Origin of the sequence: Mesorhizobium sp. M1169 (genome assembly GCF_040318345.1) — a bacterium.
Lineage (GTDB): Bacteria > Pseudomonadota > Alphaproteobacteria > Rhizobiales > Rhizobiaceae > Mesorhizobium.
On the sequence record NZ_JAMYME010000047.1, the window covers coordinates 1 to 44,330 of the forward strand.

At 64.2% G+C, this 44,330-nt stretch carries 46 protein-coding genes; 36 read left to right on the top strand and 10 right to left on the bottom strand.

Annotated elements, in window-relative coordinates:
• From NKH41_RS29225 to lpdA, 5 genes are all read left to right on the top strand, one after another.
• A partial coding sequence (locus NKH41_RS29225) for a hypothetical protein (RefSeq protein ID WP_352935216.1) occupies positions 1-206 on the top strand: 206 nt, incomplete at its 5' end.
• 29 nt (positions 207-235) lie between these two features.
• Complete coding sequence (gene odhB / locus NKH41_RS29230; RefSeq protein ID WP_352767370.1) at positions 236-1,537, top strand: 2-oxoglutarate dehydrogenase complex dihydrolipoyllysine-residue succinyltransferase; 1,302 nt, start codon at positions 236-238, stop codon at positions 1,535-1,537.
• Between the two features lie 23 nt (positions 1,538-1,560).
• Complete coding sequence (locus NKH41_RS29235) at positions 1,561-2,088, top strand: hypothetical protein (RefSeq protein ID WP_352767372.1); 528 nt, start codon at positions 1,561-1,563, stop codon at positions 2,086-2,088.
• Positions 2,085-2,840 carry an SDR family oxidoreductase gene (locus NKH41_RS29240; RefSeq protein ID WP_352767374.1) on the top strand — a complete coding sequence of 252 codons (756 nt, stop codon included), beginning with the start codon at positions 2,085-2,087 and terminating at the stop codon, positions 2,838-2,840. The genes NKH41_RS29235 and NKH41_RS29240 overlap by 4 nt, the downstream gene beginning before the upstream one ends.
• 18 nt (positions 2,841-2,858) lie before the next feature.
• A complete protein-coding gene (gene lpdA / locus NKH41_RS29245; RefSeq protein WP_352767376.1) occupies positions 2,859-4,265 on the top strand; it encodes a dihydrolipoyl dehydrogenase in 1,407 nt (468 codons plus the stop codon).
• Between the two features lie 927 nt (positions 4,266-5,192).
• On the opposite strand, the gene NKH41_RS29250 is transcribed toward lpdA, so the two are convergent.
• Positions 5,193-6,260, bottom strand: a complete 1,068-nt coding sequence (locus NKH41_RS29250) for a TraB/GumN family protein (protein ID WP_352767378.1) — start codon at positions 6,258-6,260, stop codon at positions 5,193-5,195.
• Positions 6,261-6,345: 85 nt separating this feature from the next.
• Positions 6,346-7,284: a tyrosine recombinase XerC gene (locus NKH41_RS29255; RefSeq protein WP_352935220.1), complete on the bottom strand. Its 939-nt coding sequence runs from the start codon at positions 7,282-7,284 to the stop codon at positions 6,346-6,348.
• Between the two features lie 115 nt (positions 7,285-7,399).
• Here NKH41_RS29255 and rimM point away from each other — a divergent pair, with 115 nt between their 5' ends.
• On the top strand, positions 7,400-7,999 hold the full coding sequence (gene rimM, locus NKH41_RS29260) for a ribosome maturation factor RimM (protein WP_352767380.1): 600 nt from the start codon (positions 7,400-7,402) through the stop codon (positions 7,997-7,999).
• Entirely contained in the window at positions 7,996-8,694 is a 699-nt protein-coding gene (gene trmD / locus NKH41_RS29265) for a tRNA (guanosine(37)-N1)-methyltransferase TrmD (RefSeq protein WP_352685327.1), read from the top strand. Before rimM ends, trmD begins: the two co-directional genes overlap by 4 nt.
• Here trmD and NKH41_RS29270 read toward each other — a convergent pair.
• Positions 8,676-9,428 carry a sulfite exporter TauE/SafE family protein gene (locus tag NKH41_RS29270; protein ID WP_352500810.1) on the bottom strand — a complete coding sequence of 251 codons (753 nt, stop codon included), beginning with the start codon at positions 9,426-9,428 and terminating at the stop codon, positions 8,676-8,678. The genes trmD and NKH41_RS29270 overlap by 19 nt on opposite strands.
• A gap of 366 nt (positions 9,429-9,794) precedes the next feature.
• Here NKH41_RS29270 and rplS point away from each other — a divergent pair, with 366 nt between their 5' ends.
• The 5 genes from rplS (at position 9,795) to leuC (ending at position 14,822) form a co-directional block, all read left to right on the top strand.
• On the top strand, positions 9,795-10,334 hold the full coding sequence (gene rplS / locus NKH41_RS29275) for a 50S ribosomal protein L19 (RefSeq protein WP_254817835.1): 540 nt from the start codon (positions 9,795-9,797) through the stop codon (positions 10,332-10,334).
• 262 nt (positions 10,335-10,596) lie between these two features.
• Entirely contained in the window at positions 10,597-11,394 is a 798-nt protein-coding gene (locus tag NKH41_RS29280) for a transporter substrate-binding domain-containing protein (protein ID WP_031212709.1), read from the top strand.
• Positions 11,395-11,659: 265 nt separating this feature from the next.
• A complete protein-coding gene (locus tag NKH41_RS29285; RefSeq protein ID WP_352767382.1) occupies positions 11,660-12,475 on the top strand; it encodes an amino acid ABC transporter permease in 816 nt (271 codons plus the stop codon).
• Between the two features lie 52 nt (positions 12,476-12,527).
• Complete coding sequence (locus NKH41_RS29290; RefSeq protein ID WP_352615448.1) at positions 12,528-13,163, top strand: class I SAM-dependent DNA methyltransferase; 636 nt, start codon at positions 12,528-12,530, stop codon at positions 13,161-13,163.
• A gap of 249 nt (positions 13,164-13,412) precedes the next feature.
• Positions 13,413-14,822 (top strand): 3-isopropylmalate dehydratase large subunit, encoded by a 1,410-nt coding sequence (gene leuC, locus NKH41_RS29295; RefSeq protein WP_352767384.1) that lies wholly within the window; start codon positions 13,413-13,415, stop codon positions 14,820-14,822.
• Positions 14,823-14,880: 58 nt separating this feature from the next.
• Here leuC and NKH41_RS29300 read toward each other — a convergent pair whose 3' ends face one another.
• Positions 14,881-15,192, bottom strand: coding sequence for a hypothetical protein (locus NKH41_RS29300; RefSeq protein ID WP_023679773.1), 312 nt, complete (start codon positions 15,190-15,192; stop codon positions 14,881-14,883).
• 161 nt (positions 15,193-15,353) lie between these two features.
• Between NKH41_RS29300 and NKH41_RS29305 the strand changes: the two genes are divergently transcribed.
• Together NKH41_RS29305 and NKH41_RS29310 are read left to right on the top strand one after the other, a co-directional pair.
• The gene (locus tag NKH41_RS29305; protein WP_352767386.1) at positions 15,354-16,550 is read left to right on the top strand and encodes a GGDEF domain-containing protein; all 1,197 of its coding nucleotides are present in this window, start codon (positions 15,354-15,356) and stop codon (positions 16,548-16,550) included.
• A gap of 75 nt (positions 16,551-16,625) precedes the next feature.
• Positions 16,626-17,834 (top strand): GGDEF domain-containing protein, encoded by a 1,209-nt coding sequence (locus NKH41_RS29310; RefSeq protein WP_352767388.1) that lies wholly within the window; start codon positions 16,626-16,628, stop codon positions 17,832-17,834.
• On the opposite strand, the gene NKH41_RS29315 is transcribed toward NKH41_RS29310, so the two are convergent.
• The gene (locus NKH41_RS29315; protein ID WP_352450158.1) at positions 17,818-18,177 is read right to left on the bottom strand and encodes a hypothetical protein; all 360 of its coding nucleotides are present in this window, start codon (positions 18,175-18,177) and stop codon (positions 17,818-17,820) included. The genes NKH41_RS29310 and NKH41_RS29315 overlap by 17 nt on opposite strands.
• A 255-nt stretch (positions 18,178-18,432) precedes the next feature.
• Here NKH41_RS29315 and NKH41_RS29320 point away from each other — a divergent pair, with 255 nt between their 5' ends.
• The 8 genes from NKH41_RS29320 to NKH41_RS29355 all read left to right on the top strand — a co-directional run bounded on the left by NKH41_RS29320 (position 18,433) and on the right by NKH41_RS29355 (position 24,135).
• Positions 18,433-18,813, top strand: a complete 381-nt coding sequence (locus NKH41_RS29320) for a hypothetical protein (RefSeq protein WP_352470792.1) — start codon at positions 18,433-18,435, stop codon at positions 18,811-18,813.
• Between the two features lie 242 nt (positions 18,814-19,055).
• Positions 19,056-19,475, top strand: coding sequence for a succinate dehydrogenase, cytochrome b556 subunit (gene sdhC / locus NKH41_RS29325; protein ID WP_292663224.1), 420 nt, complete (start codon positions 19,056-19,058; stop codon positions 19,473-19,475).
• 1 nt (position 19,476) lies between these two features.
• Positions 19,477-19,872: a succinate dehydrogenase, hydrophobic membrane anchor protein gene (gene sdhD / locus NKH41_RS29330; protein ID WP_352767390.1), complete on the top strand. Its 396-nt coding sequence runs from the start codon at positions 19,477-19,479 to the stop codon at positions 19,870-19,872.
• A gap of 3 nt (positions 19,873-19,875) precedes the next feature.
• A complete protein-coding gene (gene sdhA / locus NKH41_RS29335; protein ID WP_352767392.1) occupies positions 19,876-21,714 on the top strand; it encodes a succinate dehydrogenase flavoprotein subunit in 1,839 nt (612 codons plus the stop codon).
• A 7-nt stretch (positions 21,715-21,721) separates the two neighbouring features.
• Positions 21,722-22,036: a hypothetical protein gene (locus tag NKH41_RS29340; RefSeq protein ID WP_352767394.1), complete on the top strand. Its 315-nt coding sequence runs from the start codon at positions 21,722-21,724 to the stop codon at positions 22,034-22,036.
• 1 nt (position 22,037) lies between these two features.
• Positions 22,038-22,475, top strand: coding sequence for a DUF3052 family protein (locus NKH41_RS29345; RefSeq protein WP_352767396.1), 438 nt, complete (start codon positions 22,038-22,040; stop codon positions 22,473-22,475).
• On the top strand, positions 22,475-23,254 hold the full coding sequence (locus NKH41_RS29350; protein WP_352767398.1) for a succinate dehydrogenase iron-sulfur subunit: 780 nt from the start codon (positions 22,475-22,477) through the stop codon (positions 23,252-23,254). Before NKH41_RS29345 ends, NKH41_RS29350 begins: the two co-directional genes overlap by 1 nt.
• Positions 23,255-23,493: 239 nt before the next feature.
• Entirely contained in the window at positions 23,494-24,135 is a 642-nt protein-coding gene (locus NKH41_RS29355) for a YceH family protein (RefSeq protein WP_352767399.1), read from the top strand.
• 47 nt (positions 24,136-24,182) lie between these two features.
• Here the strand turns inward: NKH41_RS29355 and NKH41_RS29360 are convergent, their stop codons facing one another.
• On the bottom strand, positions 24,183-24,608 hold the full coding sequence (locus NKH41_RS29360) for an OsmC family protein (protein WP_352470788.1): 426 nt from the start codon (positions 24,606-24,608) through the stop codon (positions 24,183-24,185).
• A 102-nt stretch (positions 24,609-24,710) separates the two neighbouring features.
• On the opposite strand from NKH41_RS29360, the gene NKH41_RS29365 reads away from it, so the two are divergent.
• From NKH41_RS29365 to NKH41_RS29375, 3 genes are all read left to right on the top strand, one after another.
• Positions 24,711-25,070 (top strand): hypothetical protein, encoded by a 360-nt coding sequence (locus NKH41_RS29365; protein WP_352832399.1) that lies wholly within the window; start codon positions 24,711-24,713, stop codon positions 25,068-25,070.
• Positions 25,071-25,072: 2 nt separating this feature from the next.
• Entirely contained in the window at positions 25,073-25,429 is a 357-nt protein-coding gene (locus NKH41_RS29370; RefSeq protein ID WP_352450152.1) for a YciI family protein, read from the top strand.
• Positions 25,430-25,572: 143 nt separating this feature from the next.
• Positions 25,573-26,100, top strand: coding sequence for a hypothetical protein (locus tag NKH41_RS29375; RefSeq protein WP_352470786.1), 528 nt, complete (start codon positions 25,573-25,575; stop codon positions 26,098-26,100).
• 31 nt (positions 26,101-26,131) lie between these two features.
• Here NKH41_RS29375 and NKH41_RS29380 read toward each other — a convergent pair whose 3' ends face one another.
• A complete protein-coding gene (locus NKH41_RS29380) occupies positions 26,132-27,376 on the bottom strand; it encodes a ubiquinone biosynthesis hydroxylase (RefSeq protein ID WP_352470911.1) in 1,245 nt (414 codons plus the stop codon).
• 100 nt (positions 27,377-27,476) lie between these two features.
• Between NKH41_RS29380 and tesB the strand changes: the two genes are divergently transcribed.
• From tesB to NKH41_RS29410, 6 genes are all read left to right on the top strand, one after another.
• Positions 27,477-28,352 (top strand): acyl-CoA thioesterase II, encoded by an 876-nt coding sequence (gene tesB, locus NKH41_RS29385; protein WP_031212697.1) that lies wholly within the window; start codon positions 27,477-27,479, stop codon positions 28,350-28,352.
• Positions 28,353-28,571: 219 nt separating this feature from the next.
• A complete protein-coding gene (locus NKH41_RS29390) occupies positions 28,572-28,910 on the top strand; it encodes a P-II family nitrogen regulator (protein WP_023679755.1) in 339 nt (112 codons plus the stop codon).
• A 49-nt stretch (positions 28,911-28,959) separates the two neighbouring features.
• Complete coding sequence (locus NKH41_RS29395) at positions 28,960-30,282, top strand: ammonium transporter (protein WP_352935239.1); 1,323 nt, start codon at positions 28,960-28,962, stop codon at positions 30,280-30,282.
• Between the two features lie 343 nt (positions 30,283-30,625).
• Entirely contained in the window at positions 30,626-33,283 is a 2,658-nt protein-coding gene (locus NKH41_RS29400; RefSeq protein WP_352707979.1) for an FtsK/SpoIIIE family DNA translocase, read from the top strand.
• A gap of 132 nt (positions 33,284-33,415) precedes the next feature.
• On the top strand, positions 33,416-34,099 hold the full coding sequence (locus NKH41_RS29405; RefSeq protein WP_352767401.1) for an outer membrane lipoprotein carrier protein LolA: 684 nt from the start codon (positions 33,416-33,418) through the stop codon (positions 34,097-34,099).
• 134 nt (positions 34,100-34,233) lie between these two features.
• Positions 34,234-35,040 (top strand): exodeoxyribonuclease III, encoded by an 807-nt coding sequence (locus NKH41_RS29410; RefSeq protein ID WP_352935230.1) that lies wholly within the window; start codon positions 34,234-34,236, stop codon positions 35,038-35,040.
• Between the two features lie 12 nt (positions 35,041-35,052).
• Here the strand turns inward: NKH41_RS29410 and NKH41_RS29415 are convergent, their stop codons facing one another.
• The 3 genes from NKH41_RS29415 to NKH41_RS29425 are packed head-to-tail and all read right to left on the bottom strand — an operon-like array spanning position 35,053 to position 38,232.
• Positions 35,053-35,904, bottom strand: coding sequence for a TIGR01459 family HAD-type hydrolase (locus tag NKH41_RS29415; RefSeq protein ID WP_352540845.1), 852 nt, complete (start codon positions 35,902-35,904; stop codon positions 35,053-35,055).
• Complete coding sequence (locus NKH41_RS29420) at positions 35,901-37,187, bottom strand: FGGY-family carbohydrate kinase (RefSeq protein WP_352767403.1); 1,287 nt, start codon at positions 37,185-37,187, stop codon at positions 35,901-35,903. Before NKH41_RS29420 ends, NKH41_RS29415 begins: the two co-directional genes overlap by 4 nt.
• A 1-nt stretch (position 37,188) precedes the next feature.
• Positions 37,189-38,232: a class II aldolase/adducin family protein gene (locus NKH41_RS29425; protein ID WP_352935233.1), complete on the bottom strand. Its 1,044-nt coding sequence runs from the start codon at positions 38,230-38,232 to the stop codon at positions 37,189-37,191.
• Positions 38,233-38,460: 228 nt separating this feature from the next.
• Between NKH41_RS29425 and NKH41_RS29430 the strand changes: the two genes are divergently transcribed.
• The 5 genes from NKH41_RS29430 to NKH41_RS29450 all read left to right on the top strand — a co-directional run bounded on the left by NKH41_RS29430 (position 38,461) and on the right by NKH41_RS29450 (position 44,183).
• Positions 38,461-39,243, top strand: coding sequence for a DeoR/GlpR family DNA-binding transcription regulator (locus NKH41_RS29430; protein WP_023680486.1), 783 nt, complete (start codon positions 38,461-38,463; stop codon positions 39,241-39,243).
• Positions 39,240-40,619, top strand: coding sequence for an FGGY-family carbohydrate kinase (locus NKH41_RS29435; protein ID WP_352935236.1), 1,380 nt, complete (start codon positions 39,240-39,242; stop codon positions 40,617-40,619). The genes NKH41_RS29430 and NKH41_RS29435 overlap by 4 nt, the downstream gene beginning before the upstream one ends.
• Positions 40,616-42,160, top strand: coding sequence for a sugar ABC transporter ATP-binding protein (locus NKH41_RS29440; protein WP_352767409.1), 1,545 nt, complete (start codon positions 40,616-40,618; stop codon positions 42,158-42,160). The genes NKH41_RS29435 and NKH41_RS29440 overlap by 4 nt, the downstream gene beginning before the upstream one ends.
• Before the next feature lie 20 nt (positions 42,161-42,180).
• Positions 42,181-43,158: an ABC transporter permease subunit gene (locus NKH41_RS29445; RefSeq protein WP_502895645.1), complete on the top strand. Its 978-nt coding sequence runs from the start codon at positions 42,181-42,183 to the stop codon at positions 43,156-43,158.
• Between the two features lie 86 nt (positions 43,159-43,244).
• The gene (locus NKH41_RS29450; protein WP_352470775.1) at positions 43,245-44,183 is read left to right on the top strand and encodes an ABC transporter substrate-binding protein; all 939 of its coding nucleotides are present in this window, start codon (positions 43,245-43,247) and stop codon (positions 44,181-44,183) included.
• Positions 44,184-44,330 lie beyond the last annotated feature (147 nt).

The window sequence follows — 44,330 nt, forward strand, 5'->3', positions numbered from 1 at the left end:
CCCCGCAACACGTGATGTTGCGCGGGCGGGGGGGCGGGTCGTTTTATAACAGCCACCGTCTCTTTTGGGGGGGGGCCAATAGCCCCCCAAAGCTGCTGGGGGGGCTATATCCCGCCGGGCGGGCCGCCGCCTCGCCGGCGACCGGATTGATGTCGAAGCATCTCGCCCAGCTTGCCGCCTTGCTCGACGACGCGCTTGGTGAATAGAACAGAACCGAAAGAAACGGACAGGCACAATGGCAACCGAAATCCGCGTCCCGACACTTGGTGAATCCGTCACCGAGGCGACCATCGGCAAATGGTTCAAGAAGGTCGGCGACGCGATCGCCGCCGATGAGCCGCTGGTTGAGCTCGAAACCGACAAGGTGACGGTGGAAGTGCCGGCCGCCGCCGCGGGCACGCTCGCCGAGATCGCCGTCAAGGAAGGCGAGACGGTCGGCGTCGGCGCACTGCTCGGCACGATTTCGGCGGGCGCCGGCGCGGCAGCCAATGCCGCCGCCGCTCCGGCGGACAAACAAGATGCGGTATCGCAGGCTTCGGCTCCCACCGCAGCCTCGAGCGTCAAGCAGGCCGCTGCCGAGACGGCCAAGATCGCCGGCGACGCCGGCGCGATCGAGACGCGCACAATGCCGCCGGCGCCGTCGGCGGCAAAGCTGCTGGCCGAGCACAATCTCGCGGTCGACCAGGTGTCGGGCTCGGGCAAGCGCGGCCAGGTGCTGAAAGGCGACGTGCTCGACCTTATCGCCAGGGGCGCGCCGTCGCAGCCGGCAGAAATGCCGAAGGCAGCGCCTGTACCGGCACCCGTTGCCGCGCGCGCGCCGTCCTCGGCCGACGATGCGTCGCGCGAGGAGCGCGTGCGCATGACCAAGCTGCGCCAGACGATCGCGCGCCGCCTCAAGGAAGCGCAATCGACCGCCGCCATGCTGACCACCTTCAACGAGGTCGACATGAGCGCGGTGATGGCGCTGAGGGGCAAATACAAGGACGTGTTCGAGAAGAAGCACGGCGTGAAGCTCGGCTTCATGGGCTTCTTCACCAAGGCCGTCACCCATGCGCTGAAGGAGATCCCGTCGGTCAATGCCGAGATCGACGGCACCGACATCATCTTCAAGAACTACGCTCATATCGGCGTTGCCGTCGGTACGGAGAAAGGCCTTGTCGTGCCGGTTGTGCGCAATGCCGACCAGATGTCAATCGCCGAAATCGAGAAGGACATCGGCAGGCTGGGGCTTGCGGCGCGCGACGGCAAGCTCTCCGTCGCCGATATGCAAGGCGGCACGTTCACGATTTCCAACGGTGGCGTTTACGGGTCGCTGATGTCGACGCCGATCCTCAATGCGCCGCAGTCGGGCATTTTGGGCATGCACAAGATCCAGGAGCGGCCGGTGGTGGTCGGCGGCCAGATCGTGATCCGGCCGATGATGTATCTGGCGCTGTCCTACGACCACCGCATCGTCGACGGCAAGGAAGCGGTGACTTTCCTGGTCCGGGTCAAGGAAAGCCTGGAGGATCCCGAGCGGCTGGTGCTCGACCTCTAGGGTTGGCCGACGTGAGCCGGAGCATGGATCTGCGCCGCCGGATGAATTCCTCTCGTTTCCGGTCCGGTTTGTTTGTCACAATCTGCGCACTCGGCGTGCAGACGGTCTTCGCGGCCCTCGCCGCCTGCCCGCTCGAGCTCGCCGTCTATGGCGATCCTGAAGACGCCGCCGAGATCGATTTCAGGCCGACCGGCGAGTCGGCCGCCGTCACCAACAGCTTCAAGATGGTGCTCGACAACGGCGTCGTGCTCGACGGCATCGTCATGTGGACCGAGGGCGCGGCGCGGCCGCATGGCTCGCTGATGTACAAATGCCCGGCCGGCGACGTCACCGGCGACGAGCTCGCCGCCTGCACCGTGTGGGAGGGCGTCATCTACACTGCCGACGACCAGGGCAATATCGCGTTGCTGCCGGGCGAAGGAAAGGATGCGCCGAAGAAGCTGATCTTGCCTGATCTGGGAGCGTCGCTGCAGATGTCGGCGGCCTATAGCGCCAACGGCTTTTCCAAGGTGCCCTGGGACGTCTTTGCCCTGAAGGGATGTCAGGAATGAGCGCGAGCGGAAAGATCCTGCTGGTGACCGGCGGCAGCCGCGGCATCGGCGCCGCTACATGCAGGCTTGCCGCCAGGGCCGGCTATCGCATTGCGGTCAATTACATGTCGAATGCAAAAGCCGCCGAAACGGTGGTCGCCGACATCGAGGCTGCTGGCGGAGAAGCCTTTGCGGTCAAGGGCGATGTCGGCAGCGAGACGGACGTGTTGGCCATGTTCGAGGCTGTCGATGCCCGTTTCGGTCGGCTCGACGCGCTCGTCAACAATGCCGGCGTGGTCGACCAGAGCGCGCGCGTCGACGAGCTGAGCGCTGCGAGGCTGGAGCGCATGATGCGCATCAATGTGATCGCGCCGATGCTTTGCGCCCGCGAGGCGGTGAAGCGGATGTCGACCAGGCATGGCGGCAAGGGCGGTGCCATCGCCAATGTTTCTTCGATCGCGGCAAGGCTTGGCGGGCCGGGCCAATATGTCGACTACGCCGCCTCCAAGGGCGCGCTCGATTCCTTCACCGTCGGGCTTGCCCGCGAAGTGGCCGGCGAAGGCATTCGTGTCAACGCGGTCAGCCCGGGCATCATCGACACCGAAATTCATGCCTCCGGCGGTCAGCCGGATCGCGCCGAGAGAATGCGCAAGGTGGTGCCTATGCAGCGCGTCGGCACCGCCGAGGAAGTCGCAGCTGCAATTCTCTGGCTGCTGTCGGACGAGGCGTCCTACACAACCGGCGCCAATCTGGAAATCGGCGGCGGCCGCTAAAGCAAAAGGGACAGTATCATGGCCTATGACGTCGTTATCATCGGATCGGGACCAGGCGGCTATGTCTGCGCCATCAAGGCGGCGCAGCTCGGTCTGAAGACGGCGGTGGTCGAAAAGAACCCGACCTTCGGCGGTACCTGCCTCAACATCGGCTGCATCCCGTCAAAGGCGCTGCTGCATGCGTCCGAGATGTTTGCCGAGGCCGGCCATTCCTTCGAGGCGCTCGGCGTCGAGATCGGCGCGCCCAAGCTCAACCTTGGGAAGATGATGGCACACAAGGATGCGACGGTGACGGCCAACGTCAATGGCGTCGCCTTCCTGTTCAAGAAGAACAAGATCGACAGTTTTCGTGGCACCGGCAAGGTGGTTGCGGCCGGCAAGGTGTCGGTGACCTCCGATGACGGCAAGGTCGAGGAGATCGAGACCAAGAACATCGTCATCGCCACCGGCTCCGACGTCGCCGGCATTCCCGGCGTCAAGGTCGATTTCGATGAGAAGGTGATCGTCTCGTCGACCGGCGCGCTGTCGCTGGACAAGGTGCCGGGCCATCTGGTGGTGGTCGGCGGTGGTGTCATCGGTCTGGAGCTCGGCTCGGTATGGGCGCGGCTCGGCGCCAAGGTCACCGTGGTCGAGTTCCTCGACACCATCCTGGGCGGCATGGATGGCGAGGTCTCCAAGCAGTTCCAGCGCCTGCTGTCGAAGCAGGGCTTTGAATTCAGGCTGGGCGCCAAGGTGACCGGCGTCGCCAAGGCCAAGAAGGGGGCGACGGTTACCTTCGAGCCGGTCAAGGGCGGAGCAGCCGAGACGATCGAGGCGGACGCGGTGCTGATTGCGACGGGACGACGGGCCTATTCGGACGCTCTCGGGCTGAAGGAGGCCGGCGTCGACGTCGACGAGCGCGGCCGGGTCAAGACCGACGGCCATCTCAGGACCAACGTGCCCGGCATCTACGCCATCGGCGATGTCATCGCCGGGCCGATGCTTGCCCACAAGGCCGAAGACGAGGGCGTGGCGGTGGCCGAGACCATCGCCGGCCAGGCCGGTCATGTGAACTATGACGTGATTCCGAGCGTCGTCTACACCACGCCGGAAATCGCCACGATCGGCAAGACCGAAGAAGAATTGAAGAAGGCCGGCATCGACTACAAGGCCGGAAAATTCCCGTTCAGCGCCAATGGCCGCGCGCGCGCCATGCTGCACACCGACGGCTTTGTGAAAATCCTGGCCGACAAGGCCAGCGACCGTGTACTCGGCGTCCACATCGTCGGCTTCGGCGCCGGCGAGATGATCCACGAGGCGGCCGTGCTGATGGAATTTGGCGGCTCGTCGGAAGACCTAGCCCGCACCTGTCACGCCCATCCGACAATGTCGGAAGCGGTAAAGGAGGCGGCATTGGCGACGTTCTTCAAGCCGATCCATATCTGAGCGGTTGAATCGCAGGCGACGGTGGCGATTGGCGAAATAGCCAATCTCCCCCAAGTGGCCCCAAGTGGGGAGATGTCCGGCAGGACAGAGAGGGGCGCGAAGGATCACCACAGACGGCTTCCATTCTCAACCGCAGATGGATTCCAGGGTCTCCGCGATGTCGCTTCGCTCCTGCTCCGCGCTGGATGACGAAGATGAAGTTGGCCCATGGCTAATCGCAGCTCAGAGCATCGACGGCTGCTCCCCAAAAAAACGGCCCGCCTTTCAGCGGACCGTTCATATATTAAATCAGCAGTCTGATTACTGAGCCGGTGCCGGCGCTGGTGCTGGTGCCGGGGCTGGCGCAGGGGCCGGAGCCGGAGCCGGAGCCGGTGTTGCCGGGGCCGGAGCCGGAGCGGGCGTTGCCGGAGCTGGCGCAGGAGCCGGTTCGGCTGGTTTCATCGGCTCGGCCGGCGCTGGGGCGGGAGCTGGTGTGCTGGCTGCGGGCGGTTCGGCAGGCGCAGGTGCCTCGCTACGTCTTCCAAAAACATAATAGGCGACAATTGCCAGGATAACGACGACCAGGGCAATCAGCCAGCCGCTGCCGCCGCCGCTTGGCCGTGCGGAGCCCGGCGAGGTGAATGGGTCGTTCGGATTGGGTGTGTTCGCCATAAAAGTGTCCTCCGTGGATGAAAAACATCAAGTAATAGCCATCAACGTACAATCGTTGAATCGGTTTCACATTAGGCGTTGAAAACGCCGAAAACAGGGCAATTCTGATCCGGAATCGCTCGCAGGCATGCATTTCCACCGCAAAATGGGTTCGATCGAGCCAAACCGAACCTTTTTCGGTTTCTTGGCACGAAGCGCGGCTGATCCGCCGGCGCGCCACGCGTAAGGGCTGATCCCGCCTCGGCAATGATTCGGTGTGCAACTCCGCCGTGTCGTTCAGTTGACGGCGGTCACCGTATAGCCGGTCTTGCGGAAACCCTCGACCAAGCCTTGCGCTCCGGGTAGGTGCATGGCGCCGACCGCCATGAAGACATTGCCGTGGGCGAGGATCGGCGCTGCACGATCGACCATCACCTTGTTGCGGCTGGTGATCATGGTCTGCTCGAATTCGGCGTAACCCGATTGGTCGTCGACCTGTTCGGGGACGACAGCCCGAAACAGCGGTACATACATGCCAGTGTCGCCACGCCGGTAAAGCACGATCATGGTTTCGTTGACGTCGTTCACCTTGTCGCCAAGCTTCAGCGTATCGACCAGCCCCTTCAGGTGAAAGGCGATCGGCAGCGAAGCCATGGCGCGCAGCTGGTCGGCGATTGTCTCCAGCCCCTCGACCGATTTGCCCGAAGCCTCGGCGTCCTTGGCAAGCTTGACGTCGAGCACCGGCGCACCGCCAGCCTGGCGGGCTACTTCGCATGCAGGTAGCGCCACCATCGCCGACAGCAACCAGGGTTTCATCTTGGCGACGGTCGCTGGCGGGATGCCACGCGCATCGAGCGCCTTGTTGACCACCGCCGCATCCTCCGGCGACAGCAGCGACGAAAGCGTCGTCTTGTCGGTGAACATCATCAGATCCGGCTCTTTCAGCATTGCTGCCATCATCTTCTGCTTGTCGAGCACTTCGGTGGTCTCGATGATGACGGTGCCAGCCGCATCGAATGCCTTCTGCGCGGCGGGTGGCAGCGTGGTGACGCGCGGGTCGGTAACGTGCATGGTGCCGAACAGGAAGGACGGTTTTTCGCCCGATTTTTCGAGCTTCCACAGCAGGCCCTTGCCGTTCGGCGTCGCTGCCGCCTCCGCCTCGATCTTGCGGTAGGCAGCCGGGTCGTCCTTTTGCAGCGCGCTCAGCATATCGCTACCGGTGCAGGCCGAAGTCTCGGCGCGTGCCTTGCCCGCCGCGAGCAGCGCGACGATGAGGAAAGAGAGGAAAAACAGGGCGTTCAGCGCGACGAGCAGCTTCAGCGACACATGGGTCGCGCGGTCGGCGATGGCGATGAGGCGTTTCATGCTGCGGTTCTAGGCGCAAAAAGCGGCAAAACGGTTAACCGGCGCATCAAAATTGTTGCGAGATGGCCACCGACACATGCATCGATCACGCACGAGGATGAGCTGCTTCGTAAATCTCGAGCAGCCTGGCGGTGTCGACGCCGGTGTATATCTGGGTTGTCGACAGGCTGGCGTGGCCGAGCAACTCCTGGATGGTGCGCAGGTCGCCGCCGCGCCCTAGCAGATGCGTGGCGAAGGAATGGCGCAGCGCATGCGGCGTCGCCGTGTCGGGCAGGTTGAGCGCCGAGCGCAGCTTGGCCATGTCGCGCTGGACGATTGCCGGGTTGAGTGGGCCGCCGCGGGCACCGCGAAACAGCAGGCCCTTGGGATCGAGATGCCAAGGGCAGAGGCGGCGGTATTCGGCAATCGCCCGCAGCCCCACCGGCAGCACCGGCACCAGCCGGGTCTTGCCACCCTTGCCGGTGACGCGCAGCACGGTATCACCAGGTGAGGAAAGATCGGCGCTCGACAGGCCGAGCGCCTCGGAAATCCGCAAACCGGACCCATAGAGCAGGGTCAGCACGGCGGCGTTGCGCGCGGCAATCCACGGCTCCTCCGCCAGTTGGCCTTCCACCGAGACGACGTGTTTTGCATCGCTTGCGGTCAGCGGCTTGGGCAGCGATTTCGGCTGCCGCGGCGCGCGCAAGGCTGTCGCACCTGCCGCATTGGCGAGGCCGCGCCTTTCCAGGAAACGCAACAGCGAGCGGATGCCGGCCAGCCCGCGCCCGAGCGTACGGGCGCCGGCGCCCTCGGCACGGCGGGCAGCGAGAAAGCCGCGCAAATCGGCGGGGCGCAGATCGGCGATGTCGGAAATGCCGGGCGAGCCGCCGCAATGGCCGGTCAGGAAATGCAGGAACTGGCGTGTGTCGCGCTCATAAGCCTCGACGGTTTCGGGCGATAGCCGGCGTTCGCGCGCCAGCATCTTCAGCCAGGCCTCGCGCGCCGCCTGCAGGTCGGGTTTTGCCGATATGAGGAATTCCTGCATTGCACTCTTCCAGTTCCCCGCCATCTTCCGGCACGGGGGTTAGGAAGCGGTGAAGAGCGGCGTCATTGAAATGACGACGGGCTGGGGTTAGAGCAAGGCAAAGGATTTTCCGCAGATGAGCAAGCCGCAAAACCCCGTCCAGATGGCCGTGATCGGTGCCGCGCACGGCATCAAGGGCGAATTGCGCGTCAAGAGCTTTACCGGCGACCCGCTGGCGCTGGCCGATTACGGTCCCCTCTACGCCAGGGACGGCCGCGCCTTCCAGATCGTTGACATCAGGCCCGCCAACACCGTGGTGGTGGTGCGCTTCAAAGGCGTCAACGACCGCAATGCCGCCGAGGCGCTGGCCGGCACCGAATTGTTCGTCGATCGTTCGGTGTTGCCCGATGAGGGCGAAGAGGATGAATTCTACCATGCCGACCTCGTCGGACTGGAGGTCAAGGACGACACCGGTGCGGTCGTCGGCAAGGTCGTCGCCGTGCACAATTTCGGCGGCGGCGACATTCTCGACGTGACGCTGGCGGGGCGCAAGGGCATGCTCATCCCGTTCACTCAGGCCGCCGTTCCGGAAGTGTCGATCGCCGGCGGCTTTGTCCGCGTTGATCCAGCCGCCGCAGGTTTGGTCGAGGATGAGGACGGCGAGCCTCCCGCTGACGACGGTTTCGACCCCAGGGGCAGGCCGCGCGGGCCGAGGGACGCCGGAGGCAACCGGTGAGTTTTTCGGCTTCGGTGCTGACGCTCTATCCCGAGATGTTTCCCGGCGCGCTTGGCCTGTCGCTGGCCGGCCGCGCCCTCGAGACCGGCATTTGGTCGCTCGAAACGATCCAGATCCGCGACTTTGCCAGCGATCGTCACCGTACCGTCGATGACACGCCGGCCGGCGGCGGCGCCGGCATGGTGATGCGGGCAGACGTGCTGGCCAGCGCCATTGACCATGCCTCGCCGGCAGCCGATCCACGTCCGCGCCTGCTGATGAGCCCGCGCGGCAAGCCGCTGAACCAGGCACGCGTGCGCGAACTCGCCGCTGGGCCGGGTGCGGTGATCGTCTGCGGCCGCTTCGAAGGCGTCGACCAGCGGGTCATTGAGGCGCGCGGCCTCGAAGAAGTTTCGATCGGCGACTTCATCCTGTCCGGCGGCGAGCCGGCGGCACTGGTGCTGCTCGACGCCGTGGTGCGCCTGCTGCCCGGCGTCATGGGCAATGCGGAATCGGGCGAGGAAGAGAGCTTTGAAAACGGCCTGCTCGAACATCCGCATTACACACGGCCGCAGGAATTCGAGGGGCGGCCGATCCCCGAAGTGCTGATTTCGGGCAATCACAGGAAGATCGCGGCGTGGCGGCGGGCCGAAGCGGAGAGGCTGACGAAGGAGCGACGCCCGGATCTGTCAGCCGCTCAGCCCTTATCGAAATAGTAGAAAGCCAGGAACAGGCCGACGGCGATGACGAAGCCGCGCACCGCGTTCTGCGGCACGCGCCTGGCGATCCAGACGCCGGCATAGCCGCCCAGCGCGCCACCCGGGATCATGATGATCGCCTGCAGCCAGGCAATGACGCCGCCCGAGACGAAGACGAGGATGGCAACCGCAGCGATGACTACGGCCAGCATGTTCTTCAGTGCGTTCAGCCGGTGATAGTCGCCGGACTGGGTGAGACCGAGCGTCGCCAGCATCATGACGCCCATGCCGGCGCCGAAGAAGCCGCCATAGACGGCGGTGGCGAACTGCGCCAGCGACCCGACCAGCGAACCTACCGCGGCCTCATGCCCCGGCTTGGGCGCCGGCTTCAGCCATGGCCCGGCAGCGAACAATGCGGTTGCCGCCAGCAGCAGCCACGGCACCAAGGCGCGGAACGACGGGTTGTCGAGCCCTAGAAGGATGAGCGCGCCAGACAGCGCACCGAGAGCCGAAATGAGGCTGAGCAGCAGTGCGCCACGCCAGAAATGCTTGATGTCGTGCCAATAGGCGAGCGTCGAGGTGATGTAGCCAGGAAATTGCGTCACCGACGATGTCGCATTGGCGACGATCGGCGGCAGGCCGGCCAGGGTCATGGCGCCAAAGGTTATGAACGTGCCGCCGCCGGCAACGGCATTGACCGCGCCTGATAGAAAGCCGGCGAGAAAGAGCAGGACCGCGTCCAAGATTGGCATGAGGGTGTCGTCGCTGGAGGAAAATGCTTATCTTCCGGCTTAGGAAGCTTGACGCGCGGGCGCAACCCCCTGGACCACAAGCGATCACGGGATTGCCACAGCGGCCTCAGCCAAAAAGAAACAGCGCCAAAAAAGAAACAGCGAAGGCGTGACAAAGCGCCGAAATAGCTGTATGTGCGCGCCGAACCGGAAGAAAATATGCCAAGAGCGATCTTCTGGCCCGTCAACAATGACGGTGTAGTCGCCCCTGCCCGATGTTCTCGAACAGAAGTTCTCGAACGAAGGGCATAGCCGAGCGGTCGATGCGACTGCAAGGCGAGTGTCGGACGCTCTGACTGTCGGAAGAACAAGAAGTGGATTATTGAGATGGACATCCTCCGTCAGCTCGAGGCCGAGCAGGCCGCCAAGATCGAAGCCAAGCGCAAGCTCCCCGAATTCCAGCCCGGCGATACCGTGCGCGTCCAGGTCCGTGTGACCGAAGGCACCCGCACCCGCGTCCAGGCCTATGAGGGCGTCGTCATCGCCCGCGCCGGCGCCGGCTTCCAGGAAAACTTCACCGTCCGCAAGATCTCCTACGGCGAAGGCGTGGAGCGGGTGTTCCCGGTCTATTCACCGATGGTCGAAGGCGTCGAGATCGTGCGCCGCGGCAAGGTGCGTCGCGCCAAGCTGTACTATTTGCGTGACCGTCGCGGCAAATCGGCCCGCATTTCGGAAAACACCGGCGTGCGCGCCCGCAAGCTGAACGACGAAGAGCGCGATGCGCTGAACGCCGAGAAGGCGCGCATCGAGGCCGAGAAAGTGGCCGCCGCCCAGGCGCTGGCCGCCGAGAAGGCCGCGCAGGACGCCGCCGAGAAGAAGGCCGCCGACGAGGCCGCCAAGGCCGCGGAAGCAGCTGCCGCCGAATAAGGCTCTTCAAGAACGTATTTTCGGAAAGGCGGCTTCGGCCGCCTTTTTGTTTCGCGAGGCGGATTCTATTTTGCCGGGCTGCATCGGCCGCAATCGATACGGATCGTTCCGTAATGCCGCCGTTGAAAGCATTGAAATCCATTTTCGTGCCGAACGCCGCATCGGAGCGGCTTGCAAGGCGCCGGCGGAAAGCTAAAGTCGGCGCCGGATTTCCTGCATGCCTCGGCCGATCGAGGCGGTTCAGTTCCTGGGGAGCATCGTCATGATCAATTCGAAACTGCTGCTGGCCGGCCTGCTGGCTTGCCTTCTCGTGCCTGTCGCGGCTCTGGCGCAGGCGCTGCCCGACCTCGGCGGCAAGAAAGTGGTGGTGGTGACCGAAAACGCCTATCCGCCGCTGCAGTTCATCGATGCCAAGACCGGCAAGCAGATCGGTTGGGAATATGACGCGATGAACGAGATCGCCAAACGGCTGAATTTCAAGGTCGAGTACCAGAATACCTCCTGGGACGCGATGATCCAGGCGGTTTCCGACAATCAGTACAACATCGGCATGACCGGCATCACCATCAAGGACGACCGCAAGCAGAAGGTCGATTTCTCCGATCCGTATATGCGCTCGGAACAGTTCATGCTGGTGCGCGGCGACGAGAAGCGCTTCACCGATGCAAAGACGTTCGCCGCCTTCAAGGACGGGCTGATCGGCGCGCAGGCCGGCACCACGCCCTTCTACACCGCCGTCTACAGCGTGCTCGACGGCAACGAGCAGAACCCGCGCATCAAGCTGTTCGAGACATTCGGCGCGACGGTGCAGGCGCTGAAGGCCGGCGACGTCGACGTCGTGCTCACCGACGGCACTGCCGGCAAGGGCTATGTCGATGCGTCCAATGGCGGCCTTAAGCTGATCGGCGGCCCACTCGGCACCGAGGATTTCGGCTTCATCTTCCCCAAGGGCTCCGACCTGGTGAAGCCGGTCAACGCGGCAATCGCCGCGCTCAAGGCCGACGGTACGCTCGACGCGCTCAACAAGAAGTGGTTCCTTGATTACAAGATGGGGCAGTAGGACTTTTGTTGCGCGCATTTCATGACGATTGTGCGCGGGAACTCGCGCTGACTCTGCGCTCGTACACCCCCCTCTGTCCTGCCGGACATCTCCCCCTCAAGGGGGGAGATCGGATTTCGCATCGGCTTTCGCCAATTTTCAGTGTTGCAGAACGGGCCGCGAGGTCAAAGCTGCCGATCTCCCCCCTTGAAGGGGAGATGGCCGGCAGGCCAGAGGGGGGTGTGACAGAACGCTGCCTTCGTGGCTCTGTTATCGGTACCGCTTGATGCCGTCGGCGCCTCTCGCCTCAGCCAAATCCGACTTCCCGTGGTGGCTTGCCGTGGCCGTGGCGATCGCCTTGACCGCCGCCATCTTCATCGCTGCCAGCGACCTCTATGCCCAGGTCTTCACAACCGTCGCCAAGGGCGTCGGCGTCACCATCTTCGTCACGGTGGTCGCCTTCGCGCTGGCTTGCGCGATCGGCCTCGGCGTCGCGCTGATGGGCCTGTCGGGCTCACGCTGGCTCAGCCAGATCGGCCGCTTCTACGTCGAGATCATCCGCGGCGTGCCGATGCTGGTGCTGTTGTTCTGGATCGCCTTTGCCGGGGCGCCGGCCTTCGTCGCGGCATGGAACGCGCTGACGGCGCCGCTGCAAAGCGCCGGCTTCTTCGGTGAGCTGCTGGTACGCGACGTGTCGTTGCTTTGGCGCGCCGTCATGGCGCTGACCATCGGCTATTCCGCCTTCATCTCGGAGGTGTTCCGCGCCGGTATCCAGGCGGTCGAGAAGGGGCAGATCGAGGCGGCCAAGGCGCTCGGGCTGACGCGCACCCAGCGCTTCCGGCTGGTCATCTTTCCGCAGGCGATCCGCACTATCCTGCCGCCGCTCGGCAATGATTTCGTCGCCATGGTCAAGGATTCCTCGCTGGTCTCGGTGCTCGGCGTCGCCGACATCACCCAGATGGGCAAGATCTACGCCGCCGGCTCGTTCCGCTTCTTCGAAACCTATTCGATCGTCGCCTATATCTATCTCATCCTGACCGTCGGCCTGTCGTTGGCCTTGCGGGCGCTGGAGAAGCGGCTGCGCCACCAGCATGGGGAATAGAAGGCAGGCGAAAACGGCGCTACCATCGAGCGGACGCGACCGGGGAGGACCCATGATCATCGACAAGGCCAATGCGGCGCTGGAAGCGGTCTATACGGCCGACACGCCCGAGACGCTCGCCAAGGCCTATGCGCAATGGGCCGCGACCTATGACGGCGAAACCGCGGCGCTCGGCTATCTCCTGCCGTTCCTGATCACCGCCTGGGTGGCGCGCCATGTGCCGCCGGGCGAAGGGCCGCTGCTCGACGCCGGTTGCGGCACCGGCCTGTCGGGGCCGTCGCTCAAGGCACTCGGCTACCACGATATTGCCGGGCTCGACCTGTCGCAGGACATGCTGAAAATCGCCGGCAGCCGGCAGGCCTACAGCGAGCTGAAACAGGCGATGCTCGGCGGGCCATTGCCTTGGGCGGACGGGTATTTCCGCGCCTTTTTCTCGACCGGCGTGTTCACCATCAGCCACGCACCGGCGTCGGGCCTGCATGAACTGATACGCATCACCAGGACGGGCGGCCACGCCATCTTCACGGTCCGCGACCAGGTGTTTGAAAGCGGCGGGTTCAAGGCCGTGTTTGGCGAACTGGAGCAGGCGAAAAAATGGCGGCCGGTCGAGGAGAGCCCGTGGTTCCGCTGCTATGCAATCGCCGAGCCCGACGCGCTGGTGAAGACGTTTGTGTTCAAGGTGCTGTGAAGCGCCTGCGAAGGCAGACGCGATTGCTGAAAAGCCAAAACATTGATATGAGCAGCGCCATGGAAGAGCTTTTTGGCGATCCGGCCTATAAAGGTTTCGTGCTGCAGGACAGGAAACGCCTGCCGTCGCGATTTTCCGCGCGCGTTTCCGGCGCTCTGACCAGCCGACTTCGCTAGGGCAGACTCGCCAGGCTGCTTCGCCGGGCCGACCGGCGTCCTTTTCCCTTTTTAAATCGACGGATTTACGCACATGAGCGCACCGCGCACCCTCTACGACAAGATTTTCGACGACCATGTCGTCGACCGCCAGGACGACGGCACCTGCCTGCTCTATATCGACCGCCATCTGGTCCACGAAGTCACCAGCCCGCAGGCTTTCGAAGGCCTGCGCATGACCGGCCGCAAGGTTCGGCATCCGGAAAAGACGCTGGCCGTGGTCGACCACAATGTGTCGACCTCGCCCGAGCGCAAGTTCGGCATCAAGAACGAGGAAAGCCGCATCCAGGTCGAGGCGCTGGCCAAGAACGCCAAGGATTTCGGTATCGAATATTATTCCGAGAAGGATATCCGCCAGGGCATCGTCCACATCATCGGTCCCGAGCAAGGCTTCACGCTGCCCGGCATGACCATCGTCTGCGGCGACAGCCACACCTCGACGCATGGCGCGTTCGGGGCGCTGGCGCATGGCATCGGCACCTCGGAAGTCGAGCATGTGCTGGCGACGCAGACGCTGATTCAGCGCAAGGCCAAGAACATGCTGGTGCGCGTCGACGGCGCACTGCCGGAAGGCGTCACCGCCAAGGACATCATCCTTGCCATCATCGGCGAGATCGGCACGGCCGGCGGCACCGGCTATGTCATCGAATATGCCGGCGAGGCAATCCGTGCGCTGTCGATGGAAGGCCGCATGACGATCTGCAACATGTCGATCGAAGCCGGCGCGCGCGCCGGCCTGATCGCGCCCGACGAGACCACCTTCGCCTATGTCAAGGACAAGCCGCGCGCCCCCAAGGGCGAAGCCTGGGACGCCGCGCTCGCCTACTGGAAGACGCTGCAGTCCGACGAAGGCGCGCATTTCGACAAGGTGGTCGTGCTCGACGCGGCAAAGCTGCCGCCGATCGTCTCCTGGGGCTCCTCGCCCGAGGACGTGGTCTCGGTGCAAGGCATCGTGCCGAACCCGGACGACATCACTGATGAGAACAAGCGCACCTCCAAGCAGCGCGCACTCGACTATATGGGCCTGAAGCCGGGCACCAAGATCACCGATATCGAACTCGATCGCGTCTTCATCGGCTCCTGCACCAATGGCCGCATCGAGGATCTGCGCGCCGCCGCCAAGGTGATCGAGGGCAGACAAGTCAATCCGCGGGTCAGTGCGATGATCGTGCCGGGCTCCGGCCTGGTCAAGGAACAGGCAGAGGCCGAAGGCCTCGACAAGATCTTTGTCGCCGCCGGCTTTGACTGGCGTGAGCCGGGCTGCTCGATGTGCCTTGCCATGAACGACGACCGGCTGAAGCCGCATGAGCGCTGCGCCTCGACCTCGAACCGCAATTTCGAAGGGCGCCAAGGCTTCAAGGGCCGGACCCATCTGGTGTCGCCGGCAATGGCCGCGGCGGCGGCGATCGCCGGCCATTTCGTCGACATCCGCGAGTGGAAATAGGGCAGGCGCGCGCAGTCGGATATGAGGAGCCCGAGGCGCAATGCGGTTCGGGCATTCTTCAGTCGGGCCGCCTGACGAATTCGTGGAATCCCTCACGGCGGCCGGGTTGGTCCTTTGCGACGACCAGCGCCAGTTGGCGCTCGTCGAAGAGTTTGAACCATTCGTCCCATTCGACCAGTTCGTAGCCGCCGGCATTGACCGGACGTTCGGCCTCATCCTGGTCCTGATAGGCATGCTGGCCGAAGACCAGCCTCAGCATGGGCTGCGTTCCGGCTTCGGGCGACACGTCGACGATCGCCGGAAAGCCGGCGCGTGCCGCGGCCCATGAGCGAATTGCATCGTGATCGGTCAGCATGATCGTGTCGGCCATCGGAGCGTCTCCTGGTTGCCGTCGTGAAACGCCGCTCGCCGTTCGCGGTTCCGCCCAGCGGCTTTGTCGACGCACCTGTCGTATATTCGCTTTCGCTTAACCGCTTGTTTGGGCTTCCGCTCTAAGGTCCTCCAAGGGGAAGCGAGGGGAAATTACAGCGCTTGGACACCGGCCTGCTCATAGCGCTGCTCAATCCAGGCATCGCCCTCACACTCGGCGCGGCATTTCTCGTGCTGTGGTTCTATCAGCGCCACCGTCCCTATCTGGCTGTGCTGGCGGCGGGCTACTCGGCCTCGGCCGCAGGCTTCCTGCTCCAGTATTTCACGCTGCCGGTCGGCATGGCGCCGACCAAGCTCATCTCGATCCTGTGCTTCACCTTCGCCACCTGCTGTCTCGCCGGCGCGGTCATTGCGCGCTATGGGCGGCGCGTGCCTTACCCGGCGGTCGGCATTCTGGCCTGCGGCGGCCTGGCCGCGTTCTCGTGGTTTCTTTTTGCCCGGCCGGATCTCACCTGGCGCATCCTTGCCATCAATTTCAGCTTCGGCGGCATCAGCCTGGTTGTCGCCGCCGAGTTGCGCGTGGTGCGCAACAACGGCCCGACAGAAATGATCCTGTTCGTGCTGTCGCTGCTTTCCGGCCTGAACTTCCTGGCGCGGACGCTTGCCGTCGTCATCGCGCATGGGCCGTTCACCAGCTATGAAGGGCTTTACTCCTCGTCCTACTGGACGACGGCTCTGCTGTCGCATGCATTGCTGTCGCTGCTTATTGCGCTTTGCCTGTTCGGCGCCGCCGCGCTCGATGTGATGAAGGCCCTGAAGACCGAAACCCTGACAGACCCGCTGTCGGGCCTGCTCAACCGCCGCGGCTTCGAGGAGCGCGCCATGCTTGTCCTGCAGCACTGTGCCACGGCGCAATTGCCGGTTGCGCTGGTGCTTGCCGATCTCGATCATTTCAAGGCGCTCAACGATCAACATGGCCACGCAGCCGGGGATCGCGTCATCGCCGACTTCGCTGCCAAGCTTCTGTCGGCTGCAGGTACGCGCGGCGTTGCCGGCCGCATCGGCGGCGAAGAGTTCGCCGTGCTTTTGCCGCTCAGCGACCTTGGCGCGGCAAGACTGTTTGCCGAAACCATTCGCACGCTCTATTCGGCGGACAGAATCGACGGGCTTCCGCCCGAGACAAGAGTGACCGCCAGCTTCGGCGTGGCCGCCCGCGCCAGCGACGAAGGGCTGGACCCGCTGATGCGCCGCGCCGACGAAGCGCTCTACAGAGCCAAAAGGAGTGGCCGCGACAGCGTATGCCTGTCCTATCAGCGGCCTGAGACGGTCGTCCTTCCCAATAGGACCAGTGCTGGCTGAGCGTCAGCGACGGCTTCGAATTAACGTCTTTTTCGCGCGTTGGTGATTTGCTGTTCGGGGGAGTGCCAAAACACCATGGGCAGCGCTAATTTCATCCTGCTGATCAACCTGTTCGTTGCCGGGCTGCTGGCGGCGATCGCGGTCTATGACGCCGGCCGGGTGTCGGCACGCTGGCTGGCGTTCGGCTATGTGCTCGGCACGGCTTATTTCGCGATCGAGTTCAGCATTCCTGCCTTCGACAATGCGCGCCCCGTGGTTGTCGCCGCCTTTGCCGCCTTCCTTGGCGCTACCGTCGCCTTCAATGGCGGGCTTGCCCATAAATACCGCGTTTCGCCGCCTTGGCCGCCGATGCTGTTCTTCCTGGTCTTCGCCACCCTCGCGGTCTACTTCGTGCAGGACCTGCCACGCCAATCCTTTGTGCGAATGGCGGCCTACCAGCTTCCCTATGCGGCCATGCAGTTCACCGGGCTGGCGATCGTCTTGTCGTCCAGGCAAAGACGCGAGCGGCTCGACTATATGCTGATGGCTGTCCTGGCGGCCAGCACCTTGCAGTTCGCCAGCAAACCCTTCATCGCCCATGCGCTTGGTGGCTGGGGCGCCAACCCGCAATCTTATGCGCAGACCAGCTATGCGTTGGTGTCGCAGTCGGTCGGCACCGTGTTCGGCCTGGCGCTTGCGCTGGTGACATTGGCTATCCTGGTCCGCGACGTGCTCGCCGAGGCGACGTCGAAATCGGAAACCGACACGCTTTCGCGGCTGCTCAACCGTGGGGGCTTCGAGCGCCATGCCGAGATCGCACTGCGTGACGCCATGCGGCGCGCCGTTCCAGCGGCACTGGTCATTGCCGATCTCGACCATTTCAAGCGCATCAACGATACTTACGGCCACGCGTCGGGCGATCGGGTCATCGAGACCTTTGCCGGTTTTCTCCGCGATGCCGCGGCCGACCATCATGTCGCCGGCCGCATCGGCGGCGAGGAATTCGCGATTTTCCTGCCGGGGACCAATCTAGCCGCCGCCCGGCTCTTTGCCGAGGGCACGCGGAGCGCCTTCGGTGCCACGCCGATCGACTGCCTGCCCGCGGATCACCGCTGCAGCGCCAGCTTCGGCGTTGCCGAGCTTGGTCCGGGCGAAAGCTTTTCCGACCTGTTGCGGCGCGCCGACAAAGCGCTCTATCAGGCGAAGGGCAGCGGTCGCGATTGCGTGCGTGTCTCGGTGGGGCCGGCTGTTGCCCTGCCGGCGCCGTCAACCAAGGGCGGCGTGGCCGTCAGCGGCAGGGGCTGAGCTCCGGCATTTCGCCGTCGGAGAGGCCGTACATATAGCTGCGGCCCTTGACGAAAACCGGCGGCCTATAGCAGTCGCCGCCGCGGACATCGTCCGATTCGTTTTCGTAGATCACGTCGGGCTGGCCGGCGCTGGTGTAGTCGGACAATTCCTTGGCCAGCTTGCCCTCGCCAACGAGGATACGCTTGTAGCCGGCGGCGCTGTCGATGACGAGATTGCCGAAGGAATCGGCATAGACGCGGTCATGATGGCGCGTCCCGGCGAATGCCGGTGCGACGACGCCGACGGCGAGCGCCGCCAATAGAAACCAGGGAAGGCGCGATCCTGCTGAATTCGAATGCATGGCGTGCTGCTCCAGTTGCTGAGAGGCAAGCCTCCTCGAATCAGAAATTAACCTTTTATTAACCTTTGTTAAGAGGGCAACCGCAGCACGGGCGAGGTCTCGGAAAATATGGTTAATACCGATCGCCCACCGGCCATCATTCGGCCACGCCTTGTTCCCACCATTCCCAGCATCGGGCGCGACTCAAAAAGCATGAAATCCGGTGGCTTGCCGGAGCATCGCGGCGGGCTCGATACGCGGTGGGGAAGGCAGCAAATGAGATTACGCCGCACGTTTCGGATGGCGCTGGCCATTCCGCCGCTGCTGGCTGCAGCCGCCTGCGCGCCGCAGACCAGCGCGCCCAAGCTCGGCAACACGGCCGCCGCTTCCGTGTCGCTTGCTCCGGCTGCTAGCGAACCGACGGCACCGCAGCCGCGCACAGCTACTTACAACTGCGCCGACGGCAGCGTGATGACCATCGAGAATCTCGGCACGTCGGTGCGCGTCCTCGGCCAGAACGGCGCCAGCGCCGAGCTGCCGGCCTCACCGGCCAATCAGACCAGCCGTTACGGCGAGGCGCATGACGCAATCGTGATCGATGGGCGTGAGGCGCTGGTGATGAAGGGCGGTGCACCACCGCTGGCCTGCAAGCGCTGACCCGCCCCTTGCGCCAGCCATATTTTGCAGTGCAGCGACATTGTACCGGCGCAAGGCGACAGTCCTAATCGATTGAAGCTGAAAGCCTCGCTCTCATCAGACTAAATTACGTTTTCGAAACGGTTTTCCGGCTTTGACGCGGTGCAAAAAGAGCATTAGAAACCGGCTGTCCGAAGTCGCAACCGGAAGCGGTAATGCCGCATTCCCACCTGAGGCTCCAGAGACGCCGAACTGGGGGAGCCATGAGCAAATCACCAGCCACCCGCGAATTTGCCAGACGTGAACGGCCGCTTTCGCCGCATCTGACCGTCTATCGGCCGCCGATCACCATGACGATGTCGATCGTCCACCGCATCACCGGCGGGGCGCTCTATTTCGGCACGCTGCTGGTCGCGCTGTGGCTGATGGCGGCGGCGAGCTCGGAGGCGACCTTCAATGCCGTCAACTGGGCCTTCGGCTCGTGGCTGGGACGGCTGGTGCTGTTCGGCTACAGCTGGGCGCTGATGCACCACATGCTGGGCGGTGTGCGCCATCTTATCTGGGACACTGGGGCAGGGCTGGAAAAGCATACGGCATCGAGGATCGCCTGGGCGACGCTTGCCGGCTCGGTCACGCTGACGCTGCTGATCTGGATCGCCGGCTACATGGCGCGGGGAGCCTGACATGAACAGCAAGAACACCGACATGCGCACGCCGCTGGCCAAGGTCCGCGGTCTCGGTTCCGCCCGCGAGGGCACCGGCCATTTCTGGCGCCAGCGGCTGACGGCGATCTCCAATATCCCGCTGGTCCTGTTCTTCGTCGGCTTCCTGATCGCACTCAACGGCGCCAGCTATCTCGAGGTGCGCGCCGCACTTGCCAATCCGTTCGTTGCACTGGTGCTGGCGCTGGTGCTGTTGTCGGTGCTCTACCACATGCGGCTCGGCATGCAGGCGATCATCGAAGACTATGTGCATGGCGAAGGCACCAGGCTGGCGCTGCTCGCCCTCAACACATTCTTTCCCGTAGTCGTCGGCGTCGCTTCGGTCTTCGCCCTGCTTAAACTGGCATTTGGAGGCTGATTTTTGGCCAAGGACGCGAAGAACGCCAACACGGCTTCCGCCTATAGCTATGTCGATCACAAATTCGACGTCGTGGTCGTCGGCGCCGGCGGCGCCGGCCTGCGCGCCGCGCTCGGCATGGCCGAGCAGGGCCTGCGCACCGCCTGCATCACCAAAGTGTTCCCGACGCGCTCGCATACGGTTGCGGCGCAGGGCGGCATCGCCGCCTCGCTCGCCAATATGGGGCCCGACAACTGGCAGTGGCATCTCTTCGACACCGTCAAAGGCTCAGATTGGCTGGGCGACACCGACGCTCAAGAATACATGGTGCGCGAGGCGCCGGCGGCGGTCTACGAGCTCGAGCACTACGGCGTTCCCTTCAGCCGCACCGAGGACGGGAAAATCTACCAGCGGCCGTTCGGCGGCATGATGATGAATTTCGGCGAGGGGCCGCCGGTGCAGCGCACCTGTGCGGCCGCCGACCGCACCGGCCACGCCATGCTGCACACGCTCTACGGCCAGTCGCTGAAGCACAATGCGCAGTTCTTCATCGAGTATTTCGCGCTCGACCTGATCACGGAGCCGGACGGCACCTGCACCGGCGTGGTCGCCTGGAACCTCGACGACGGCACCATCCACCGCTTTTCGGCCAAGATGGTGGTGTTGGCGACCGGCGGCTATGGCCGCGCCTATTTCTCGGCCACCTCGGCGCATACCTGCACCGGCGATGGCGGCGGCATGGCCGCACGCGCAAGCCTGCCGCTGCAGGATATGGAGTTCGTGCAGTTCCACCCGACCGGCATATACGGCGCCGGCTGCCTGATCACCGAGGGCGCGCGCGGCGAGGGCGGCTATCTCGTCAATTCCGAGGGCGAGCGCTTCATGGAGCGCTACGCGCCGTCAGCCAAGGATCTGGCTTCGCGCGACGTGGTCTCGCGCTGCATGACGCTGGAAATCCGCGAGGGCCGCGGCGTCGGCCCGAAGAAGGATCACATTTTCCTGCATCTCGACCATCTCGACCCGGCCGTTCTGCACGAGAGGCTTCCGGGTATTTCGGAATCGGCAAAGATCTTTGCCGGCGTCGACCTGACCAAGGAGCCGATCCCGGTGCTGCCGACGGTCCACTACAATATGGGCGGCGTGCCGACCAATTACTGGGGCGAGGTGCTGAACCCGACGGCGTCGAATCCGGACCAGGTGTCGCCCGGGCTGATGGCGGTCGGCGAAGCCGGCTGCGCCTCGGTGCACGGTGCTAACCGGCTGGGCTCCAACTCGCTGATCGACCTGGTGGTGTTCGGCCGTGCGGCGGCAATCCGGGCCGGCCAGGTGATCGACCGCACATCGGCGATCCCTTCGCCCAAAGAGGCCGCCGTCGAAAAGATCATGGACCGCTTCGACCGGCTGCGTCACGCCAACGGCTCGACGCCGACCGCGGTGTTGCGCGAAAAGATGCAGAAGGCGATGCAGGAGGACGCGGCGGTGTTCCGCACCCAGGACTCGCTGGAAAGCGGCTGCAGGCGCATTTCCCAGATCTGGGGCGAGCTCAAGGACGTAAAAGTGTTCGACCGCTCGATGATCTGGAACTCCGATCTGGTCGAGACGCTGGAGCTGGAAAACCTGATGGCCAACGCCATTACCACCGTCTACGGCGCCGAGGCGCGCAAGGAAAGCCGCGGCGCGCACGCGCGGGAGGACTTTTCGGCCCGCGACGACGCCAACTGGCGCAAGCATACGCTGGCCCGGCTCAACGAGGCCGGCGAGGTGGCGCTCACCTACCGGCCGGTGCACACCGAAACACTGCTTAGGGAAGCAGACGGCGGCATCAACCCGGCCAAGATCGCGCCGAAGGCTAGGGTGTATTGAGATTATGATGAAACATCTGATCGCCTCGGCATTTCTGGTTGGCGTCGGAGTGCACCCTGCGTCTGCCGAGACGGTCTATATCTATGACAACGCTGACAAAATCTCGAAAATGGTGAATGATATTCCCATTTGGAAAGATGCCGTTACGGCCCAATCGTCAAGTCGAAATTTTTATTCCAAGAACGTCGGGCACATCAGATGCCTGGCAAGGCCTCCGGTCAGTGGCGTACTAAAGCAAAAGGTCGGGAAAGCATTTGAAGTGCGCGTATATGCCCGCTGTACCGGCTTCGTGAACGCCCTCTACGTTCATACGGAGAAGTAGAATGGCGTCGGCGGCAGCAGGATATTCCGGCACGCCTCTTCCGGCCAAGCTCGGCCTGAAGGACGGGATGACCGCGGCCTTCATCGCCCTGCCGGCGGAACTGGACGATCTGGCCGACGCCGTCGATTTTGCCGGTGTCGACCGACTGGCCGAATGGTCGGCGATTTCGGGCGTTCATGAGAAATACGATGCCGTACATGCTTTCACCCGGCAGCGTATCGAGATCGAGGACCGTCTAGGCGACGTCGAAGCGGCGATCAAGCGGGACGGCATGGTCTGGGTGTCATGGCCGAAGAAGGCATCGAAAGTGCCGACCGACGTCACCGAGGACGTTATCCGCACAGAGGCGCTGAAGCTCGACCTCGTCGACGTCAAGGTCGCCGCCGTGAACGAGATCTGGTCCGGGCTGAAGCTCGTCATCCGAAAGGACCTGAGGTAATGGTCGAACTCACGCTTCCGAAAAACTCGAAGATCATGGCCGGAAAAACCTGGCCGAAGCCGGAGGGCGCGACCAACCTGCGCGAATACCGCATCTACCGCTGGTCGCCGGACGATGACGAGAACCCGCGCATGGATACGTATTTCGTCGACATGGACGATTGCGGGCCGATGGTGCTCGACGCGCTGCTCTGGATCAAGAACAAGATCGACCCGACGCTGACGCTGCGCCGCTCCTGCCGCGAGGGCATCTGCGGCTCGTGCGCCATGAACATCGACGGGTCGAACACGCTGGCCTGCACCAAGGGCTGCGACGACATTTCCGGCGCGATCAAGGTCTATCCGCTGCCGCACATGGCTGTGGTCAAGGACCTGGTGCCCGACCTCACCACTTTCTACGCCCAGCACGCCTCGATCGAGCCATGGCTGAAGACGCTGTCGCCCGAGCCGGCCAAGGAATGGCTGCAGAGCCATGAGGACCGCGAAAAGCTCGACGGGCTCTACGAGTGCATATTGTGCGCCTGCTGCTCGACCTCCTGCCCGAGCTACTGGTGGAACGGCGAGCGCTATCTCGGCCCGGCGACGCTGCTGCAGGCCTATCGCTGGCTGATCGATTCGAGGGACGAGGCGACGGGCGAGCGGCTCGACAATCTCGAAGACCCGTTCCGGCTCTATCGCTGCCACACCATCATGAACTGCGCCCAGACTTGCCCCAAAGGGCTCAACCCGGCCAAGGCGATCGCCGAGATCAAGAAGATGATGGTTGAGCGACGGGTGTAGGCGGCGGGCGGGTTGCAGCCGAGATCGTCTCGTCCGCAGCGATCCTTCGCGCCCCTCTCTGTCCTGCCGGACATCTCCCCCTCAAGGGGGGAGATTAGCAGCTTGGAGGACAGCGCCCTTTCTGCAGCCTTGAAAGGTGGCGAAGCGGTGATGACAGCCAATCTCCCCACTAGAGGGGGAGATGTCCGGCAGGACAGAGGGGGGCGCCGTCCCGCCGAGTTCGAAAGGATAGCAAACTTATGACCGATTCCGACCTTCCCATCCTCTCTCCCATCGAAGCCCGCGTGCTGGGCTGCCTTATCGAGAAGAAGGAGCTGACGCCGGACGTCTATCCGCTGACGCTCAATGCGGCACTTGCCGCTGCCAACCAGAAGACGGCGCGCGAGCCGGTAATGTCGGTCGAACTTGCCGAGGTCAGAAGAGCGCTTGGCCAGCTGGAGCAGAAGGGCCTCGTCAGGCAGGTGTTTGCGTCGCGCGTCGAGCGCTACGAGCATGTCGTGGCGCAGCGCTTTTCCCTGACCTCGGCGCAGATCGCGCTGCTCGGCCTGTTGCTGCTGCGCGGCCCGCAGACGGCCTATGAATTGCTGGCGCGAAGCGAGCGCATGGCGCGGCTGCCGTCGATCGACGAGCTTCGCGGCAATCTCGATCTGCTGATCGGCCGCCGGCCACCGCTGGTGCAGCAGATCGATCGCGGCCCAGGCCAGCGCGAGGATCGCTACGTCCATCTGCTCAGCGGGCCGCCGCAGCTGTCGGCTGCCGCAGCACCCCTGCAGTCGTCCTCGCCGGCGTCGGATATGGAAATGCGCGTGCGGGCCCTCGAGGAGGAGGTCGCGGCATTGCGCGCCCGCCTCGACGCGCTCGTTGGCGAAAAAAGCCAATAATCATTCGAGAGGGGGCGCGAAGGATCGCCCGCTTCGCAGACCAGCTCTCACCCGAGCCTGGCGTCGAGCGATACTTTGATGGCGCCGAGCGCTTTCGAGACCGGGCATTCGGCCTTGGCCTTCTCGGCCAATTCCTTGAACTTGGCGGCATCAATGCCCGGTACCTTGCCGACCAGCGTGATCGCGCTGCCGGTGATGCCGGTGCCGGGGACCAGCGTTACCACGGCCTTGGCGTCGAGCTCGGCAGCCGGAGTGCCGTTCTCGGCGAGAAAATGCGAAAGCTGCATGGCGTAGCAGCCGGCATGGGCGGCGGCGATCAGCTCTTCCGGGTTTGTGCCGGATTTGCCGCTTTCATCCTCGAAACGCGTCTTGGCCGAATAGGGTGTGCCCTTCAGCACCCCGCTCTGGGTTTCGAGTGTGCCCTTGCCTTCCTTGAAACTGCCTTTCCAAACGGCGTTGGCGGTGCGGTCCATCAATTCCTCCTTGATTGTCGTGGCTGAGCCCGTGATCGGCATCCAGTCGACTATAGCGCGCGCCGGAGCGAAGGCCACCCACGCTTTCGTATCGGCGGCGGCGTGACACATCATGTCGAGCGAAAAAAATTCGAAAAAAATATGCGTGCAAAAATGTCGACTTCCATCTGTCCCGGCCGTCCTGCGGGCGGCCATGGACTTGGTGGCCGGATGGAGGACCACATGAACAATCTGTTTTCTGCTCACTGGACAAGCACCGGCCACAGGGCCGGTGAACAACAAGCCGACTGGTCGCGCCTGCAGCCTTCCGGCTTCGGCCGACTGCTTGCGGCGATTGCCATCATTGGGATTGCGGTATCTCTTCTCGACTATGCTGCGGCCGGTCTCGATTCTGCGGCAGGCAAGGGCTCCGCGGAGATTTCCGTAGCCTCGTCTTCGGCTTCAAGCCAGGAATGGAGATAAAAATGAAGTATGTTTGCCTGGTCTATGGTGAAGAAAAAGATCTCTACGCAATGACCCCCGAGAGGCTGGCCAAGCTCGACGCCGATTCGATGGCCCATGACCGGTCATTGGACCAACGCGGGATGCTGATCATCGCGCAGGCGCTGCAATCGGTGAAAACGTCGAAAACCGTTCGCAGGCGCAAGGGCAAGCGGCTGGTCACCGACGGCCCCTTCGCCGAAACCAAGGAGCAGTTGCTCGGTTTCGTCATGATCGAGGCCGAGAGCCTCGATGAGGCGCTGGAGATCGCGGGCGAGATTCCGCTGGCCGAAATCGGCACGATCGAGGTGCGGGCGATCTACAAGGTGCCCGGGTCATAGAGATGTCTCGATAAGTTCCTCCGCGGAGCGGTGGCGACCAACGACTGGCATGGGCTTTCGTTTTCTTCGCCGGACGCAACTTTTGCGTGTTGAAGCGAAGCAATACTTCTCCTATCGTCGCCGAGATCGGGGGATTTCGGGGCATGCATATATTGATTGCAGCAATCGGCCTGCTCGGAGCAGCGGGCTTCTGGTGGTACCGGCTGAAGATCATGAACGACGCGGCGCGTGAGGTTGCCGACGTGGTTGGCCGCGTCCAGGGCAACGTCCGCCGCAAGAAACTGCGCAAGCAGGCGGCGCTCTCGCCGCTGACGGCGATCGACGATCCGGTCGTCGCCGCCGCGACGCTGATCACCGCCATCGTTTCCGAACATGGTCCTGTGCTGCCGCAACGCGAAGCTGCCATTCGATCGGTGATCTCGGAGATTGCCGACAAAAAACAGACCGATGAAGCGGTGATCTACGCCAAATGGGCGGCATCGCAAATCGACGACGCCACGGTCGTCATCGACAAGCTGGCACCGTTCCTGCGCGAACGGCTCGACGCGGTCGAAAGGAGCGATCTGCTGCGGATGGTCAGCCGTGCGGCGGAAGCCGGCGGACAAAACCTGCAGATTCCCGACCAGCGCATGCTGCGGCTGCGCCAGAAGCTGGGCTTCGAGGTCAACTGACCGAACGGCCAGTAACGCGCACTTGCCAAGCCTAAATCGCCTCGCCCTTCAACAGTTTCGGCGTGTCGCCGGACAGACCCGACGCCTGGCGGATGAAAAACCCCTTCAGCCGCGGCATGCGCTCGACGAGGCCGAGGCCGATGTCGCGCAAAGTGCGCAGCGGGCCGAAATCGTTGGAAAACATCCGGTTCAGCACATCGGTGGTGATGCCCATCTGCACCGTGTCGAAACGCCGCCATTGCTGGTAGCGCTCGAGCACGTCGAGCGCGCCGATGTCCTGGCCGAGCCGGTCGGCCTCGACCACCACTTCGGCCAGCGCCGCCACGTCCTTGAAGCCGAGATTGAGACCCTGGCCGGCGATCGGGTGGATGCCGTGGGCGGCGTCGCCGGCCAAGGCGATGCGCGGCGCGACGAAGGCGCGCGCAATGATCAGCCCGAGCGGCCAGGCACGCGGCTTGTCGGCGATATGGATTTCGCCGAGTTTCAGGCCAAAGCGCTGCTCGAGCTCATATTCCAGGACCAGCGTGTCGCCACTGACCAGTTTCTCGGCATCCTGCGACCGTTCGACCCAGACGATCGACGAGCGGTTGGTGCCGTCCTTGCCCGGCTTGAGCGGCAGCGTGGCAAACGGGCCCGCGGGAAGGAAATGCTCTTCGGCGCGGCCGTTGTGCGGCCGCTCGTGCGCCACCGTGCAGACGATGCCGGACTGGCCATACTCCCATTTCACCGTCTTGATGCCGGCCATGTCGCGCAGCTTCGAATTGACGCCGTCGGCGGCAACCAGCAGCCGCGCCTTCAGCGTCGCGCCGTCGGCAAGATGCACGGTGATGCCGGCGCCGTTGATGTCGAAGGCGCTGACGGCGACGCCTTCGATGATGCCGATGCCGAGTTGTTCGGCGCGCCGGCGCAAGGCGCCGTTCAAATCCTTGTTGGCAACCATATGCGCAAAGGGTTCGCCGGGCGCGACCTCGCCGTCGAAAGTGAGGAACACCGGGCGGACCGGATCGGATGTGCGCGAATCGGTGACGATCATTTCGGTGATCGCCTGCGCCCCCGGCGCGATCTCGTTCCAGACGCCGAGCTGGTCGAGCATGCGGCACGCGGCGGCGGCAATCGCCGAGGCGCGGCCGTCCTTCTGCCAGACCCTGGCGGGTGCCGCATCGACGACGGCGACGGCGAGGCTCGGCCGCGCCTGCTTCAGCGACACGGCGGCGGCTAGGCCGACATAACCGGCGCCGGCGACCAGAACATCGAGCGAATTCTTGCTGTCGACCATGGCAATTCCTTTCGCAGCCTGACTGTCGCCGGGCATTCCGCCCTTGACTGCCCGCTGTTCCTGTCGGAAACCGCCATTGTAATTTTGCGGCGAGGTCAAGATGACGGCAGCCATGGACGAGCTTCTCGGCATTCTCGACCTCGAGCAGCTGGAACACAACCTGTATCGTGGTCGCAGCCCCAAGCTCGATTGGCAGCGCATCTTCGGCGGCCAGACCATCGCCCAGGCGCTGGTCGCCGCGCAGCGAACGGTCGAGCCCGAGCGCCACGTGCATTCGCTGCATGGCTATTTCATGCGGCCGGGCGACACCAAGGTGCCTATCATCTACGAGGTCGACCGCATCCGTGACGGCGGCTCCTTCACCACGCGCCGCGTCGTGGCGATCCAGCACGGCCAGGCGATCTTTTCGCTGGAAGCCTCGTTCCAGCAGGATGAGGTCGGCCTGGAACATCAGGTGCCGATGCCGCAGGACGTGCCGGCGCCCGACACGTTGCTGTCGCAGCGCGAATTGCTGGGCAAGTTCGGCGAAGCCGTGCCCGACGGCATCAAGCGCTATTGGGAGCGCGACCGGCCGATCGAGATGAAGCCGGTGATGCTGAAGCATTATACCAGCCGGGAAAAGCTCGAGCCGAAGCAGAACATCTGGATCCGCACCACCGGCCCGGTGCCGGCCGACCGCGCCACGCAGGCGGCCGTGCTCGCTTACCTCTCGGATATGACGCTGCTCGACACCTCGACCTTTGCTCATGGCCGCGCCATTTTCGATCGTGATATCCAGGCAGCCAGCCTCGACCACGCCATGTGGTTCCACCGCAGCCATCCGCTCGACGACTGGATGCTGTACACGCAAGACAGCCCGTCGACGCAAGGATCGCGTGGCTTTACCCGCGGCTCGCTGTTTGCCCGCGACGGCACCTTGATCGCCTCGGTTGCCCAAGAAGGACTCATCCGGCTGAAGCGGCCGCCTGCGGAGTAGGCATTTTTCGAAATTTGCCTATTTTTTAAGCATATGCACCGCCGCGCCTGTGAACAGGCAGCTGCCAGACCTTCTCGATTTCGTTGTTTAACAACAGCTTAACACCCTGCTTCGGCAATTGGCACGGAGCTTGAATCCTAGCGGGCACTCTCCGGCTCTCATGGGGATCGGCGAAGTCGTGCAAACGCGGGGACCCGCAACAGCAAAGGGTGAAACCTTATGAAGATCGTGATGGCAATCATAAAGCCGTTCAAGCTCGACGAGGTGCGCGAGGCGCTCACCGCAGTCGGCATCCAGGGCCTGACCGTCACCGAAGTAAAAGGCTACGGACGTCAGAAGGGTCACACGGAAATCTATCGCGGGGCGGAATACGCGGTCAGCTTCCTGCCGAAGATCAAGATCGAAGTCGCGGTCGCTGTCGACATGGTCGACAAGGCCGTCGAAGCCATCACCGCGGCGGCCAAGACCGGCCAGATCGGCGACGGCAAGATCTTCGTTTTCGGCATCGACCAGGCGGTGCGCATTCGCACCGGCGAAACAGACACCGACGCGCTTTGAGCTGCGGATACGTATTCCAATGGAGAGTTCAATGAATATTCCTTCCACCTTGAAGATAACGGGACGCGCGGCCGTTTTAGGTTCGCTCGCTCTCGCTGCGCTGGGCACGGTTGCTGCGTTCGCGCAGGAAGCGGCACCGGCGGCACCGGCTGCCCCTGCGCCCGCGCTCGACACCGGCAACACAGCCTGGATGCTGACCTCGACGGCGCTGGTGCTGATGATGACCGTACCGGGCCTGGCGCTGTTTTATGGCGGCATGGTGCGCAAAAAGAACGTGCTCGCCACCATCATGCAGAGCTTTGCCATCACCTGCCTGGTGACGGTGCTGTGGTTCATGTTCGGCTACTCGCTGGCCTTCTCGGATGGCGGCGGCATGAATGCCTATCTCGGCGGCTTCTCGAAGTTCTTCCACAACGGCATCACCACCTCCTCGCTGTGGCTGCCGGGCGTGGCGAACATTCCTGAGTTCGTCTTCTCGATGTTCCAGATGACCTTCGCCATCATTACGCCGGCGCTGATTGCCGGCGCCTTCGCCGAACGCATGAAGTTCTCGGCGCTGCTCATCTTCATGGGCGCGTGGCTGCTGGTGGTCTACGCCCCGATCGCGCACTGGGTGTGGGGCGGCGGCTTCCTCGGCACAGCCGGCGTTCTCGATTTCGCCGGCGGCACGGTCGTTCACATCAACGCCGGCGTTGCCGGCCTGGTCTGCGCGCTGGTTCTCGGCAAACGTGAAGGCTACGGCACCACCAACATGGCGCCGCACAACCTCGTCTACTCCGTCATCGGCGCTTCGCTGCTGTGGGTCGGCTGGTTCGGCTTCAACGCCGGCTCGGAACTGGCCGCCGACGGCCTTGCCGGTGCCGCGATGCTGAACACCCAGGTTGCCGCTGCCGCTGCGGCGCTCGCCTGGATGTTCGCCGAATGGATCGTCGCCAAGAAGCCGAGCGTGCTTGGCATCATCTCGGGCGCCGTCGCCGGCCTGGTCGCGGTGACGCCGGCTTCCGGTTTCGTCAATCCGACCGGCGCCTTCATCGTCGGCATCGTCGCCGGCGTGCTCTGCTACGTCTCGGCCGTCAAGCTCAAGCACGCGTTCGGCTATGACGACTCGCTCGATGCATTCGGCGTGCACGGCATCGGCGGCATCATCGGTGCATTGCTGACCGGCGTGCTCGCCGATCCGGCGATCAACAGCCTTGGCTCGGGTGCCTCTGTCGGCAAGCAGCTCTACGGTATCGTCTTCATCATCCTGTGGACGGCGATCGCGAGCTTCGTGATCCTCTATATCGTCAAGGCGCTGGTCGGCCTGCGTCCTTCCACCCAGGAAGAGGTCGAAGGCCTCGACATCAGCCAGCACGGCGAAGTTGTGCCGTGAGGTTTATTGGCTGGCACCGGCGTTTTGCCGGTGCCGGGAAGATCCCGTCGTGATGCTCCCGAAAGGGCTCACGCCTTGAGGCCCGGAAACCTTCCGGGCCTCTTTTTTGTGTGCAGGCGGCCGTTATGGCTCGATCATACAATCGCTTGATCAAGGTGGCTCGATCCGCCGGCGGCGTGAAACAGCGGCCGCAACGCTCCGAACTGTGGTGGCGGTCGCCCGTTCCGGTGACGCGGAATGCCCATGGTTAATGCGCCCTTAACCTTCCCGCCGCTAGTCTGACAGCCGAATCTGCCGTGTTGCGCGTCCGCGCCCGGCCGGGCAACGACAGACGAGGAAAAGCATGCGTTCAGGGGCTTCAGCACCGCTTGCGCTGGCCGATACGGAGCACGGCATCCGGTCGTTCGCGAGGCGCCAGGTCGGGCGGCTGGTCGGTGCCGGGCTGTTTGCTCTGGTTGGTTTCGGCGTCGCCGCCCTTGCCACCTGGAACGTCGCCGATCCGAGCTTTTCGCACGCCACCGACAATATCGTCACCAATGCAATGGGTTATGCCGGCGCCGTCTTTTCCGACATTGCCATGCAGTTCTTCGGACTTGCCGCCGTTGCGGCGCTGGTGCCGGCGGTGATCTGGGGATTTCTGCTGTTTACCGCGCGCGGCGTCGACCGGCTGCCGAAACGGGCACTGGCCTGGTTCGGGTTTTCGCTGCTTGGCGCGGCAATTGCCGGCTGCGTGGTGCCGCCCAAGACCTGGCCGCTGCCGACCGGCCTCGGCGGCGTCTTCGGCGACATGGTGCTCAATATCCCGGGCCTGGTCATCGGCGGCTATCCGACCGGCCTCGTCGCCAGCGTGCTCGCCGTGCTCCTGGCAGCCCCGGCGCTGTGGGTATTCTTGTATGGCTCGGCGCTGATTTCGCGCAAGAACGGCTTTGCCGTCCTCGAACAGCCTGCAGTGCCCGATCCGCAGGACGACCTGCTTTTCGACAATGAAGAGGACGAGGGCGACGAAGGTATATTGGCGCTTGGCGCCATCACCCACTGGTGGCTGTCGCTGCGGGCCTATCTGCGCCGCCGCGCCGCGCGCCGGCGCGAGCGCGACGATTTCGAGCCGGAGATGGAACCGCGCCCCAGCGCCTGGCGGCGGGCGGCCGAACGGGTCGAATCGGCCGAGTTCGCCGAGGCGCGGATGAGCCCGGGCGGGCGCGCCCGCGTCGAGCCGGAATTCTTCGCCGCCATGGTCAACGACCGCAGTGCCTCGATCGACCCTGACGATGCCGACGTCTTCGATAACGACGACAATGACGACGACATGGATTTCGCGCCCGAGCCGGCCGGCCAGCGCCGCGCTGCGCCAACCGCCAAGGTGCAGAACTTCCGTTCCGACGCCGCGACGCGCGTCGAGGCGCCGGCGCCGCGGCCGGCCCCCGGCGCCCGCGTCCAGCGCGAGGCGCAGACTTCGCTGATCGGCTCGGAAAAATTCGAGATGCCGTCGCTGCACTTCCTGTCGGAACCAAAGAACGTGGTGCGCGACGCCAGCCTGTCCAAGGACGCGCTGGAGCAGAACGCCCGCCTGCTTGAGGGCGTGCTGGAGGATTTCGGCGTCAAGGGCGAAATCATCCATGTGCGTCCGGGTCCGGTCGTCACGCTCTACGAGCTGGAACCGGCGCCCGGCATCAAATCGTCGCGGGTCATCGGCCTGTCCGACGACATCGCCCGCTCGATGAGCGCCATCGCCTGCCGTGTCGCCGTGGTGCCCGGCCGCAACGCGATCGGCATCGAATTGCCGAACGCGAGGCGCGAGACGGTCTATTTGCGCGAGATCATGGCCAGCCGCGATTTCGAAACCACCAAGGCCAAGCTGGCGCTGGCGCTGGGCAAGACCATCAATGGCGAGGCGGTGATCGTCGACATCGCCAAAATGCCGCACGTGCTGGTCGCCGGCACCACCGGCTCGGGCAAGTCCGTCGCCATCAACACCATGATCCTGTCGCTGCTCTACCGGCTGACGCCGCAGGACTGCCGGCTGATCATGATCGATCCAAAGATGCTGGAGCTCTCGGTCTATGACGGCATTCCGCATCTTCTGACGCCGGTCGTCACCGATCCGAAGAAGGCGGTGGTGGCGCTGAAATGGACCGTGCGGGAGATGGAGGACCGCTACCGCAAGATGTCCAAGGTCGGCGTCCGCAACATCGACGGCTTCAACGCGCGCGTGCAGCAGGCCGAGAAAAAGGGCGAAAGGATCTCGCGCACCGTGCAGACCGGCTTCGACCGCCAAACGGGCGAGGCGATCTACGAGACGGAGAACCTCGACCTCGAGCCGATGCCCTACATCGTCGTCATCATCGACGAGATGGCCGATTTGATGATGGTCGCCGGCAAGGACATCGAAGGCGCGGTGCAGCGCCTGGCGCAGATGGCGCGCGCCGCCGGCATCCATGTCATCATGGCGACGCAGCGTCCATCGGTCGACGTCATCACCGGCACCATCAAGGCGAATTTCCCGACCCGCATCTCCTTCCAGGTGACATCGAAGATCGACAGCCGCACCATCCTGGGCGAACAGGGCGCCGAACAGCTGCTCGGCATGGGCGACATGCTCTACATGGCCGGCGGCGGCCGCATCCAGCGCGTGCACGGTCCCTTCGTCTCCGACGACGAGGTGGAGAAGATTGTCGCGCATCTGAAATTGCAGGGCGTGCCGGAATACCTCGACGCCATCACCGAGGACGACGACAAGGATGACGATGAGCCGACGGGCAAAGGCAGTGGCGGCGGCGACGGCGGCAATTTCGAGGATTCCGACGATCCCTACGACCAGGCGGTCGCGGTGGTGCTGCGCGACGGCAAGGCCTCTACCAGCTACATCCAGCGCCGGCTCGGCATCGGCTACAATCGCGCCGCCTCGATCATCGAGAAGATGGAGAAGGAAGGCATTGTCGGCCCGGCCAACCATGCCGGAAAACGCGAAATCCTGGTGCCGACGGAGGACGACAAGTTCTAGAGCGCGTCCGCGCCGGCAACTTTGAACCTTTTGGCGCGTTGCAACGACGGGCGCCGTGCGGCCGCCAAACTTAAGCCCAACTGGGGGGCCAGACCAATATAACGAGCAAGCAATCAGATGATGGTGACCGGCATGAAAAACGCAACTCTCCCCCCAAGCAGGGATTTCGCCCCAACCCGCCGGCAGGTGCTCGGCCTCGGCCTGGTCCTGGCCGGTGCGGCGGCCGCCAATGTCGTGCCCGGCGTCCAGTTGCTGGCGTCGGCGCAAGCAGCGGTTCCGGCGACGGCGCAGAAGATCGCCGATCATTTCTCCTCGGTCAAATCGATGAGCGGCGAGTTCGTGCAGTTCGGACCCAAGGGCGAGCAGACCGGCGGCAAGTTCTTTCTGGAACGGCCGGGCAAGATCCGCTTCAATTACGACGGCGCCTCGAATTTCAGAGTGATTTCCGACGGCAAGTCGGTGGTCATCCTCAACAAGAAGCTGCGGACCTCCGACCTCTATCCGCTGTCGAAGACGCCGCTGAAGCTGCTGCTCGACGACAAGATCGATCTGTCCGGCGGGCGCGTCAGAAGCGTCAAGGAAGAGGACGATCTCACCACCATCCAGCTTGCCGACAAATCGGTGTTCGGCAATTCGAAGATCACCATGATGTTCGATCCGAAATCTTATGAATTGCGGCAGTGGACCATCACCGATGCGCAAGGCAAGGACACGACGGTGATGATCTTCAACACCAAGGAGGGCGTCAGCTTCGCCCCCGACACCTTCGCCATCGACTATACGGCGAACCGCGAGCTGAACACCAAGACGCGGTAACTTCCTACTGCTGCGGGATGGTTTTTCCGCGTTGGTGCGGGCGGCTTGTTTTTGCGGTGCGCGGCTGGCAGTAGTTTCCGCGATTGACTTCCGTCGGAGCCATCCGGCGGATCTTGCGTTGTCCGGAACCCCACATGCCGTTTTCCGTCGCTACCTGGAACATCAACTCCGTCCGGCTGCGCATGCCGATCGTCGAGCGCCAGCTGGTGGACCCAGCGCCGGACGTGCTCTGCCTGCAGGAAACCAAGGTTCCGGACGAATTGTTTCCGGAGAAGGCGTTCCGCAAGCTCGGCTACGAGCACATCGCCTTCCATGGCCAGAAGGGCTATCACGGCGTTGCCACCATAGCGCGGCGGCCGATCGAGGTGGTCGAAAAGCGCCGCTTCTGCGAGATCGACGACAGCCGGCATCTGTCGGTCACCGTCAACGCCGGCGGCAAAACGATCCTGCTGCACAATTTCTACGTTCCGGCCGGCGGCGACGAGCCCGACCCGGCCGTCAACCGCAAGTTCAAGCACAAGCTCGATTTCGTTGCCGAGATGAACGCCGTGCGGGCCGAGCATGACGAGCACTCCGGCTCGATCCTGGTCGGCGACCTCAACATCGCGCCGCTCGAGCACGATGTCTGGTCGCACAAGCAGCTCCTCAATGTCGTCAGCCATACGCCGGTCGAGACGGAAAACTTCGAGGCAATGCGGCTCGCCGGCGACTGGATCGACCTGATGCGGCTCAATGTGCCTTACGAGGAGAAACTCTACACCTGGTGGAGCTATCGCGCCCAGGATTGGCAGGCCTCAAATCGCGGCCGCCGCCTCGACCATGTCTGGTCGTCGCCAAACCTGGTGCCGCATTTTGCCGGCTATGAAATCCTGCGGCCGGCGCGCGGCTGGGAACGGCCCTCGGACCATGTGCCGGTGATCGGGCGTTTCAACCTGGATTAGCTTTGTCTCGCCTCAGCGAAACCTGAAGCTATCCGCGATGTAGTCGGGACGGGCGTTCAGCGTGGCGAAAACGTCCTCCAGGTCAGGCGCCCCCGCCAATATGCCCGACAGGACCAGCGTCGTCGCGACACCGACGCCGTTGCCGCCGGCGATGTCGTGCTCGACGCTGTCGCCGACGCAGACCACGCTGTCGCGCTCCGGGTGGCCCGCCAGTGCCAGCGCTGCCTCGAATATCTGCGGATTGGGCTTGCCAATGCGCGACACGCTGCCGCCGAGGCTCTCATAGAGATCGGCGAGCCGGCCGGCGCCGAAGCGAGGGCCGACGGCAGTCAGCATGATCTTGTCGGGATTGGTGCAGAAGCATGGCACCCGCCGCGCCGCCGCCGGACCAAGAAGCCGGCGATAATGGTCGAGGTCGTAGCGATCGCCCTCGCTGGCGGAAATCAGCACCAGTTCGGCATCGTCGCCGTCCTTGGCCAGGACGAAGGGCAGGCCGTCGACAGCCGAACGGTCATTGTCGCGGCGGATCAGCAGGCATTTTGTCTGCGGGCGCAGGGCTCCGGAGGCTGCCATTTGGTGGAAGGAGCGCCACGCCACCTCGCCGGAGGAGACAAAGTGGTCCCAGCTTCCCGGTTCGAAGCCGAGCTTCAGCAGGCGGTGCTCATTGGGTTGCGCCCGCTTGCCGGAATTCGAGATCAGTACGATGGTCTTGCCGGCGCGCTTGAGTGCCGACAACGCTTCGACAGCACCTGGATAGGCGCTGGTGCCGTCGTGCAGCACACCAAATTGGTCGAGCAGGAACACCTGATAGCGGTCGGTCAGCGCGGCGATGCCGTCGAGGTGTTGAATTGCCTTGGCCGTCATAAAAGCCCCGCTGCGCTTGCGCCCATCAGCGCCAGCCGCGCCGTGCCGGCAGCGGCCTCCTCCGAAAGAGCCGGCACGAGAGCGACGCCAAGCTTGCGCTGCCGGATCGCTGTCCAGGCCGGATTGGCCGCACCGCCGCCGACGCTCCTGACCGATGTCAGCCGGGGCGCGCCGAGTTCGGCAAGCCGGCGATAGCCGAGCGCTTCGATCGCCGCAATACCCTCGAACATCGCTTTCAGATAGTCGGCATCGTCGGCGGGCCGCGGCTCGAGGCGCGGCGGCAGCGCCGGATCGGCTATGGGGAAGCGTTCGCCCGGCGCCGGCAGCGGGTAATAATCGAGGCCGGTCTTCGTCGCCGGGTCGATTTTTTTGCTGAGTTCGACAATGCGGGCGACGGGGAAATGCTGGGCCAGCACCTTGCCGCCGGAGTTCGAGGCGCCGCCCGCCAGGTAGGTGTCACCCAGCCGATGGCTGTAAATGCCGAATTGCGGCGCCGAGATCGGCCGGTCGCAGAGGATCTTGATGGTCAGCGACGAGCCGAGCACAGTGACGCCGTCGCCCGCCGCCGTCGCGCCGGTTGCCAGGAACGACGCACAGCCATCGGTGGTGCCGGCGACCACGACCACGTCGCGCGGCAGGCCGAACATTTTCGCGGCGCTGGCGGTGAGCGTGTCCGTGACATCGCCCGGCCGCACGACGCGGGGCAGGAATTCCATGCGCACGCCGGTCGCCGCGATCCAGTCCGGCCAGCGCCGGGCCTCGACGTCGTAGCCGGTCTTCAGGGCGTTGTTCTCGTCGCTGACATCGAAATGGCCGGAAAACTGTCCGGCGATCCAGTCTGCCTGGTGCAGCACAGTGGCGACGCCGGGCAGGTGCTGGAAAGACAGCGCCTTGGCGAGACCGGAGGTTGCCCCGAGTGCAGCGCTCGTTGCCGGTGCCGCGCCGGCTATTGCTGTCAGAATAGTGTCGTCAGCGACCTTGTCGTTGTACATCAGCGGTTCGGCCAGCGGCCGCCCGGCGCCGTCGACCGGCAGCAGCGTGCCCGACGTACCGTCGACGGCGATCGAGCGCACTGCCGCGCGATCGATACATTTGAGCAGTTCCGCCAACGTCGCGCCGACCGCCTCCCACCATATGGCGGGGTCGCGGCCGTTCGGCCCAAATCGCTCGAGGGCAATAGCGGAATGCGCGGCAATGGAAAAGTCCGGACGCATGGCGACGGCGCGCGCGCCGGATGTGCCGATGTCGATGCCGATGGCAAGCGGACCAGACGAACGCGGCATGTCAGCTGTCTCCGGCATTGAGTTTCTGGCGATATTTTTCGGCGTCCCAGTTGATCAGCTCGTCATTCTCCGCCGCTGTCAGATAATTCAGCTTCGCCGAGACATCGATCCGCGCTGTCACGTCGGAAAGGCAGCGCTGCATGGCGTCGGCACCGGCGCCGGCGTCGCCGCGCATCAACACGCCGAGTCCAGGAAACAGGATCGCCACGGGTGCGGCACCGCAGCGCTCGATGACGCGCTTCACACCCTCGTCCGGTCTCGCCACGACCGAGCCTTCGCCGAGAAAGATGACGTGGTCGGGGTAGAGGCTGCCACCCGAAGCCATGCGGCAGCTTTCAGGGTCGATCGCCACCGCATGCGCCTCAACGTCCGCCGGCAATCTGTAGTCGCTGTCGCCGGCGCGCGCCGTCAATGCCGCGATGTCCGGTTCCGCCACCTGGCGCGGCGGCCGCGCCAACAGTCGTGTCACGCGCCGCAGCAGCATGTCGGCCGCGGCGACGGTCTCGGCTGCAACGACCAGGCCGTGATTGCCGAGGATCAGGATATCCACGCCTGGCCGAAGGCGCTCGGCGATACCCTGCGCGAGCGGCAGTCCCGGCCGGCGATAGGGAATACACGCCCATTGATGGCCGTTGAGCCGCCTGGCGGCCTCGGCCTCGCAGTCGGCCTGCACCGCCAGCGAAATGGTCTCGACGCAGTGAACATGCAGAACGATGCGCTGCGGCATCAGCGCATGCACGGTGGTCTCGATCGACGGGCGCAAGCCGCGCGCGTTGAGGGCGTCGACAGTGAAGGCCTGCGGCTGTTCGGCGGCCGGGTCGCGCCGTTCGATGGCGTCGAGCAATGGCGGGATGCCGACCGGCACCATGATGTCGGCGATGAGCGCGTCCTTCAGCCAGGTGCCGGAGGCCTTGATCCAGAGCGTGTCGCCGGCTTTCAGCGAGGTGTTGCCGCCGGCGGCCTGGGTCAGATGCGGGTCGCTGCCGATGGCGGCCGAAAGCGACCGCAGCGCTGCCAGTTCCTGCGCATCCGCAGTGATCGTCATCGAAATTCCTCTACAATCCGGCCGCGTGGCCACGGCTTTGGACGTCCCGGTGCCGGGACGAAGACCCATGCTGGTATCGCAGATGCGAGTAAGTTACGTCAACAGTGATGTTATCGCGTCAAATCAGGCTTGCAATCCGAGGGACGTTGAGTAAGTTGCACCAATTGCCATGCAAAACGGCAATGCCGTGCAAAATGCTTGGGAGGCAAGCGCATTGGGAGGTAAGGGTTGAGCGACTCCGGCCGCCAGCGTCAGATTGTCGAGCTTTTGCGGGACCGGCCTTTCGCATCGGTGCGCGAGCTGCAGGAGCGGCTTGGCGTATCGGCGGCGACGGTGCGGCGCGACATCGACAAGATCGACGAGGCCGGCGAAGCGCGCAAGGTCTATGGCGGCATCTCGGCGCTCGATGGCGCTTCGCAAGCCGGCGTCGCCTATGCCAGGCCCTATGACGAGAACCGCGACCTCGCCGTCGAGGCGAAGCGGCAGATCGCCGCTCTCGCCGCCACCATGGTGCGCGACGGCGACGCGGTCATCGTTCATGGCGGTTCGACCTGCTTCCATCTCGGCGTCAAGCTCGCCGACCGCAACATCCGCCTCTACACCAACTCGATGCCGCTCGCGGCCTATCTCAGCGACCACGGCCATTGCAGCCTCACCGTCGCCGGCGGCGAACTGCACCGCGAGCCGGGCATCATCCATTCGCTGACGCAGACGGTGCCGTTCTACGCCTCGAAGTTCTTTCTCGGCGCGCAAGGCATCGGCCAGGAAGGCCTTCTGGAATCGCACCCGCTGCTGGTCCGCTCGATCGTCGAGCTCAGCCTCTGCGCCGACCAGATCGTCGTGCTGGCCGACAGCCGAAAACTGTCGATCCACGCGCGCAATGTGGCACTGCCGCTGTCGCGGATCGGCACGCTGGTCACCGATGACGGCCTGTCCGAGACAGATGCCCGCATGCTCGAAGATGCCGGCGTCATGGTGCGGATCGCGGCTTCCTCGGGAGGCGCCCAGTGAACATCGCCGTCCTCGATTTCGGCAAGACCAATTCGAAGCTGTTCGTCTTCGGCCAGGACGGACAGATCCTCGACGAGCGCCGCAGCCAGCCGAGCTGGATCCGAAAAGGCGGCTTCAGCGTGCTTGACGAGCCAGCGCTGCACGACTGGGCGGCTCGCGCCATCGATGCTGCAGTCGACACGCATGGCGTGGAAGGGCTGATGGTATCCGGCCATGGCTGCACCTTCGCGTTGGTCGACGAAGCCGCGCTGACGCATCCGATCCTCGATTACGAGCAGGAACCGCCAGCTGAAATCGCCGCGCAGATCGACCGCCGCATTCCGGATTTTGCCGAGACCTTTTCGCCGCGCCTGCCGCTTGGCTTCAACTACGGCCGCCACATGTTGTGGCTGAACGAGGTGGAGCCCGGTGCCTTCGCCGCAGCGAAATCGATCCTCGGCTACCCCCAATATTGGAGCTGGCGGTTTGGCGGCCGGCCGGTATCGGAAGTGTCGTATCTTGGCTGCCACTCGCATTTATGGGCGCCGCGCAAACGCGATCTCAGCTCGCTGGTCGATGCCGAGGGCTGGCGCGGCCAGATGCCCGCCTTCGAGCGCGCCGGCGCGGTGATCGGCGAGCAGCGCTTCGGCCAGGCCGCGAAGCCAGTCGCCATCCATAATGGCGTCCACGACAGCAATGCCGCGCTCCATGCCTACCGCCGGCAGCAGCTCGGGCCGGTGACCGTGGTCTCGACCGGCACCTGGGTGGTCGTGCTCAATCCCGACTGCCCGCTCGACGCACTCGACGGCGAGCGCGACATGCTGGTCAATGTCGATGTCGATGGCGGCCCGGTGCCAACCGTCCGCTTCATGGGTTGGCGCGAATTCGCCACGATCAGCGCTGGCTGGCAGGGCGCAATCGCGCCGTCATCGATACAACGGGTGATCGACGCCGGCATTATGGCGCTGCCGAGCTTCGCGCCGGGCGGCCCGATGCCGCACCGCCGCGGCGAACTGGTCGGGCGTACGCCCAATGCCGAGGAACGCGCGGCCATGGCGCTGCTCTATGTCGCGCTGATGGTCGATCTGTGCCTCGAGTTGATCCATTCGGACAACACAGTGATCGTCGACGGCGGCCTGAACAATGGCGGGCTGCTTGCCGCGTTGCTGGCGCAGTTGCGGCCCGGGCAGGCTTTCCTGCAGGGCGCAACGCTGGAGGGCAGCGCCACCGGTGCTGCCGCACTTGCCTTCGAAAGCGTCGGACGCGAGTTTGCCACCGAAGCGCCGGAGGCGGTGCATGCGGCAAGTTTCAGCGGCCTTGCCGGCTATCGCAACGACTGGCGCGGCCTTGCCGCCGACCGGGCTGTGGCCAGCGCAGCTGCAGGAGGTGCGCGATGAGCGCCGCCGCCCGGATCGAGACGGTGCGCCAGCCGGTGCTGGAGATGCGCCACATCTCCAAGACGTTCGCTGCGATCCGCGCCTTGCACGATGTGTCGCTGACCGTTCACGCCGGCGAGCTGCACGCGCTGATGGGCGAAAACGGTGCCGGCAAGTCGACGCTGATGAAGGTGCTGTCCGGCGCCTACCGGCCGGACCCCGGCGGCGAAATCCTGATCGACGGCGTGCCGGCCGCGACGGGCGACCCGATCAAGGCGCGCGCCGCCGGCGTTGCGGTCATATATCAGGAGCTGTCGCTGGCGCCTAATCTGTCGGTAGCGCAGAACATTTTTCTCGGCAACGAGCCGCGACGGTTCGGCGTTGTCGACCGCGAGCAGTGCAATCGGCGCGCCAGCGAGATCATCGCGCGGCTCGGCGTGACCTTCTCGGCGCGCACTCCGGTCGCAAGCCTGTCGCTCGGCGAGCGACAGCTGGTGGAAATCGCCCGCGCGCTGTCGACCAATGCGCGCATCATCGTCATGGACGAGCCGACCACGTCGCTGACCTCGCGTGAGACCGACCGGCTGTTCGACGTGATCGCGACGCTGAAGTCGCAAGGCATCGCCATCATCTACATCAGCCACCGCATGGAAGAGGTCTACCAGCTCGCCGACCGCGTCAGCGTGCTACGCGACAGCGGCTATGTCGGCACGCTCGACCGCGCCGACCTGAACGCCTCGCGCCTGGTATCGATGATGGTCGGGCGCGATCTGTCGACGTTCTACAAGAAGGATCACCGTCCGCCGGACAGCAAGCGCGCCATCGCGCTGTCGGTGCGCGGCATGTCGGACGGCAATCTCATAAAGAATTGTTCCTTCGACCTCCACAAGGGCGAGGTGCTGGCACTGGCCGGCCTGGTCGGCTCGGGCCGCACCGAACTGGCACGGCTGATCTTCGGCGCCGACAGGCACACATCAGGCATGCTGGAGCTCGGCGGCAAACCGATATCCATCGGTTCGCCGAGCGAGGCGCTCGATGCCGGCATCGCCTACCTGACCGAGGACCGCAAGCAACTTGGCCTGTTTCTCGACATGTCGATCTCCGACAATATCAGCATGGGCGTGCTGGCAAAGGACGCGAAGGCCGGCGGTTTGCGCGACTTCACGGCTGCCGAAAAGCGCGCCGCCAAGGCGGTGTCAGAGCTCTCCATCCGCACCAGCTCGGTGCAGGCCAATGCCGGCTCGCTGTCGGGCGGCAACCAGCAGAAGGTGCTGCTCGCCCGCCTGCTGGAAACCGAGCCGCAGGTCGTCATCCTCGATGAGCCGACCCGCGGCGTCGATGTCGGGGCCAAGTCGGAAATCTATCGGCTGATCGACAACCTAGCCAAGAAAGGCATCGCCATCCTGATGATCTCCAGCGAACTGCCGGAGGTGATAGGCATCGCCGACCGCGTGCTGGTGATGCGCGACGGCACCATTGCCGGCGAGGTGACGGCGTCGGAGGGCGAGCCGCTGCGGCAGGAAGCGATCATGGAACTTGCAACGGGAGCGGCTCAGCGATGACCGACAAGGTGGCCGACACGATGAAAGCGGACGACCGGGCGGTCGGCAGGAGTACGAGGTGGCGTACCGTCGTTGCCGCACTCGGCATGCTGCCGATCCTGATCCTGCTGGCGGTCGGCTTCCAGTTCATCAATCCGCGCTTTTTCACCCAGACCAATCTGCTGATCGTCATGCAGCAATCGTCGATCAACATCGTGCTGGCCGCCGGCATGACCTTCGTCATCCTGACCGGCGGCATCGACCTGTCCGTCGGCTCGATCCTTGCCGCCTCGGCGATGGTGGCAGTGATGGTGTCGCTGGTGCCCGATTGGGGACTGCTGGGGGTGCCCGCGGCCATTCTCGTCGGGCTCGGTTTCGGCGTCATCAACGGGCTGCTGATCGCCTATATCAAGCTGCCGCCCTTCATCGTCACGCTGGGATCGCTGACCGCCGTGCGCGGCGTCGCCCGCCTGCTCGGCCAGGACACGACGGTGTTCAACGCGGACCTGCCGTTCGACTTCATCGGCAACGGCTCGCTGTTCGGCATTCCGTGGCTGGTAGTCATCGCGCTGGCGGTCGTCGTCCTGTCCTGGCTGGTGCTCAAGCGCACCGTGCTCGGCACCTGGATCTACGCCGTCGGCGGCAACGCCGAGGCCGCCAGGCTGACCGGCATCAAGGTGCCGCTGGTGCTGCTCTTCGTCTACGGCGTTTCCGGCCTTCTGGCCGGCCTTGGCGGCGCCATGTCGGCGGCCCGGCTCTATGCCGCCAACGGGCTTCAGCTCGGCCAGTCCTACGAACTCGACGCCATTGCCGCAGTCATCCTCGGCGGCACCAGTTTCGTCGGCGGTGTCGGCTCGATCTGGGGCACGCTGATCGGCGGCCTGATCATCGCCGTGCTGTCCAACGGGCTCATCCTCGCCGGTGTTTCGGACATCTGGCAGTACATCATCAAGGGATTGGTCATCATCGTGGCGGTCGCCCTCGACCGTTACCGGCTCCAGGCAGGAGCAAGAACGTGATGGCCCTTAGTCGCCGGCATCCAACGAGCCGGTTTCATGTGTAACGCACCGTGAGAGGCGCGGGGCATCAGGAGGAAAATAAAATAATGAAGACCATCGCTAAACTGCTCTGCGGCGTCGCCCTTGCGGCCGCCGTCATCGCGCCGGCATCGGCAAAGGATCTGAACAAGGTCGGCATCTCGGTCGGACTGCTCGGCAACCCGTTCTTCGTCGCCACCATCAAGGGCATCGAGGACGCGGCCAAGAAGATCAACCCGAATGTGCAGGTGACCTCGGTATCGGCCGACTACGATCTCAACAAGCAGGTATCGCAGGTCGATTCCTTCATCGCTGCCGGTGTCGACGTCATCATGCTCAACGCAGTCGATGCCAAGGCGATCGCGCCGGCGGTGAAGAAGGCGCAGGCGGCCGGCATCGTCGTTGCCGCTTTCGACGTTTCGGCGCCGGGCGCCGACGTCACCGTGATGACCAACAACGTCAAGGCCGGCGAAGAGGCGTGCCAGTATCTGGTCGATAATACCGGCGGCAAGGGCGACTATGTCATCCTCAATGGCCCGGCCTCGTCGTCGATCCTGGAGCGGGTCAAGGGCTGCAAGGACGTGCTGGCAAAGCACCCGGACATCAAGATCCTTTCCGACGACCAGAACGCCGAAGGCTCGCGTGACGGCGGCCTGAAAGTGTTCCAGTCGCTGCTGACGCGTTTCGACAAGATCGACGCGGTCTTCGCCATCAACGATCCGACGGCGATCGGCGCCCAGCTTGCGGCCAAGCAGCTCAACCGCTCGGAGTTCATCTTCACCGCGGTCGACGGTGCACCCGATATCGAGAAGGAACTCGCCTCCGGCACGTCGATGATCAAGGCCTCGGCCTCGCAGGATCCCTATGTGATGGCCGGCCAGTCGCTGACGATGGCGGCTGACCTGCTTGCCGGCAAGAAGCCGGCCGAGCCGACTGTGCTGCTCGACCCGAAGCTGATCACGGCCGACAATTTGAAGGATTACAAGGGCTGGACCGCGGCTCGCTAAGCCTCCCAAGCCTGGTGGGGGGGGGGGGGGCCGCCGGCCCCGGTTTTTAGAGGGAAGCGGTTGGGAAAAAACAGTGGGGGTTGGGGGGGGGGGATAAAAACAAGACGCACAAACGTCGGAATAATAAAAAAAGAAGAAGCCCCCCAA

Coding starts and splice junctions, on each gene's coding strand:
- NKH41_RS29285 (WP_352767382.1), top strand. CDS start 11,660: ATGCCGTCGGCGCCTCTCGCCTCAGCCAAATCCGACTTCCCGTGGTGG.
- NKH41_RS29410 (WP_352935230.1), top strand. CDS start 34,234: ATGCCGTTTTCCGTCGCTACCTGGAACATCAACTCCGTCCGGCTGCGC.
- NKH41_RS29440 (WP_352767409.1), top strand. CDS start 40,616: ATGAGCGCCGCCGCCCGGATCGAGACGGTGCGCCAGCCGGTGCTGGAG.
- NKH41_RS29250 (WP_352767378.1), bottom strand. CDS start 6,260: ATGAAACGCCTCATCGCCATCGCCGACCGCGCGACCCATGTGTCGCTG.
- NKH41_RS29240 (WP_352767374.1), top strand. CDS start 2,085: ATGAGCGCGAGCGGAAAGATCCTGCTGGTGACCGGCGGCAGCCGCGGC.
- NKH41_RS29300 (WP_023679773.1), bottom strand. CDS start 15,192: ATGGCCGACACGATCATGCTGACCGATCACGATGCAATTCGCTCATGG.
- sdhC (WP_292663224.1), top strand. CDS start 19,056: ATGAGCAAATCACCAGCCACCCGCGAATTTGCCAGACGTGAACGGCCG.
- NKH41_RS29370 (WP_352450152.1), top strand. CDS start 25,073: ATGAAGTATGTTTGCCTGGTCTATGGTGAAGAAAAAGATCTCTACGCA.
- NKH41_RS29320 (WP_352470792.1), top strand. CDS start 18,433: ATGAGATTACGCCGCACGTTTCGGATGGCGCTGGCCATTCCGCCGCTG.
- rimM (WP_352767380.1), top strand. CDS start 7,400: ATGAGCAAGCCGCAAAACCCCGTCCAGATGGCCGTGATCGGTGCCGCG.
- NKH41_RS29425 (WP_352935233.1), bottom strand. CDS start 38,232: ATGACGATCACTGCGGATGCGCAGGAACTGGCAGCGCTGCGGTCGCTT.
- NKH41_RS29350 (WP_352767398.1), top strand. CDS start 22,475: ATGGTCGAACTCACGCTTCCGAAAAACTCGAAGATCATGGCCGGAAAA.
- NKH41_RS29400 (WP_352707979.1), top strand. CDS start 30,626: ATGCGTTCAGGGGCTTCAGCACCGCTTGCGCTGGCCGATACGGAGCAC.
- NKH41_RS29375 (WP_352470786.1), top strand. CDS start 25,573: ATGCATATATTGATTGCAGCAATCGGCCTGCTCGGAGCAGCGGGCTTC.
- NKH41_RS29340 (WP_352767394.1), top strand. CDS start 21,722: ATGAAACATCTGATCGCCTCGGCATTTCTGGTTGGCGTCGGAGTGCAC.
- NKH41_RS29445 (WP_502895645.1), top strand. CDS start 42,181: ATGAAAGCGGACGACCGGGCGGTCGGCAGGAGTACGAGGTGGCGTACC.
- NKH41_RS29380 (WP_352470911.1), bottom strand. CDS start 27,376: ATGGTCGACAGCAAGAATTCGCTCGATGTTCTGGTCGCCGGCGCCGGT.
- NKH41_RS29360 (WP_352470788.1), bottom strand. CDS start 24,608: ATGGACCGCACCGCCAACGCCGTTTGGAAAGGCAGTTTCAAGGAAGGC.
- NKH41_RS29405 (WP_352767401.1), top strand. CDS start 33,416: ATGAAAAACGCAACTCTCCCCCCAAGCAGGGATTTCGCCCCAACCCGC.
- lpdA (WP_352767376.1), top strand. CDS start 2,859: ATGGCCTATGACGTCGTTATCATCGGATCGGGACCAGGCGGCTATGTC.
- NKH41_RS29420 (WP_352767403.1), bottom strand. CDS start 37,187: ATGCCGCGTTCGTCTGGTCCGCTTGCCATCGGCATCGACATCGGCACA.
- odhB (WP_352767370.1), top strand. CDS start 236: ATGGCAACCGAAATCCGCGTCCCGACACTTGGTGAATCCGTCACCGAG.
- NKH41_RS29310 (WP_352767388.1), top strand. CDS start 16,626: ATGGGCAGCGCTAATTTCATCCTGCTGATCAACCTGTTCGTTGCCGGG.
- NKH41_RS29345 (WP_352767396.1), top strand. CDS start 22,038: ATGGCGTCGGCGGCAGCAGGATATTCCGGCACGCCTCTTCCGGCCAAG.
- NKH41_RS29390 (WP_023679755.1), top strand. CDS start 28,572: ATGAAGATCGTGATGGCAATCATAAAGCCGTTCAAGCTCGACGAGGTG.
- NKH41_RS29415 (WP_352540845.1), bottom strand. CDS start 35,904: ATGACGGCCAAGGCAATTCAACACCTCGACGGCATCGCCGCGCTGACC.
- NKH41_RS29315 (WP_352450158.1), bottom strand. CDS start 18,177: ATGCATTCGAATTCAGCAGGATCGCGCCTTCCCTGGTTTCTATTGGCG.
- NKH41_RS29355 (WP_352767399.1), top strand. CDS start 23,494: ATGACCGATTCCGACCTTCCCATCCTCTCTCCCATCGAAGCCCGCGTG.
- NKH41_RS29235 (WP_352767372.1), top strand. CDS start 1,561: ATGGATCTGCGCCGCCGGATGAATTCCTCTCGTTTCCGGTCCGGTTTG.
- NKH41_RS29280 (WP_031212709.1), top strand. CDS start 10,597: ATGATCAATTCGAAACTGCTGCTGGCCGGCCTGCTGGCTTGCCTTCTC.
- rplS (WP_254817835.1), top strand. CDS start 9,795: ATGGACATCCTCCGTCAGCTCGAGGCCGAGCAGGCCGCCAAGATCGAA.
- tesB (WP_031212697.1), top strand. CDS start 27,477: ATGACGGCAGCCATGGACGAGCTTCTCGGCATTCTCGACCTCGAGCAG.
- NKH41_RS29450 (WP_352470775.1), top strand. CDS start 43,245: ATGAAGACCATCGCTAAACTGCTCTGCGGCGTCGCCCTTGCGGCCGCC.
- NKH41_RS29255 (WP_352935220.1), bottom strand. CDS start 7,284: ATGCAGGAATTCCTCATATCGGCAAAACCCGACCTGCAGGCGGCGCGC.
- leuC (WP_352767384.1), top strand. CDS start 13,413: ATGAGCGCACCGCGCACCCTCTACGACAAGATTTTCGACGACCATGTC.
- sdhD (WP_352767390.1), top strand. CDS start 19,477: ATGAACAGCAAGAACACCGACATGCGCACGCCGCTGGCCAAGGTCCGC.
- NKH41_RS29290 (WP_352615448.1), top strand. CDS start 12,528: ATGATCATCGACAAGGCCAATGCGGCGCTGGAAGCGGTCTATACGGCC.
- NKH41_RS29270 (WP_352500810.1), bottom strand. CDS start 9,428: ATGCCAATCTTGGACGCGGTCCTGCTCTTTCTCGCCGGCTTTCTATCA.